This is a genomic window from Bowmanella yangjiangensis, from assembly GCF_017255015.1.
GTDB classification, from domain to species: domain Bacteria; phylum Pseudomonadota; class Gammaproteobacteria; order Enterobacterales; family Alteromonadaceae; genus Bowmanella; species Bowmanella yangjiangensis.
Genome location: NZ_JAFKCS010000005.1, coordinates 180530 through 233852, shown reverse-complemented (window position 1 = coordinate 233852; position 53323 = coordinate 180530). Strand labels below are relative to the sequence as shown.

Sequence of the window (53323 nt, the reverse complement as noted above, 5' to 3'; positions counted from 1 at the left end):
AGGGTCATATCCAAATTAAACGTCTGCATAAGACACAGAAGATAAGAGCAGTTGAAACATCCCTCCCCCTAAGCGGCACAAGCCGCTTTCGTCCCGCTTAAAAAATCCCGGTAGATTCTGCGTTAGCGAGCAAATAAACAGGGTCATATCCAAATTAAACGTCTGCATAAGACACAGAAGATAAGAGCAGTTGAAACATCCCTCCCCCTAAGCGGCACAAGCCGCTTTCGTCCCGCTTAAAAAATCCCGGTAGATTCTGCGTTAGCGAGTGCGTTTAAAAAGGACTGCGGTGCAATAAAAGACACGGAGGTCACAAACCTTGCCACAACACTTCAAGAAAAGGATACTGAAAACCATTCTGACAGGGATGCTCTCTTCAGTAGCTTTCGTTCGGCGAAGCTGACACACGATAAAGAGATACGACAAACACTAGCTATCTGCTTCTGGAGGATATGTGAAGCTCCACGAAAATGTTGAATGTTCCGTTAAAAACGGAATGAATTTTACGTTCTTTGATGAAGGAAAAATGATTATCTTCAAGGGTAGTTCATTCACAGGAAGAGAAATAGTTACCTTGGATGGTGAAGTGGTTTCAGACCAGAAAAGCTATAGAAGAAACTCCATCCATAACTTTGAACATGCAGGGAAGAATTATCAGATACAACTAGTGGCCAATAGCATTGTGAAAGGCGATATAGATTGCCACTTTAGTGTTAATGACAAAATAGTCACATCTTACAAACTTAATTACGAGAAAAAGAAGAAGAATTCTGTCGCGCTATTTCTGGTGATTTTTTTCGGTGGCGGTTTGATTGGTTTTAATTGGTCTGCTGGGCATTTGCCAACCTGGGCGCTGGTGCTTTTTATTTGCTTGGCCTCGCTCTGGGGTGGGTTAAGCAATAAAGGTCGTTGGGTCTGCCACGAGTCAAAAACACAAGCAGAAAATTTTGTGTCGGCTGATAAACAAGCCTAAAAATAAAAAATGCATCTAGGATGATGTTTATCTATACGCCGAATATATGAAAAATCAATGAGGAATAAGATAAAAAATCTTCAGTTATCTAACCTTATGTCTAAATTCTTTCACCCTAAAGAATGTGCGCTTAAGCATAATACCCAAGTAAAGAATTAGAATAGTAAAAAATAGCAAGTGACTATCATAATTATCACTCGTAATTATGTAGTAAAGTGGCAGCAGTATGGCAATTATCCCAGCAAACCAGCCGGATAAATTCAGCTTCAAAGTAAGCACTCCAATATACTCTGAACTCTTTTCTCAATAGCTGAGGTTATTTTTTCTTCTTCGTAAGATGGGATTGATGTACTTAAGGCTCTAAAAAAATAGAGTTTATCTTTATAAATGACAGGACCAAAAAGAGTAACATCAACGAAATTATTAGGTTTTACACTCTCTTCAGTGCGAAGCGTTAGAGTTGAAGAAAAGATCTTATATTCTGTCCTTTCTAAAATAGACTTTTTTTTAAAATCAAACACTTCAGATAGGTTCTCATCTATGTAGCTGTATATTACTGAGTCAAATATACTTGAAGTAGATGATTTTTTAATTTCCCATCCTCTCTTTTTTATTTCTTCGTTAGATATCTCATCCAAGTTCCAGATCGTTTCCCGGCTAGATATTGTGAACTGTCCTTGAACTGATGACTTGTTAAGTACTTTTTCATCACAGTCTGAAGCATTTGCAAATCTAACCAGTAAAATTATGCAAGCCAATACGAATAAAGTTACAAATCTATTTATTTTCATATGTGTACGAATCAATCACCAGAAAAAGCATAACCAACAGTAAGGTAATACAGAGGATCATTCTGGAGTAAACCTCTGCAAAGAAAATCCAAAAACCAGTAAGTATCAGACAAAAAAATACCGAGAATAAAAATCTGGATAAGATGTTTTTCATCAATTCAGCTCTAACTCTCGGATGACACTTCGTCTTTCGACTTCAGCAGTAATGTTTGTTAGCACTTTGTCATTCAGATAAACGGCTCCCCAGATAACAAGCGTTACTGTTCCGCCGCGGGTAAGCTTGCCGTTTTTTTTTCAGTTCCCGAATAAAATCAGACACACTGGTTACCGAGGCGCCCACGCCAATTAAAGAAGCAAATTTGGCAAACCTCTCATGAAACTTTTTGTCTGCGAACAATTCTTCAGTGGTCATTGACCACACTCCCCACTTTTTATTCACATAGGTGGGATGCAGCGCAACATTCATAACCCTCGTCAGAAGAGGGCCATTTAGCTTCCTGATGTGCTCCATAGCCTCAATCTTCTGATATCGGTCCAAATGCCGATACAGTATGGCATAGCAGAGCGCTTGAATTTCTGCATCTCCACCATTCTCCAGCAAAGAATATGGGATATCCACAACGGCAGCCAAATACTGTAATTGCTGTTTAGGCGTGGCGGGTAGCTTGTAGGGTAATTGAGCAGCGGTAACACTAGGCATAACAGTTCCTTCTGAATATATCCTTGAGCTAAAAAGACTAGATAGCAGACAGCACTTTGTCAAAGCACAATCTCGCCCCCTAAGCGGCCCAAGCCGCTTTCGTCCCGCTTAAAAATTCCCGGTCGGTTCAGGACGCTGCTAAAAGGTGGGCAACTTGCCGGGAGCAAATTGAGTGGAAGACGCGTCTGGAACGTCGTTTTCACGACCGCCTTTTAGTAGTGGCCTGAGCTGACGTTGTTGGGAATCCAGCGGGCGTGTTTCTTTTGGTTACTTTTCTTTGCACGAGCAAAGAAAAGTGACTGGCGCTCCATGGATGGAGTGTCATAAAAGACAGGGACGTTATGGAATTTGAGTTTATAGGTAGGAGCAAAGAACGTAAGTTCCGCGTTAAGCAACCACAAAAAAGCAGGCAGCGCCCAGGCGCTGCCCACCAACCATCTAGTTACCCTGCCAACTCAGCAAACAATCCCTCAAACTTGCTTAGCCCTTCCTCCAACACCGCATCCTCTATGGTCAGAGGCGGCAGGAAGCGGATTACATTGCCATAAAAGCCGCAGGCCAGCAGAATCAAACCGTGTTTACTGGCATTGGCAATAATGGCCTGGGTTAGTGCGGTATTGGGCTGACTGGCCAGGCCGTTTTGCACCAGCTCGATGGCGATCATGGCCCCGGCGTTACGTACCTCACCTATCAGGTGCGAATAGCGTTGTTGCAGGGCCATTAAGCGGCGCTGAAACTGCTCGCCAATCGCGGCGGCGCGTTCCACTAGTTTTTCCTCGGCAATAATATCCAGTACCGCCAGAGCAGCGGCGCAGCCAAGAGGTGAGCCACCGTAAGTGCCGCCCAAACCGCCAGGCGGTGCGGCGTCCATCACTTCGGCTTTCCCTACTACCGCAGCAATAGGTACGCCACCGGCAATGCCCTTGGCCATGGTAATCAGATCAGGTTCCACCCCGGCGTATTCGCTATAGAACATTCGCCCGGTACGGGCAAAGCCGGTTTGAATTTCGTCACAGATAAGCACAATGCCATGGCGGTCGCACAAGGCGCGGAGCGCCTGCAAAAAGGCCGGCGGTGCCAGGTAAAAACCGCCCTCGCCCTGCACCGGCTCAATAATAATGGCCGCGACATCCCCTGGGGCTATATCCACCTTAAACAGGGTTTCAATGGCACTTAGGGACTGCTCGATGCTGATGCCATGATAGGCATTCGGAAAAGGCACATGGTAGAGGTCGGCCGGGAAAGGGCCGAAGTGCTGTTTGTACGGGGCAACCTTGCCGGTCAGGCCCATGGCCAGGTTAGTCCGGCCATGAAAACCACCGTTAAAAGCAATCACGCCGCGACGGCCGGTATGGGCCCTGGCGATCTTAATGCAGTTTTCCACCGCTTCGGCACCTGTGGTAACAAACAGGGCTTTTTTGGCACTGTCCCCCGGTGCAGCAGCATTTAAGCGTTCGGCCAGTTCCACCGCCACCTCGTAGGGGTTGACCATCACACAGGTATGGCTGAAACGCGCCATTTGTTCGCTGACCGCCGCCACGACTTTAGGATGCGCATGGCCGGTATTGCACACCGCAATGCCGGTACCCAGGTCAATATAGCGGTTACCTTCCACATCCCAGACCTCAGCGTTGCGGGCGCGCTCTACATAAACCGGATACACATTGCCCTGACCGCGGGCAAACGCACTGAGCTTACGCTCCTGCAACTTAGCATTAGTCGACACGATTCAAACCTCCCAAGCAGCGATATTGTATGTTCATATAATCATCCAGCCCGTACATGGAGCCTTCACGGCCATAGCCGGATTGCTTTACGCCGCCGAAGGGCGCGGCCGGGTTGGAAATAATTCCCTCGTTAATGCCCACCATGCCAAATTGCAGGGCGTCGGCAACACGTTGTACCCGGCCAATATCCCGGGCATAAAAGTAGCTGGCCAGGCCGTATTCGGTCTGATTGGCCAGGGCCATGGCCTGCTGTTCGTCACTGAATTCGCAGATAGCTACTACCGGGCCGAAGATTTCCTGATTAAACAGTGGCATATCCGGGGTAACGCCACAAACCACTGTGGGCGGATAAAAGGCCCCGCCGCCATAGTCACCGCCCAGCAATACCTTGGCCCCCATGGCCACCGATTGAATCACCTTCTGGTGCACATCTTCCGCCGCCTTGGCACTGATCAGCGGGCCAATTTGCACGTTGTCGGTGCCGTGGCCAACCTTGAGGGCTTTCACCTCATTAAGCAGCTTGTCGGTAAAGGCCTGGGCGATACCGGCTTGCAATAAGAAGCGGTTGGCGCACACGCAGGTTTGCCCGGCGTTACGGAATTTGGAGGCCATGGCACCTTTGACTGCGGCATCCAGGTCGGCGTCATCAAAGACCAGAAACGGCGCGTTACCGCCCAGCTCCATCGACACCCGCTTAATGGTGGCGGCACAGGCCGCGGTAAGGATTTTGCCGATACGGGTAGAGCCGGTAAAACTGAACTTGGCAACCTTAGTACTGCCGGTTAACACCTTGCCGATTTCAGCGGCATCTTCACCGGCGATCACATTAAACACCCCGGCAGGAATACCGGCCTGCTCGGCCAGCTCGGCCATAGCCAGGGCTGAAAGCGGGGTTTGCGCGGCCGGACGTACCACAAAAGTACAGCCCGCCGACAGCGCCGCGGCCGCTTTACGGGCAATCATGGCATTGGGGAAATTCCAGGGAGTAATGGCAGCCACCACACCCACAGGTGATTTGACCACCTGAATCTGCTGACCACTGGCAGCCGCAGGAATAATGTCGCCATAGGCGCGTTTGGCTTCTTCGGCAAACCACTGCACATAACCGGCCCCATAGGCAATTTCGCCTTTGGCTTCGGCCAGGGGTTTACCTTGTTCCAGGGTCAGCAACAGACCCAGGGTATCCTGATGTGCCATCATGAGTTGATACCAGCGCTGCAAATACTGACTACGCTGATTAGCGGTCAAATTCCGCCAGCCATCAAAGGCCTGATAGGCCGCGTCAATAGCCGCTTCGGTTTCACCAACGCCCGCGTCGGCCACCCTGGCCAGCACCTCGTCATTGGCCTTATCGGTCACGACAAACTGGCGCGCACTTTGATGCCACTGGCCGTTTATATACGAGCCTTGTTTTAACAGGCCCTGAAAATCATGCGTCATGCTTCTCTCCCACACCACATCATTGTTTATGATCTAAGACCCTGGCCGGCAAAAATGCCACCGCGGCGCAGACAACCAGTGCTACTGTGGCAAGATTTACCAGCAGTGCATAGTTATTTTCGTTAATCACCAGGGCCGCCACCGCTGGCCCGGATGCCAACCCCATTTTGGAAGCAAAGCCGCCCAGGGCAGCAGTTTGCCCGGTGCGATCAAACGCGGCGTTCAGGCCCAACAGATACGAAATGGCAAAGGCCCAGGAGGCCCCCACCAAACAGTTGGTCACAGCGAAGATCCAGGGGCTTTGCGCATAATGCAGCACATAAGTCGCCACCGCCGTCAGTAAAATAGACACCACCAAAGGCGCAACCCGGCCAATACGGGTGGACAATAAGATCACTCCCACCGAGCCGAGAATGCCAATCCAGGCGGCAATCCCCAGCGTGGGTGAAATAAAGGCCATATCCAGCCCGGCCTGCTTACCCAGGCCGATAATGTAGGCATACAGCCCCATATTGGCGGCCTGAAACAAAAAAGTGGCCAGTAGCGCCAGGCCCAGCATGGGCCAGCGAATAGGCGCAGAAGCGTTGTGGACGCTGGGTTTGGCCAGGGGGTATTCGGCCAGAAAAGGCAGCATCAGCAAGGTCACTAAACTGAACGCCACCAGAGACAGATACAAAGCGGCAATACCAAACTGCGGTACTAAGCCCGGCAGGTACATCACGCCCAGGCCGCCCAGGCCAAACTGCACCAACAGCAGATAGCCAAAGGCCCGATCCGGCTGCGCAGTACGGGCCATCACCGCAAAACCTATGCCCACCAGCATGCCGCCCACCATGCCATGGACAAAACGCACCGCCATCAGGCTTTGCGGGCTGGCTAAAAACATGCTGGCCAGATCGATACAGATCAGCACACCCAGCAGGGCATAAGCGCTGCGTCGCCAGTTAATGCGTTTCACCACCAGCACTATCACAAAGGCCCCAATGGCAGCCCCATACACATTGGCGGAATTGACCAGCCCGGCATCGCGGTTGGAAAAGCCCAGGCCCTGAATAAGGCCGTCCACCAGGGCTGGCATAATGTTCACATAAAACAATCCGGCGGTGGCCAGAAACGCCAGAAACACCCTGGCCAGTTCACTGTTCTCGCCCACCCGATAATCGCGGGCAGGCAGGGATTCACTGCTATGCATGTATAGATTCCTTACAAAATAGGTTCGATACCCGCCGCTTGCAGGCGGCTGAGCATAGGTTGTAAATGGCGCTGATAATGCCGCCATTTGCCCAGTGACGAGGTGTACAAAGGTTGGCGCACCTGATTGGCACTGGCGGTGGTGGAGGCCTGACTGTTGTGCTCAAAGGCCAGGCATTCGTCCTGCCAGTCCAGCTCGCAATAGGCCAGCAGTTTTTGCAGTTCTGCACGGGGCGCTTGCACCAGCGCTTCATAATCCAGGGTGTAAATCACGCCCGGCATCACCTGATGCCAATGGGCCATCAACTGCCGGTAGCCAATAAAATACGCCGCCAGTTCGTCCTGCTGGTAGGAAAACGGATAGGCATTCTGAAACAGCTGCTTATACACCGCAAAGCAGGTATCCATGGGGTCACGCCGCACCTCAATAATCTTGGCATTGGGCAGGGCCAGATGAATTAATCCGGCATACAGATAATTAAAGGGTAGCTTATCAATTACCCGTGGTTCGGTGCCCCGCAGCGGCTTGAGGGAGTCCAGATAGGCCTGGCCGACCCTGGCAAAATCCAGCCTTGGTGATTGTGCAATCAGACTAAGTCGGTCCTGACATTGCAAGCCCTGGGCGCTGACTTCGGCCAGCATGGACAAGGCAAAATTGTTAATCTCGCCGCAGGAATGCACCTGGCAATGGGCCGACAACATCCGCTCCACTAGCGTGGTACCGGTGCGCGGCATGCCGATGATAAAAATAGGATCGGGCTGCATGCAGCCCTTTGGCTCGGCAAAGCGCTCGGCCGGGTAGGCCTTGGCAATAGCCTGCATCACCTGCAAATCGCCCTCAACCTGATAGTCCATATGCTGGCGACGCAGCTGTGCACCATCTTGCAGGGCCTGAAAGGATGCTTCGTAATCGCCCAAATCATCCAGTTCCTTGGCCAGTGCAAACTGCAAACTTACCTTAGCGGTGGGATGCTGGGCCTGCTGCAAGGCCTGGCGCAATTGCGGAATATGATTATCCGCCAGAGTCTGGGTAGTCAGCTGCGCCAGCAAATGCCAGGCTTCGTGATCCTGGGGATTCAGTGCCAGGGCCTTTTGCAGACTGCGCTGCGCCTGGTCTATGCGCCCGACAAAACGCTGCACTGTGGCCAGATTGTAGTGATGATCGGCCGCATCCGGGGCCAGTTGGACGGCCCGTTCAAACAGCCCCATGGCCTGGTCATAGTGTTTAAGCTGGTTGAATACCAAGCCCAGTTCGGAATGCCAGCGCGCCTGGTCGGGCAAAATGCTGGCCAGCCTCAGGGCTTCAGCCGTGGCCAGAGTAAGCTGGTTATTACCGAGTAGCTTTTTAATGCGGTTAAGTTGTTGATGTAAATCCATAGCCTACGACTGCTCTATACAATGGCCAGCGACACGGGCTTGTCGCCCGCATCGCCAATTAACCGCTTGTTCGCTCAGAACCGGTAACTGACATTCACACCCACAGTGCGAGGGCGGGAAATGTAGTTTTTCTGGTTGTTACCATAATAGTTCTCGAACACGCCGGTGTCGGTTCCCCAGTAACTGGCAGGATAGCTACCGGTTACCCCTTCCTCATTGGTCAGGTTTTTAATGTACAGCATGGCTGACCAATCGCCTTTGAGGAACTGCACTGAGGCATTCCACAGGGAGAAACTGTCAAACTCATCCTGTATGGGGCTGTTAGCCAGCACGGTATTCACCGAGTCTGACTGATAGTAACCGCTTAAACGGCTGACCATTTCCACATCCGCGCTCACCGCCATGCGATGCACGAAGTTGATGGAGGCCACATGTTCAGACACGCCAGGCAAACGGGTACCGGCCAGGGCGCTGACGCCGCCGGTTTGCGGCTGAATCAGATCGTCACTCAGTTCCGCGTCGGTATAGGAATAACCAAAGCGCATATTCAGTGCGTCGGTGAGGGCGAAGTTAGCCTCAAGCTCAATCCCCTGGGTTTCGGCCCGGTCACCGTTTTGGGCCATAAAGAAGCCCCACCAGGCGGTGGCCGTGTTCAACTGCGGGTCGTCCCACACCACTTTGTAAATGTCTGCCGAGTAGCTGAAGGTTTTGTGGTAACCCTTAATCCCCAGCTCATAGTTTTTCACCGTATCTTTGCCATACAAAGACGCGCTCTCAGGGTTCAGTTCCTGAAAGGGGCCACTGGTAGGTATGGCGTTGGAGCCGCCGCGACGGAAACCTTCTGAGTAGGTGGCGTACAGCATGGTGTCGTCACGCAGGTCATAAGACAGATTCAACTTGGTCTGAATGTCGTCCTCATCCTGACTGGGGAAAACCTCAAAGGGAATATCCTCAGGTTGCAGATAGGCAAAGAAGGTGGCGGTCTCGTTACTCAGGGTATTTTTAAACCAGCGTAAACCACCAGTAATGCGCAGGTCATCCGAGAAGTGATAGGTCAGTTCGCCGTACAGCGCTTTGTCTTTGAACTGCTCATTACGGATATAGCTGAAGTCCATATCGTTAACCGGCGTCACACCCGTCCACCAGGCACCGTTAGACGGGCAGCTGTCCCCCACTTCATTACAGGCAAAACCGTATTCGGTCAGACCGCGCAGATGGCTGAAGTTGGTGGTGGTGCGCTCCTGATCCATATAGAAAGCACCGATGACCCAATCCACCACCGCATCATTGTCGTTGGATACCAGTCGTAGTTCCTGGATAAATGCCTTGTCTTCAAACCCGGCTTCCACATGGGCGGCCGGACGCGGGTTGCCCGTGTACAGGGCATTAAACCAGTTGGTAAAACCTACCCCATTGCTGCGGTCCGTCACCCACATACTGGTGTTGTCACGCCAGCCACTGCCTTTATGGCGATAGTGGGACGTGCTGGAGGTGAGGGTGGCAAAGCCCAAATCCGCAGACACTTCCAAACTGGTCAGCGATACATCCCGTTCGGCTGGTTCCAGCAGTGTGGAGCCATTCTCATAGTCACCGTAGACGTTGCCCAGGTAGTCGGCACCAATAGTGACGGCGCGGCGTCCGCCGACTTCGTCATCCTGATAATTGTGGGTCAGCAGCAGTTCAATATCGTCGCTCAGATGCCAGATAAGCCCGGCGCGCAGATAGAAAATCTCGACCGTATCCACATCTTCTTTCGACTCATAGCAGGCACCGTTAAAGGCCAGCTCGCTGGCACTTAAGTTACTGCTAACCGACTGGCAACTGCCATCATCGGCTTTCACCAGCGGAATGCCCTTATCGTCTAACTGATAAAGGTTAACCTGGTCAATAACCCCGTCGTTATCCATCTGCCCGAAGGAAATACGAAAGGCTGCGTCGTCACCCAAAGGCTGGTTGAATACCGCATCAAAAGACAGGTTGTCGCCCTCTGAACCGTCAGTTTTACTCCAGTCCACTGCGACACTGCCTTCCTGTATAGCGGCATCGGGTTTGTTCATGATATAGCGCACCGTGCCGCCCAGCGCGCCGGAACCGTACAAAGTGCCCTGCGGGCCGCGCAGCACTTCCACCCGCTGAATGTCTTTAAGTAGGAAGTTGGCGTAAATAGGCGTGCTGTCCACGTAGGTGGATACTGTGGGTACGGTAGACTGCCCCACATCGGCACCGGATACACTGCCTTCAACGTTCACCCCGCGGATCACCATGCTGTTAGCGGTGCCGGAGTTGCGATGGCCACGATCAATCAGGGAAATACCGGCCACGGTACGCAGCAGTTCGGTGGATTCGACAATGTTCTGTCCTTCGATTTCCGCACCTTGTACCGCAGAAATATTGAAAGGCAGCTCTTCCTGCATCATTTGTCGTTGGGTTGCCGTCACCGCTATCCGTTCGATCACGCCTTTTTCTTGTTCCGCGTCTTGCGCCTGGGCATAACCAACCGACAGGCTGGCAATGGCACTCAGGGCCAGGGCGATTTTATTTTTGTTGAAGTTCAGTTGTGTCATTTGTCACCCGATTTATAGTTTTGGCTTGTTGCTTTTTTAAGCTAGGTGAAAAAAAAGGGCCTCGTTAGTACCAGTTATCACCTTATGTTGGTACCAATTCAGTCATCTTGTGGCGTGGTCGCGTCACCGTTCACCGGGCCGGGTACCTTAAGGGCACCAAGCTGGTTAAGGGCCTCTGATGGGGCCAGCGCGGCCTGATAAGCCGGGAAGACCACAGGATTATCGCGCAGGCTTTTGAGGGGTTGCCCCAGCCCCATTAAGCCGCGTTCCCTGGCTCGTCTGAGGGCGGTTAGATCCACTTCAAAGGTTATCACTTCGGCCTGGCCGGACGCCTGGTGCACAATGTTGCCGTCGAAGTCGCAAACAATCGAACAGCCGTTGCCTAGCGGCGGCCCCACATTGATGTCCACGAAGTAACACTGATTCATCACGGCATTGGCGCGCGCCATGACCATTTCCTGTTCACGGTCATTGGTGTTGGTCAAGGTGGGGTGAATAATCACTTCCGCCCCCATCGCCATCAGGCTGCGGGTGGTTTCCGGGAACCAGCCGTCGTAACAGATAGATACCCCAAAACGGCCGACCTGCGGCACATCAAACACCACAAAGCGGTCGCCGGGACAAACGCCCTTTTCATAGGGCAGAAAGGGGTAAATTTTACGGTAGCGGCTGACAATCTCACCCTGCGGATTGATCACCGGCGCGGTATTGTAAATATGCTCGCCATCGCGTTCGTAGTATGAGCCTGGTACCAGCCATACTCCCAGCTTGCGGGCCAGTGCAGAGAACCTCTGCTCGGTATCACCCCCGGCGGGCTCGGCCTTAGCTATATCAAAACCATGACTGGCCAACTCCCCGACCACCAGCATTTCCACCCAGGGGAAACGCTTTTTAACCCGGGTGATTTCAGCACAAATCAGGGCCACATTATTTTGTGCGGCGAGTTCCAGCTGTAACCCGGCAATGCCCATATAACTCATTGGCAATCCTTGTTTGGTGTTTGTTGTTCTCTGCTAGCCTAGGGGTAAGTGACCAAGACACCTAGATCCAGTTTATCCTCCTTGATGGATCCAAATGCCGATATCCGCTTATTTTGCATGCAGTACACCGTTGACGATCAACTCGCCATCCAGGTTGTACCATTGGATGCGATTGCCGATCAGCACCACTCTGAACTGCTGGCGCTGACCGTACACCCACTCCTGCCACTGGCGGCATAAAAGGTCACCCTCCACCCACCAGCGGCCGGTGTCACAGTCTTCATCCTGATAGCCGCAGCGCCCCACCATGTCTCCATTGGGATTAAAGTCGATGGTGTAGGGGTCGCCATACACAGTGGAGCTAATCAGCGTGGCATTGGCCAGGGCGCTGCTGAGTTTGTCCCCTGACACATAGGCCAACGGAATATCCGCCGCCGGGCTGGCTGAAGGCAGAGCCAGGCTGCGCAGTAACTTGGCAAGAATGCGGATACCTTCCTTGATTTTCTCCTTGGGCAGGCTGGTGATCCCCAGCCGGAAGGTATTTTTTGGCGCAATCCCGGTACCGTAATACTGGTGAATCGGCTCAATCAGAATGCCCTCACGGGCGGCGTGCCCGGCCAGTTCCTGCACATCGATATCATCATGCACCGTCACCCAATAGGCAGTGCCACCGGGGGCGGGAACAGTTTCTGCCAGGGCATGCAGGTTATAGTTAAGCGCATCGCGCAGGGCCATCCAACGGGATTTAAGGGTGTTATCCAGTTTGCGGATAAAGGCATCGTAATGCCCAAGGGACAGAAAATACGCCATGGCACGCTGGTTATTGCGCGGCGGATAGCCCGACAAAATCCGCCGCAAGGCCCGCGCCTCATTGATGATCTCCACCGGCCCCACCAGATAACTAAGACGTAACCCCGGCGACAGCACCTTGGACAGGCTGGACAAATAGATCACCCTGTCATCACGGTCAATGGCACGTAATGCCGGTAGCGGTGGGCCAAGAAAGTTATGCTCCAGCGAAGCATCATCCTCGATAATCAGGGCATTATGCGCAGCCGCTTCACGCAACAAAGCCTGGCGTCGCTCCAGCGGCATAGTGGCGTTGGTGGGTAATTGATGGCTGGGGGTCACATACACTAGTTCGCAACCCGCTAGCCCTGCATCCACCTGCATACCAGCGTCATCCACCGGCTGATAATGCACCTGGCCCTGCTGGTTTTGTACCAGTTGACGAAACACCGGGTTGCCGGGCTCTTCAATGGCCACGGTTTTACTGCTGTCTACCAGCAGATGACAAAGCAAATACAAGGCTTGTTGTTCGCTGGATACAATCAGAATCTGATTCTGACTGGCGGTAATGCCACGACTGGGTAACAGCTTAGTGCGAATTTCTTCCAGCAACTGCGGGTCGTCAGCATCGGTGGCAAAAGACGCCCATTCATTTACCTCCCGCACCCCCAGCGCCAGACGACTGGCCTCACGCCATTCATGTACCGGAAACAAACTGGTATCAAACAGATTATCCAGAAAGGGATAGGGGTAACGGTGCCAATCCAGCGGTACCCTAAATTCACTGTCGTTGCGGCCGGTTCGCACAAAAGCATGCTGCCAACGATTACGCTTGTTGCTGCTAAGCTCTTCGGCCGAAGCCAACTCAACCTTGCCATCAAAAATACGTTCGTTAACAAAAATGCCGCTGCGCTCGCGACTCACCAGATAGCCTTCGTCCATCAACTGCTGATAAGCCAGCAGCACGGTGTTACGGGAAATCTTCAATTGGTCTGCCAGTTTGCGCGAGGAAGGCAAGCGTTTACGGGCCGGCAATACCCCGGATAATATGGCTTCCACTAACTTCTGCCGTAGCTGGCATTGCAGGCTGAGCGCACTGTGTTTTTCTAAATAAATGATCGCCGCCGCCATATTTTCACCTTTTGTTAACACGCATTTTTTACGCTAAAGCAAATTCCTCTGTTACGCAATCTGGTCCCATCGACAGGGTAAATGTGGCACTAACCCTGCGATTAAAAAACCACCTAACGTTGGCACAACGCATCAAGATCCAAAGCACTTACCCGAACCATTGCGGACAACTAAAAGGTGATAACCATGAAAACCACGCACGTTCTGAGTGTCTTGCTGATGACATCCTGTATGTCATCCACGCAGGCCGAGGTGATTTTTTACGATGGATTTGAAAGCAACACTGCCAGCGGTTGGAACATCGCTGGCAATGTGGCGACATCAGGTACCCAGGCCATTGGCAATTACGCCCTGCGCCTGAAGCAAACGGCCAGTGCCTGGCATACGGTCAGCACTCAGGGCTACTCGGCTGTGACCGTACAATTGCGCATGGCGGCTACGGCGCTGGAAGCCAATGACAATGATCGCTGTATTGCTGAGCTGTCCAGTGACGGCGGGCAAAACTGGAGCAGTCTGATTGAGCTGACCGACGGAATGGACGATGCAAGCTTTCATACCGCCAGTCTCAGCAGCGCGGCGCTGGAGGATAACCCTAACTTACAAATACGTTTTCGTTCTCAGGCGGATGATCTGGGAGACTACTGCTGGGCCGATGAAGTGCAAGTTACTGGCACAGCGGGCGGGCTGACACCGGCCCCGGATATTGCTGTCAGCGGCAGTTTGAGCTTTGGATCGGTAGCCCTCAACAGTACCAGCAGCAGCACGCTGACGGTCAGCAACAACGGCAATGCAGATCTCTTAATCGGCACCATCAGCTATCCAACGTCGCCCTTTAACGTGCTGGCCGACAATTGCCAGCAAAGCACGCTGGTAGCCAACCAGCAGTGTCAGATCCAGGTGCAATTTGCGCCGACGCAGGCTGGCGCGGTAAGCGATCAGTTGCTTATCAACAGTAATGACGGTGACCAGCCCGTGGTTAGCCTGGCGGCCAGTGGCACTGGATCACAAAACCCAGGCGGCGTGGATGATTTTGACCCGCTCAGCGGCAACGGCAATGTCAGTCGCAGCGACCTGAGTTTTACCACCTTAAGCAGCGGGGCGGATCCGGGCAGTTTGGTGAACTTCTCCGCCTATGCGCTACCCGCCAATGCGGCGGCACCGACCAACACCTTTGAAGGTAGGTTGGTACTTACCAACGAGGCCACCCGCGGCGGATTTAACGAAGTAAAAGACAGTTTCCGCTACACCGGCAGCGGCGACACCACGCGCAAACATCTGCCTGAATTTGATTACCATTTTGTGCAAACCGGCAGTCATCTGGTGCCTGTGGAACGTGGCATGCTGGCCAATAGCCATCCTGAATGGGAATACATATTGGAACCGGGCCGGGTCTGGAATGAAAACGCTGATAATGGCTATACCCGCGCCGCACTGCCTTTCTCTTTGCAGCAAAAAAATGCCAACTGCATGCACAATGGCGTAATGACCTTTGCCTTTAAAGATGACGGCAGTATCACCCAGGTAGCCTATCAGATTGCCTCAGAAACCTGCTTGTACTTTAAGGCCGATATGTGGGGGTTACTGGGGGCGACCTACACACCAACACCGGTGGCTAACGCGCAAAATATTAAACTGGCCCATCAGGCCGAAGTGAACGCGCGTATTCCGGTTAAACCCATCAGCGACCTGGCGGTTGATTACCCCGGCACGCAGGTAGCGAATTTCAGCAGCAGTATCAGCAGCCAGCACATGACCTTATATGGTTTATATATCGACGGTACCCACTATCTGGGTGGCTGCCAGACCCGCCAGGGCGCCTATCCATATTGCGAGGTGCTGCGTGTTCCATCCTACTCCACCGCCAAAAGCAATTTTGCCGGTGTGGCGATGATGCGCCTGGAACAAAAGTACGGCAACGTGATGAACCAAAGCATCGCCGGTTTCATCGGCGCCTGTAACAGCAACGGCAACTGGCAGGATGTCAGCCTGGAAAATGCCGTGGATATGGCCACTGGCAACTATAACCTGAGTGGTTATATGAGTGACGAGGGTGCCACCCATACCAATGATTTGTTCCTGACCGAAGACCATGCCAGCAAAATTAATTACGCCTGTGGTGAATACAGTCGTAAGGCCACCCCAGGCAGCACTTGGGTATATCACACCTCAGACACCTACATTGCCGGTACTGTCATGCAGGCGATGGTGAAGCAGCAACAAGGCAGCAGTGCGGATATTTTTGCGGACATACTGCGTGACGAATTGTGGAAGCCACTGAATGTCGGTCAGTCGAGCCTGGCGACCCGCCGCACCTACGACAGTGTAGCGCAGCCCTTTGCTGGCTGGGGACTCAGTTACAATGCTGACGACACGGTGAAACTGGCGCGTTTTCTGTCCATTGACAACGGCATGCTGAACGGTCAGCAAATGCTGGACAGCAACGAACTGAACGCCGCTTTGCAACGCAACAGCAATGACCGTGGGCTGACCCCGACCAGCGGATTTAAATACAAAAACGGCTTCTGGGCCAAAGACATGTCTGCCGACACGGGTTGCAGCGATCTCTATGTGCCCTTTATGTCCGGCTATGGCGGGATCAGCATAGTGCTGCTGCCCAACGACAGCATTTACTATTACTTCAGTGATAACGATGAATTCGGTTGGGCCGACGCCGCCCTGGAATCCCATAATATCCGCAGCTTCTGTCCCTAGCAGGAGTTAATCACCGCGATAAATCAGCGCCGGGCGTACCTCGCCCGGCCTTATATATCCCACCAAGCTCAGTGAGCTGCGCGCCGGTGTTTATGGTGCATCTATTGTCCTTACCCATCGATACATGCTGTCAGCGGCGACCAACAAACTGTCATATTCGTCAGGTATCGTGCGGAGTAATCCTTTTTTTGGTTACGACTATGCCGTCGAAAATCCAAAACGTGCTGCAACGCTGCTCTACCCTATGGTTTGTTGTTTATGCGGCCAGTGCCGCGTTTATGACCTACTTTTGCATGTATGCGTTCAGGAAAACCTTCGCGGTAGGTAGCTTTACCGAACTGGATGGCTGGCAGTATGCGGTGGACTTTAAAACCGCGCTGATTTTGTCTCAGGTGCTGGGTTACGCCTTGTCCAAATTTATCGGTATCAAGGTAGTGTCGGAGATGACCCCCGGCAAACGGGCCTTTGCTATCCTGGCGCTGGTGATGGCTTCTGAACTGGCGCTCGTCCTGTTTGCTGTGCTACCAGGGCAATGGAAGCTACTGAGCTTATTTTTAAACGGCTTGCCCCTTGGCATGATTTGGGGCCTGGTATTCAGCTTTTTGGAAGGGCGGCGAGTGTCTGAGGTACTGGGCGCCGGTTTAAGCATCAGCTTTATTGTGTCTTCCGGGGTGGTGAAAACCGTGGGACAGTGGCTGATGTTGCAGTTCAATATCAGTGAATACTGGATGCCGGCATTAACAGGTATGCTGTTTACCCTGCCGCTGTTTATCTCGGTATTCCTGCTGGCCCAGATCCCTCCGCCCAACCAGCTGGATATTCAAGCCAGAAACCTGCGCCCGCCCATGACATCCGCTGACCGCTGGCGATTTTTCCATAAGTACATGCCAGGCCTGGTGCTGTTGATTTTGGCTTACGTGTTACTCACCGGCATTCGGGACTTTAGTGATAATTTTGCCGCGGAGATTTGGGCCAGCTTGGGCTTTGGTGATACCCCGGGGATCTTTTCCAAAGCCGCCCTGCTGACCTCCTTTATCATTCTGGGTCTGATAAGCCTGGTGATGCTGGTCAAAGACAACCTGACGGCACTGATGACCAACCATGGGCTTATAGTGCTGGGCATTATCACTATTGGCCTGTCGACCTTGCTCTACCAAGCGCGCTGGCTGGCCGGGGATGTGTGGATGACTATGCTGACCACAGGCATCTATCTGGCCTATGTGCCTTTCAATTGTCTGTTGTTCGACCGTTTGTTGTCGGCCGTGAATGACAAAGCCAATGCCGGCTTTTTAATTTACCTGGCCGATGCCATGGGTTATGCGGGTACAGTGGGTATTTTACTCTTCAAGCATTTCTTAAACCCCGAGCTGAGCTGGTTGCACTTCCTGCAACAAAGCGCCTACCTCATCAGTATTGTGGGTACCTTGCTGATGTTTGGCTCGGCGTATTTTTTCTACCGCCGCTTAGGGCCGCGCACCCTGCAGGTGCCTGCAACACAAAACGCCGGATAATCATCAGCAAAGCGCGAGGACAGGTCAGCCCGGCGACGAATCTGGCTGTCTAACAGCCCCTGAAGTGGCCTGCCATACCAAAGTAGGCCAGGCTCTATTGGCAGCCAGCGCGGCTAAGCCGGGATCCGGATTGATGCAAACCCCCTGGGTGGCAAAGCTCAGCATCGGTACATCGTTAATGGAGTCTGAGTAGGCAACATCCAGGTCGCTGAGGTTTCGGTACGCCAGCCATTTCTTAATTTTCTCCACCTTGCCTTCGCGGAAACTAAAAGGGGAAATGCTGCAATCTGTCAGCACCCCATCCTGTAAGGCCACATCGATACCTATTAGGTGTTCAACGCCCAGGAGCCTGGCTATGGGGCCAACAATCAAGGTGGGGCTGGCAGAGATCAGCAGCACCTGATCGCCTTGCTTGTGGTGCAGCTCTAGCTGCCTCAAGCCGTCGGTAAAAATGGCCGGTGCAATCCATTGCTCGACGAAAACCTCGAGCAGCGGGCGCAACTGTTCCGGTCTTTTCCCTCTGATGGGAGCCATCCAGGCCTGCATATACGCCTGCATGTCCATCACGCCGGTCTCATACCCCAGCATGATTTGCCTGCAGGTATGAAAGCTCTGGCCTGCTTCAGGAACAGATTCCCTCATCAGAAACTGCAGCCATGTCTGGGCGCTGTCAGTGCCAATCAATGTGCCATCAAGGTCAAATGCTACGGTCTTCGCCATCAACTCCCCAAGTAAACCGCATTAGATTGGCCATTATCGTTCGGCCTGCGGTCACCATGCTCCTCCATGGCCGCCCCAAAGATTGGACAATCCTATTAACTTCTCAGCTATTGAAACAAGCAAATATGACAAGTTGAAGTAATCACAGGTAATCATCAGGTAAATGTTAGTTAATCGTTCTATGCCAGCCTAAACCCCATGACCGGCACCACCAGTTAGTTGTTCAATAATGCAACACAACCGATTCCTTATGGAATCAATCTGATTCCAATAAAAATCAACACAACAAATGCTAATCTACTGTTAAAACGTAACCTGCTGAAATATTTAGAGTTACAAGATTTTAACAAAGCTGGCCCAATTGTTGCCTTAGTTAAACAACGGTAAAAATATCATCGACTGATTGAGAGTAATGCAAGTATCCCATTTTAAATCTGCAGGCAGGCTGATTACCGGCCAGGGTGCAACGGCGTCGCTCAAGGACGAGCTGTTGCGACTTAACATTCGCAAACCTTTTGTTGTCACAGACCCCGGTGTTTATCAATCGGGTGCCCTTGAGCATATTCTCTGCCAGCTTGAGAAAGACGTGGCGGTTTACAAAGACATTCCCCCGGAGCCGGAAATCGAAGTAATCGAAAACTGCCTGGCCGAATTCAACGCCAATGCCTTTGACGGCATTATTGCCGTGGGCGGTGGCAGCGCTATCGACAGCGCTAAAGTGCTGGCAGTAGCGGCCAGTCAACAAGGAGATATTGCTTCCCTGTTTGGCACCGACCAGGTGAAAGGCCGGCATATTCCGCTTATCGCCATTCCCACCACCGCAGGTACCGGCTCAGAGGTGACCAACATTGCGATTTTGTCGGACCCGGCAGAGCAGTTAAAAAAGGGCATCGTCAGTGATTATTTGCTGCCGGACGTGGCCATTGTCTCCCCGGAGATGACCCTAAGCTGTCCTAAATCGGTAACGGCCGCCAGTGGCATCGATGCGCTGGTGCATGCCATTGAGTCTTACTTGTCGGTACATGCCAATGCGGTGACTGATGCACTGGCGATTAAAGCCATGCAACTGATTTACCCTGCTCTGCCCAAAGCCTATGCCAGGGGCGATAACATCCAGGCCAGGGAACATATGGCCACCGGCAGTTTGCTGGCAGGTTTAGCATTTGGTAATGCCGGTGTAGGGGCGGTGCATGCCCTGGCCTATCCACTTGGCGGGCGCTACCACTTGTCACACGGGCTGAGCAACGCGGTGATGTTACCCCATGTGCTGCAATGGAATCTGATGGCCAGCCGGGAACGTTTTACCGATATCGCTGCCGCAATTGGCTTACCCAGCCACGGTCGCAGCCAGCAGGAAATCGGCCAAAGCGTGGTGGATGCCATTACCACCTTGTGCCGCGAAGTCGAAATACCGGCGCGCTTGCGTGAATTCTCGATTCAGGAAAATGACATTCCCTTGTTAGCCAGAGAAGCCAGCAAAGTGACACGCTTACTAAGCAATAACCCGCGCGCCCTGAGTGAGTCAGATATTGAGCGCATTTACCGCGCCGCCTACTAATAACAATGAGTAAAAGCATGAGCAGCAACCAGCCCCCAGTCAGCCAGGAAGCCCCGTATTTTGGCTTCGGCCCGTTTAAGATCCGCCTGCCTTTTGTCCACTACCGATTGGAGTTGCCGGATTATTTGCAGGGCCTGCTGATGTGTGCGGTGGACTTGGCCGCCATTCCGCTGATGACGGAAATTCTGGGCATGCCATTCGAGGCCGCGCTGGCCATAGTGATGCTAAACGGCTTGTTGTACTTGCTGCATCACCTGCTTGGTGACCCGGTTATTCCAGGTTGGATCACCCCGGCCATTCCGCTTCTGATGGCTTATGTGGAAGCCTTTGACCCCGGCACCGACAGAGTACACGCGCTGATTGCCTTTCAGATGATGCTGGGACTGTTGGTGATACTGCTGGGTAAAACCGGCATGGCTGCCAGGGTTGTGCATCTCATCCCCCATGCGATCAAATCCGGCATCATTATTGGTGCAGGGCTGGCTGCCGTGGCGGTGGTGTTTAAAGAAGGCGGTCGCTTTGATAGCTACCCTATCACCATCAGCATCGCGGTGGGCGTGGCCTTTTATCTGATTTTCTCCGGTCACTTCGCCCGTTTGCGCCAGCGCGGTCATATCTGGGCCACCGTAGGTAAACTCGGCGTCTTCCCTATCATTATCCTGGCGGTCATTGTGGCACCGCTGGTCAATGAAGCACCCTGGCCCAATGTGGAATGGGGTTTCACCCAGCCGGATTTTGCCCTGATGTGGAACCAGTACACGGTATTCGGGGTAGGTTTACCACCGCTTAGCATGTTCCTGACCGCACTGCCTACCGTGCTGGCCACCTATATCGTGGTGTTCGGCGATGTACTGCAAACCAAAGCTATTTTGCAAGAAGCGGATGAGGTTCGTCAGGACGAGAAAATTGACTACAACCCTAACCGTTCACATCTGATCTTCGGTGGTCGCAACCTGTTTATGAGCATATTCGGACCGGACGTAGTGATGTGTGGCCCACTATGGGCCGCCATGCATGTGGTGACAGTTGAGCGATATAAGCAGGGCAAGCAAGCCATGCAGAGTATCTTTGGCGGCTCCGGCTCTTTCCGCTGGGGCACCAATACCGGCCTGTTGTTGCTGCCCATCGTCAGTCTGGTGCAGCCCATACTGGGGGTGGCCCTGGCCCTGACACTGCTGATTCAAGGCTTTGTCAGTGTGCGAATCGGCATTATGGAATCCCGCAGTCAGCGAGACCTAGGCATAGCAGGGGTCATTGCCGCCGTACTGACCGTAAAAGGCGCGGCCTGGGCATTCGCCGTGGGACTGGCTCTGGTCGTCCTTATCTACGGCCGGGACGCGTTGCGCGGTGAAGTGGACCGCACTTTTGTAAAAGATCAACAGCATAAGGATAACCAACATGACGCGCTTTGATGTCGATGCACTGCAACCGGTACTCGACGCCCTGCAGGACGGTGTTTATATCACCAATGGTGAAGGTCTGACCCTGACCATCAATCAGGCCTATGAACGTATTACCGGATTGCAGCGCCACAAGATAGTCGGCAAGCACATGAGTGAACTGGTGCAGCAGGGCTATATTTCCAAGTCGGCCAGCCTGGAAGTGATCCGCGAGCGTCAGCCTGTGACCTTGGTGCAGACCATTATGGGCGATCGCAAGATCCTGGTCAGTGGTAACCCCATGTTTGACGACCAGGGACGTATTGAGCTGGTCGTCACCAACGTGCGCGATGTGACCGAACTGCTCAGAGCCAAACATGCCGAAGAACAACTGGAACAATTGCTCAGTCGCTTTGAGCAATATGCCAATGAGTTACCCGAAACCGGCCAGCAAAACGGCTTGCTGGTCGGCAAGAAAACCCAGGAATGTTACGCCCTGGCCAAGCGCATTGCCCCAACTCAGGTCAAGATATTGATTCAGGGCGAAACCGGCACAGGTAAAACCCAGTTGGCCCGCTATATCCACCAGCAAAGTGACAGAGCAGATAACCCCTTTATCGCCTTGAACTGTGCGGCGATGCCGGAAGGCCTGATTGAGGCCGAACTCTTTGGTTATGTGCCTGGTGCCTTTACCGGTGCCTCCACTAAAGGCAAAGCAGGCTTATTGGAAGTGGCTAACGGCGGTACCTTGTTTCTGGACGAAATCGGCGATTTGCCCTTGGCCTTGCAAGCTAAGTTGCTCAAGGTCATCGAGGACAATAAATACCTGCCCATCGGCGGCACTAAGCTGAAATCCACCAACATCAGAATGATCACGGCCACCCACCATGACCTGGCGGCGGCCACACAGCAAGGTCGTTTTAGGGAAGATTTGTTCTACCGCATCAGTGTGATGCCGCTAACCCTGCCGCCACTCAGACACAGACAGGAGGAAATCCTGCCCCTGTTTAACCATTACTTAGCGCAGTTCTGCGAGCAGTATCAGTGTTCGCGCCAGCTTAGCCCGGAAGCCACCGAACTGCTGATGCAGTATGAATGGCCGGGCAATATCCGTGAGCTGATCAACCTGGCTGAACGCCTGGCAATCAGCACCAGAGAGGAAGAAATTCAGGTGCAGGATCTGCCAGCGGAACTGCGTTTCTTAAATCTGTCCCCCAACGAACATGTGGGCGGCGGCCTCAAAGATCAGGTGGCCGCACTGGAACACCGTCTAATTGAGTCGGCCCTGGCGCAATACGGTACCACCCGGGCGGCGGCGGCGGCACTGGGGATCAATCAATCCACCTTGGTGAAAAAGCGCCAGGCTTTCCAATTGACGAACAAGGCATCATCGTGAAGTTAACCGAGCTAGAGATTTTTAAACAGCATTGTCTTATCAATGGCCAGTGGACAAGCGCCGACCACAGCATGTCGGTGACCAATCCGGCCAGCGGCGACGTTATCGCCCAGGTGCCTGATTTATCCGCAGCGCAGGTGAATGAAGCCATAGTCCATGCCCAGCAGGCCATGCTCAGCTGGCGGGCATTGTCACCGGCTCAGCGCGGCGCACTGCTCAAAGCCTGGTATGCCCTGATCATGGCCCATCAGGATGAACTGGCGCTGATCATGACCTCAGAGCAGGGTAAACCCCTGAGTGAGGCCAAAGGCGAGATTGCCTATGCCGCCAGCTATGTGGAATGGTTTGCCGAAGAAGCCATGCGCATTCAAGGCGAAGTGCTGCCTGCCGCCAATACGCAGCAACGTATTATTGTCACCAGAGAACCGGTAGGCGTCTGCGCTGCCATTACTCCCTGGAATTTCCCGGCCGCCATGATCACCCGAAAAGTGGCACCGGCCCTGGCCGCCGGTTGCAGCATGCTGGTTAAACCGGCCCAGCAGACCCCGCTGACCGCCTTGGCCCTGGGCGAACTGGCCTGCCGGGCCGGTATCCCTGCCGGGGTACTGCAGATTGTTACCGGTGATGCCCGCACTATAGGTGAAGCATTGACCGCCAATCCTATCGTCAGAAAACTGAGTTTTACCGGCTCCACCCGCATCGGTTCGTTGTTAATGGCGCAGTGTGCCAAAGACATAAAACGCCTGTCGCTGGAGCTCGGCGGCAATGCGCCCTTTATCGTCTTCGACGATGCCGATGTGGAACTGGCGGTAGCCGAACTGATAAAAGCCAAGTTCAGAAACGCCGGACAAACCTGCATATCCCCCAACCGGGTGTATGTGCAGGAAGATCTGATGCCGGCCTTCACCGCTCGGTTAGTCGAGCAAGTTTCACAACTGCGCCTGGGTGATGGCCTTGCACCTGACACTCAGATTGGCCCCCTTATCGATGCGGCCGCCGTTGCCAAAGTGGAAGCCCATGTGGCTGATGCGCTCAGCGCTGGTGCTACCTTGCTGTGCGGCGGTGAGCGCTTGTCGGCACTACATAACTGGTACAAGCCAACCGTGTTAGCAAAGGTGCCGCCTACCGCGCAATGTGCCTGTGAAGAAACATTTGGCCCGCTGCTGCCGCTTATCTCTTTTAGTACCGAACAACAGGTTATTGGCTACGCCAATGACACCCCATTTGGTCTCGCTGCCTACTTGTTTTCAGACAATCTGCACCGCGTACAACGTGTGGTAGAACAAATTGAAAGCGGCATGGTGGGGATCAATACCGGCGTAATTTCTGCTGCCAACGCTCCTTTTGGTGGGGTGAAAGCCAGCGGACTTGGACGCGAAGGTGCCCATGTCGGCATCGAAGAATATCTGGAAATGAAGTACCAGTGTTACGGCATTAAACGCCACTAACACCCTACCGGATGCTCCCTGCCTAAGCTCACAGAAGCGGGCAGAGAATTAATAACAACAGGAGAAAAACATGTTCAACATCCACACCCGTGCACTTGGCACTATCGCCTCGATTGTCGGTTTCACACTGCTTGGTGTCACCGCCACGCAGACCATTGCGCAGGAAAGCCCAATGGCAAGTATTCAAAAGGACATGCCTAATAACTGGGGTAAATGGGGTAAAGAAGACCAGATTGGTGCCCTCAACTACCTTGATGCAGCCCAAGTAAAACGTGGCTTGGCGGCGGCTAAACAAGGTACCAAGTTCACTCTGCAGTTGCCCATGATCCACGGTGTCGGCCCGGTTTTCCCTGGCCGTGTGCCCGTTATGCACTTTATGTCTCAGGATGAAGGTCTGTACTCAGCGGACAAATCTGCCCCGCTGGCCGGTGGCATGAAGTATTCAGACGATGCGGTCTTTATGTACCTGCAAGGCACCACGCACGTGGATGCCCTGGGACATGCCTGGTATGACGATAAGGTATATAACGGTAAATCTTCCGATACCACAGTACATGGGCACAGCTTTGTCAGCATTTCCGAACTGGGTGATGAAGGCATAGTCGGCCGCGGTATTCTGCTGGATATTGGCCGCCTTAAAGGTGACAAGAATCATCGTCTGGCCCCTAATGAATGCGTGACGCTGGCGGATCTGAAAGCCGCTGAAAAGCGCCAGAAAACCAAGGTAGAGAAGCGCGATATTCTGGTGATCCGTACCGGCTCCATGGGCCGTTTCTACGACAAAGAAGATGCCAAAAACTGGTCAGCCTTAACCGAGCCAGGCCTGTGCTACGGCAAGGACCTGATCAAGTGGATAGATGACATGGAAATTCCGGTTATCGCGTCTGACAACCTGGCGGTTGAGAAGTCATTCCAGAAGATTGACGGCCAAGACTATGTTATCCCGCTGCACGGTGCGTTGATCCGCGACCTGGGTGTGGTGCTGACCGAATTGTACTGGTTGGACGATATTGCCGAAGCCAGTGCCAAAGACGGCCAATACAGCTTCTTCTTCTCCGCCACGCCACTGAAGATGGAAGGCGGCACAGGCTCACCGGTTAACCCACTGGCGATCCGCTAACCACACACAGCTCCCGTTTTCTGCAAGCTACGCAGCGCCTTCACTTTCAGAAGGCGTGACGGGATCGCTGTGTCTGAAATAACCCTTTTATCGGCCCGGCAACCCATGCCGGGCTCAGGACACAAGTGGATAAAGACAATGAAAAGAACACAATTACGCTTAACGGCATTGGCTGCAGCAACAGCCGCCGCTCTTGCCACACCCGCCCAGGCAGTTGAAATTACTCAGGGTGACTGGTCGTTTAATTTCAACGGTTTTGTCAACACCCATGCCTTGTATGTGAGCTGTGATGACAGTGGTAATACGGTGGCTGGTAATGCCCTGCTTTGTCAGGGCGACGACGCCAGTTCGGTATCGAACGGCTACAGCCCGGCCAGCTTCAGTTTCAGCGCGGGCACCTCAAAAAACGGCTGGGATCTTAAGGCCACCCTGGCCATCGAACCCGGCAATACCGATAACACGGCGTTTAACGGCAGTGGCGATAACAAAGCCTATCGCGCATTTTTTACCGTCGGTAATGCCGAATACGGCACCTTAAAGGCCGGACGCGACTACGGGGTGTTCGGCATTGATATCGTGCTGGAAGATATGTCGCTGGGTGGCGTGGGTGCGCCAGCCAGTATTACCTCGCCACTGAACACCAGTTTGGGTGGTGCCGGTTACGGCTATATTTTTACCGACAGGTTGTCGCAAATCACCTATAGCTACCAGAGTGAGAGTGGCATTGATGCGGTAGTGGGCATTTACCAGCCGTTGGATTTAGTTTCATTCGGCGGTAACGGTTACGTGGGTGACACCGGCTCCAGCCGCCCGGGTATTCACGGCAAATTGCGCTACAACGCAGACAAAGGCTATATCTCCACCACCTTTATCAGCCAGGATGTCGATCTCCCGCAAAACGGCTACACGGCGTCGGCTATCGACGTTACGGCGGCGTTCGATTTGGGTAACACTCACCTGGTGCTGTCTGGTTTCACCGCCAAGGGCATGGGCTACTATGGCCTGTTAATTGACGCTGCGGATGCCACGGGTGAGGCGCGGGACAGTGACGGCTGGTTTGCCCAGGCTACCCACCTGTTCGGCAAAACCAAAGTGGGGATTAACTATGGTCGTTCCAGCGTCGACTTAACCGCCAACGACAGTCTGGTGCAGGTTAAAGATCAAACCAAAGCGACATTCGGCGTATATCACCCGGTTTTGGATCTGTTCACCCTGGCGGTGGAAATCTCGGATGTGCAGGCGCAAAATCACTTGGGTGATGAACTGGACAATACCGCCTTCAGCGTTGGCGTAATGACCAGTTTTTAATCATAACAGCATGACGGCGTAAGACTACGCCGTCATTTCTCTGCAGCCGCTAGCGTCTTGCCAAGTCACTTTCTGACTCCGACAAATTCCATTCAGCATGCTCCTGCATTGCTTCTCTGGCCAGTTCAGTCAGTAGTTTATCAGTCTGCGCTTTCGTCAGGTTCTGCGCCAATAAAAACCTCGCCCTTTCATAAAATACCTGCATATGTGCGAAGCCCGCGCTCGCAGAACGGTAGTTTGCCAACTCCACCCACAGAGCTATCACACCGCCGAGCATCACCAGAAACTGCACGGTCAGCATTACACCTGTGTCCCATTCACACCATAACCAGGGCAAGAAACCATTGGACAGCTGATTGAGTTCGCAGCGGTTAATGTTGTGTACATAGGCTTCCAACGGGTACTGCCACAACAGCCAGCCATGCACCAGCAACATCACGGCCCCCAGTATCACGGCGGCAATAAAGAGTTGGTAAGACGTGCGATTGAAAATCTGCATGGCCAGTTTCGGCTGTTTGTTAATCCAGTGAATTTTACTTTGGCGTGTGGTTTGCAATTTACTGTCCAGATAACTGGCTTGACCGCCTATCCACTGTTCTTTTACATGACCAAGATTGCCTTGATAGCTAATTTGGAAGGTCTCGCGTTTTTTCCACCAGACCATCTCACCCAGGGCGTTGGCCTGGCTAACCAGCGGAAAACTGCTGCGATAGCGCCTGGGAATCATGGGCGGTAAAGACGGCGGCACATCAGCAAGATTCAAGTAACCACGCAAGCGCAGGGATTCGGCAACCATGCGATTCAGCTGATAACGCCATTTCAGTCGGGCCATTTTGGCCCCAAGAATAATAATAAAGGAGAACAAAACCACGGCTAAAACAGCGCCTATGACAAGCAGTCCGCCAAGGGTATTTAGCAAGTTAGACACGGTTTCGTAGGCTAGCAGACCTAAAAAGGCAAACGCCATAAAGAACAAGAGCTGCGAGCGGTAACGGCTTTGCGCCTTAATCGCCACCTTGTCGGCCTTGGAGAAAATACCACAGCGCCCGTCCAGCCCCTGTTCCAGCAGTTTGTCATTAGCACAGTCGCCTTGCATTCTCTCGCCATTAAACTGTTTCAGCTGTCGCACCAGCGCAATAAATTCCTCCCTGAGGCTCAAGGTTAAAGGTGACGCTTGAGCTGGAGGATGACTATGGCTAAGGTAAACCGGCGCCTGTTCCTCTGCGTCCGGGTTCAGGTGCTGCAGGCCAGAAGTCAAATCCAAAGCGGGATTTTCTGCTGTACGTTCAACCAAAATGTGCTGCAGTACACCGCCCGGCAGGCCATCAAAATACCCGACCGGCTGCAAACCAGGATGCACCCTATCGGTGGAAACACCCGGCATGCCGCACTTGAGCTTAACCACATCGGCTGTACCGCCAACTTTATCGCTGTCTTTGCCATCCCATAGCGTCAGCAACACATTAGTGTAACGGCTTAAAAATGCTCCTTGGTTAAGGTACAACTGAGCGCGGCTCTCGCCATAGCTTAAATCGGTGTAGGCCCTTTGCAGCGACTCATCAGACATATTTGCCGCGGTAACAATATGATTTTCATCGTACTTGTTAATGTAATAGTCATATTTGGTTTGCCAGGCAGGCTCAACGTCGGCAAAATCCGCCCGAAAATGCTCCTTGGGCATAGGCAGAACCGGAATCACATCGCAATTACCCGTATACCAGTCCGGCTCGCCTTCCATCAAGGCTTCCAGAGCATCAATGGCAAGTAAATCCGGCCCGGCCGCCATACCGGTTAGCAGCCAGATGGGGGTTTGCTCCCCCACTTGTGCCCGCCAGTGTTTAAGCGCAGTCATAATGGCCTGAACTATCTGGCTGTCATCGGCCTTACCGCTGGCATCGCGCAGCACGGCATTGCGGTGGCCGGTAATGCCAATCAACAAGGGCATACAATGATTCATCACTTGTAGGGAACCTTATAAACGGCAGTGTCAGACCGAGTTCCATCCATCCATTTCAATTGGATAAATAAAGGTCCCACTGGCCACGAAAATTTCACAATAGGGGATGTCCGCGTTGCCTCACGCTTTTTCCAGCTCGGGTTGACAGTGAAGGCCGAGGGTTTTGCCAAACGGTCCAGCAACGACACACTGCCAGTATTTACCGGGGTGCCAAAAGATAACGAGCTTCTGGGGTTAGCTGAGGCACTGCGCTGCGCTTCTGCATACAAAGGTTGGCGCCGGGATTCCATCTGAGCAACCAAGGGAGAAAGGTCGTCGTGATTAATAGAGAACATCTCCTGCGCATCCAAGCCAATAAAGATATCGTCTATAGTGTCTATTTCCGCCTGCCCCGCTGCCATCCACTTGAAATGACACTCGTTCGGCTGGCATTCAATCAGTGACTGTGGTTTATTTTGCAGTGATTCAACACTAGCAGCCCGTTCTGTTTGCGCCAGATTCAACTGGTAGCTATAGCGACTAGCCTTGCCGCCTTCGTCCACATAAGTAACATCCAGTTGAGAAGCATCTTCCAGCATCGTTTTCGTTATCTTATCGGCGTAAAACAGCCCATCACTTTGCTGCATGGCATTGTCCACGCCTGGGTAGACACTCCAACTGATTTGGCTGATCTCAGCACTATTCAGTGGCACCAGAATAAAGTTCAGCATATTGAAATCACGGGATAGAAACAGCGGTGGAGCAGACTCGCTATTGCTCGACAAGCGCGTTACTGGAACCAGCCCCACGTGCAATTTCAGCAGATTAACTTTGCCTTGTTCGCCATCACTAAAATGCAAGCGATAGTAAATCTCCTCTGCTTTTCTGGGGAGCAAAACCAGCAACTCCTGCTGCTCGCTAACCCGCGCCAGCAACTCTCCCTCGGTCTTTAACGGGTTCAAATATAAGATGTCGGTTAAATGGTCTTTTTCCGTACCGAAGCTGATACGCTCAATAACGGGTTGCAGCGTTTCAAGTGACTCGCCCTGCCCCAGAGAACCAAACTGACACAGAGGAAACCCTGCGGTATAAGCCAGCCCTTTATCGCAAGACAACCGTCCATCTAACTGCCGCTTACGCTCGGCCAGTTTCTCTGCCCCCCTGGGCCCCATAATTTTCTTCATTTGAGGTAAGGAAAATGTCAGGGGATCACTACTCAGAGAGCCGTCCAGGTCTCGTACTGTCACTTTAACTTCGTTGGGTATGGCAAAACTGGTATCCACTTCTATTTGCGCCAGCACCAACATCTGGATAGCTTCGGTTCGCTGCCCAGTGTCAAACTCGTAAATAAATTCATACTGCTTAGTCGCCAGCGTTGAACTGGACATCAGTCCCATACCTGTTGCCCGCAGCCTCAGCATTACAGGGCCACTTTTGTAACTTTCCTCAACGGTTGCAACAAAGTCTTCAGCTTTTAGTTCCTGAATGTCGGCTATGGGGCTTGGTATAGGTGACAGATAAAACCATTCCCACACTGAGAACAGCACAAAAGCCAGCACTGCCAGCGCCGCAGTTATACCCAGCCAGTTCTTTTTAAAAGGGAAGCGCTTAGGTTTCAGTGAAACCTGCAGCTCTTTGTTCTCCAATTTGGCGACAATGGCATCAACCATCTCATCAACTCTGGCATCCACAGCGTCAAACCATTGAGAGCTACGCAGAAACCATTCAAGCTGCGCGCCGTCGGTGGCATCCAGTTTCATAGGGAAGATCGGGATTTGTTTTTCAAAGGCGATGTCCAGCTCATTACGCACGTGACGACTCTGGTTGGCGTCAGCGGTAAGTAACAACAGCACACAACGAGATTGGGCAATCACCCGCGGAATGGTCAGGCTGTAATCATTGCCGGAGTGAAATAGATCCCTGACTGCGATCCAGCAGCGGTAACCTTTGGCTTCCAATTCATTGACTAACTCCCTTGCTCTACCTTCGTCTTTGCTCGAATAACTGATGAACACGTCATACGTGGGATTCGTGCTTGTGTTTCCTGACATGGCCTGATTCTCTTATCAACAGAGTATGTGGTTCGTGAAACATTGAGCTCAATTATTAACCTATTTTTTCTTACTTGTCAGTTAAGGCTATGATATTTATAAAAGAAGTAACTGGATTGTCAGCTCTTATTGAGAGATAAGCATGTTCCGAGCGCTATGTGATGCTTGCCAAGACAGCTTCTTATCTGAAAATTTACAGGATTGTGAATGTGGTCGTTCACTGTGCTACCGATGCCTGGCTCAACACCTAAACGAGACAGGACACCAAAAACGCTCAGACCTTAACATTCGCAGCCACCATGATAAGGACATGCGCCACCTCTTTGACCGTGAAACCTCGCAACGTTTCTTTGCTGAACTGCAAGGTTCACCGCACGTCAGCCGCTTTGGCTGCATGATCTCAGAATTCAGCTACAGCGGCAGGGTAAAGCTTTGCCCTGACGGCCGTTTCTTCAGATTCACTATCCAATTTGATGAGTATCAGCGGTGCCTCGCCCAAAATAAGGGAGACAAGTCAGCGGCAATATCACAGCTGATACAAACCCAGTTGACTAAAATCAGCATGCTCAACGCGCTGCCAGCGCGATTTCACAATGCGCCACCGTTATTTTGCACCAGCACAGATAATTGGCAGCAGCCAACAGATACGCTAGCCGCACTCCTTTTTAGCCAGCTTGGTCTGGCTGGTGATGAACATGTCACCCTGCAACTGAGGTTAACCTTTTATGATGATGTGACGCTAATTGCCCTTGCCCCAAAGCCCCAGCCCAGCAGCAATAACTGGCGCTACTTTTTGGCCTGTCAGGGTGACTTCTATATATTGAACGGTTTGGCGGCCCCTATTATTGAGGTTAACCGCAAAGCGTCGCTACGCCTGCATTCATCGCAAGCACTTGATTATTTACGCTTCTTCAGTTTTTTCAGCCAAGGTGAACAAGGCAGTTTTTTCCTTATCACGGCTCCCGAACAATGCGCACTGCCGGAAGTACTTAGCAAGGAAGAAAACAGTGAACTTCGCTTTGATAGTGGTATCGAGCATTACTACATCGCCCCAAAGGTAAGTGCGCCAGACGATGCAGGCAACTACCAGGTTCGCGCACTGGTTTATTATGGAAATTCACTCTTTGCGGGGATTTTCACCATAGACCAGGACGGCACAATAAAAATGACTAACGAGCAGCTACTGGCATCCCACCTTCCCTACACTTTATCCATTTGTTTAACCCCGTGACTTTAGGATAGGGCGGTGAGCTTTACATTCACAGCGCGAATAGGTGGTAATACACTTGTCATCAGGCACAAGAATCAATGTTTTCACTCTATTGAAAGAAAAAAGAACCGATATGAAAAATAAATTTACAAACGACTGTACATCTAGATATTAACAACGTAATATACCCTGGCTTTAGAAATTTAAATCCTTATCTAATACTGCACTTTGCATTTCTTTTTCTTCTTTTATTAGTTTATTAAGTCGAACTTGTATTTTCATTTGCTCTACTGGTTAATGTTTTACTTGTTTTATCTATGGCTTGGTTGGTGAATTTTCATCAATATTTTTTAAATAATAAAAGGTTTCTAATATGTCTAATTCAATAAATGGCGTAGTTAAGTGGTTCAATGAAGATAAAGGTTTCGGTTTTTTAACACCTAGTGACGGTAGCAAAGACGTTTTTGTTCATTTCCGTTCAATTGTGGCAGAAGGTTACAAGTCGTTAACCGAAGGCCAGCATGTCAAGTTCACAGTTGAGCAGGGTCAAAAAGGCCCACAAGCGACCAACGTGATGCCTGTGTAATTACACAGCCACTTGTAAAGGCTAGTTTTTGCTAGCCTTTTTGTTACCGTAATACTCTCTCCTTGAATTAATCCTCAGAATTTTGTCTTACAGTTATCTCTCTCACTTCCAATAAGTTTTCAATCTATGATTCATAAATATAATGGCGACGGCATTAATGCTCAGCCCCCCATTTCTACTATATCTGTAAATAAGTTCAGCGTTGTTTTTAAAGATAACCAAAAACTTAAAAGCATTAAATTTCAAAACTCACTTGAAACCAAGAAATTTATCGACTGGTTAATTACAATATAGATTGTCATAGTCCCCAACATAGAGTTTGCGAATAGCTTCCAGTCAAATCGCCTTAGCCAAACTCCAAAATACATCTATTGTTCCAGCCGATTCACCTATTTTGATTGGAGGTGTTGTTTCAATTGAAGCGCTTCGCCGTCCACTTCCACCTCAGCCACAACCTGCACTTGAACTTCGCCCTGATACTCCGGCGACAGAGTAAAGCTATAACTTGTTTCCAATTGCTCGTATGGAGCAAAGCTGATGGGCTGCTCTATCCGGCTTTGGTCCACTGCCTGACTGGGGAATACCTCATAAATCAGCTTGCCCTGGCTCTGCCCGGAGTACGGACCGCTTAACTGGGCGCGAATATGCAATTGTTGATGGCTTTGCTGTTTTTGCGCGCTTAGGTAAACACCATCAAAGGGTTGCGCCGGGGCATTAATGGTCAGTGTGTTGGTCAGGTTCTGCCATTGCAGTTTCACTCCTGCACTTAACTGACGGGCATCGGCAGGGTTGTTAAGGCTAAGGTTATGCACGCCGGTGGGCAGAGATTGCTTTAGAGTTTGTGTCAGTGCGGGCTGCTGTGATTGCCCTTGCCAGGCGATTTCGGCGTTAAGGGTTACCGGGTAGGCGGACGGATTCACCACGCGCAAAAACGGCTGCCCCTGATGATAAGCAATACTGGCCTGAATACCGCCAAGGTCGGCAATCAGATTATTATCTTTACTCGCCAGTAACTGTGCTTGCAGTGCGTCCAGCTGTGTTGCCAGGGCCTGGTGACTGTCTGGGTCTGGTAACTGACGCAACATGGACTCCAGCCGCGGTTGGCAGTCTGTTACCAAGGCTTTCAGGTTCTGACAGCTAACAAAGGCCCGGCGCAGGTTCTGCATCTGGGCAAACTGCCAGGGATTGCTCAGATTTTGCGCTTGGTAGCTGGCAGTGGAGCGGCCGTCATTTAAATAGGGGGTCAGCTTATGACTGACATCTTTGGCCAGCAGGCTGATATCCCCCTGGCTTAGCTGCTGATACAACGCTGGGTTGAGAGGGTAGCTGAGCCGCTGCACCTGCGTTTGACTACGCAGCACGACTTGCAGATGGTCTGGCTCGGTTGTCAGGCTGATGCCTAATTGATTTGAGGCCTGCACGGCAGAAAATACCGCCGGGGTGAGGGCGAAAGCGGTGTAGTCGGCCAGCAGATTGTGGCCCTGAATTTTCAGGTAACGACCATCAACCAGTTGCAGGCTCAGATAGCTGTCCAGTTTGTTGTCGGCGTCGCCCTGATATTGCTGCCTGAACGCCTGGTTATGGCTGGCCACTTGCAAACCCAACGCCAGCCCCACCTGCCCACGCTGCAACTGTTCCGGTACAAAATCAATCAGCAGACCGCTGGCCTGATGGGGCGACGCGCTGGTCAGTTGAATCAGTGGGCTTGGCTGCGGGGCCGGAAAGTCCATCAGCTGTTGGCTGCTAGCGCCGCTGGGCAAGCGAATATCCAGTCTGGGTAACTGCTCAGCCTCACCGCTACGAATAAAATAGCTGCTGCCATCCTGCTCCCAGGGGCCATAGGCAATATAAAAGCTGGGTGTTAGCTCACGCACAAACCTGGCAAACCCGGCTTCCAGCGCTGGCCAGTCGGGAAAGCTTTCCTTTAACAAACGGTTGGCGGTGGGCAGGGTGGCATCGGAGTGCGGGTTGACGGCTATCAGGCGGTCACGGAACAGGGCAAAATACTGGGCACGTAGCGGATCCGACAGCAAGAAATGAATAATAAAGAAATTCAGACCGCGTTTCAGGGCCGGGTCATCGTTGATTTGCTCAATACTGGGCATGCCGCCGGCATAATATTGTTCCAGACCCAATTGCAGATAATTCATTGGCGCCCGGTCGAACACCATCACCGTCAGCTCACGGCGCTTTGGATCGTAAACATGGGAAGCGATGGCATCGGCCAGACCTTCAGTGATCCAGTTGGGTGCCCAGTTAGAATGCCCCGACAAGGCCATATGAAAAGCATGCATGGTTTCGTGAATAACAATATAGCGTTGATGCTGCTGGCGATGACTGGGAAAGCTGTATCCGGCGCGGTTGTAATACATGGTTTCGCCGCCTGCAGTGGCATGTACACCGCGGCCAAATCCGTCGTCCAGCATGGCTTCGCGCACGCGCTCGCGACTTGAGCCGTACACCACGGCAATGCGCTGGCGCTCAATATTGGGCGGCTCGGCACCAAACAACTCCACGTACTGCGGATAAGACAATTCTAACAATTCCAGATACAACCGGACCTTGGCTTCCGGTAAGTCGCTTTGAATGGCGAAGTGTTTGCTGACCCACCAGTTGTAGCCCGGACTGTTGGCGATTTTCCCGGCGCTATAGGTATAAGGGATTTGCTTACCGACAAAGGCGACATCCATAGCCATCAATCTGGAGGTGCGACCTGCCACCTGAATATCCACCTGTTGCTGGCTGGGTTCGGGGATCTGTGCCAACTGGCTATGGGCAGGAGCTTCCGTCTGTGGCAAGGATGCGCCACAGCCTGGCAGGCACAGCAATAACAAAAGTGGAGTGGTGAGTTTCTGCATGGTTTTTAATCGGTTGACTAAGTTGTATATTGCATACAATATAAAATAATTGTTAACAGAGGCCAAGCATTGATATGACACATCAACCTAAAGGCTTTCCCCTGGCATTTTATGTGGCCAATGGCATGGAGATCTTCGAGCGCCTGGCCTGGTATGGTTTCTTTGCACTGTCGTCGGTGTATATGACCACACCCGCCGAGCAGGGCGGTGCGGGCTTTTCCGAGGCGCAGCGTGGTGCGCTGCAGGGCATTATTCCATTTTTTCTGTATCTGCTACCCGTGGTCACCGGCGCGCTGGGGGATCGCTACGGCTATCGGCGCATGTTTCTGCTGTCGTTTGCCATTATGGCACCTGGTTATTACCTGATGGGGCAGGCCGAAGGCTTTGGCAGTTTCTTTTTGGCCATGCTGGCGGTGGCCTGTGGCGCGGCCTGTTTTAAACCTATAGTGGTGGGCACTATTGCCCGCACTACGGTAGCAGCCAATCGCGGACTGGGGTTTGGTATCTTTTATACCATGGTGAACATTGGCGGTTTTCTCGGCCCGCTGGTGGCCGGCTATATGCGCGCTATCAGCTGGGATGCGGTGTTTCTGATGTCCAGCCTGTGGATCTGCCTGAACTTTCTGCCCGCACTGTTTTTATACCGGGAGCCGCAGCAAGTGCGCTCAACTAACAAGTTAAGCCAGGTGCTAAGCGAGGCCCAGCAGGTGCTGGGTAATGGCCGCTTTGCCATGTTGCTGTTTCCCGCCATTATGCTGCTGATGGCTGCCGGAGTAGGCTGGTTGGGCTATCAGCCCGCTTTTATTGCTATTGCTGTCTGGCTAGTGATTAACTTGTTGTGGAATCGGCTGTGTGCACCCAATGCCCGCCACTGGCTGGCGCAGCCCATTCGCGTCAGTAACCTGCCTTTCGCCTTGTACCTGCTGATTCTGACCGGGTTCTGGACCGTCTACAATCAGCTGTTTTATACCTTGCCGCTGTTTATTCGCGACTATGTGGATACCGGCGATCTGCTCAGCTTACTGGCCTGGTTGGGGGAAGACACCCTGGCGTTTCTGGCCCATGTGGATGTCGGCGCCCTTGCCGACAAGCTGCAAACCCTGGATGCAGCGCTGCCGCTGGAAGCCCTGCGCCTGCAACTGGTACACCTTAAGGTCAATGTGCCCCATGAGGTTCTGGCCGGGGCGTTAAGCCAGTTAGGTCAGAGCGCTTCCCCGGCCGAACTGGCTGCGCATATCGCCCAGGACTGGGCCGGGCGCTATCGCCAGATCAATCCTGAGTATCTGATTAATCTGGATTTTGCCGCCATCGTATTGCTGCAAATTCTGGTCAGCTATGTGTGTCGCCGACTGCACACCTTTAAGGTGTTGGTGGCGGGGATAGTGATCATGGGCGGCGGTATCTGGCTGGCCGCCCTGAATGGGCAATTTGTGCTGGGCGGCAGTCTGATGGTGGTAGTGATCTTATCTATTGCAATGGGCGAAATGCTGACCTCACCTAAAAGCCAGGAATATGTGGCCAGTATCGCGCCTAAGCAGCAAAGCGCGATGTATATGGGCTATTACTTTGTGTCGATGGCGCTGGGTTTTCTGTTTGCCGGGCTGTTATCCGGCTGGGGCTATGAAAATCTGGCTAAACAGCAGAGCCGCCCTGAGTGGATGTGGGGCCTGTTTGCCCTGATTGCGCTGGTGAGTGCAGTGGCATTATGGACATTTAACCGTTGGCAGACCCGCGCCCGACAAGACAGAGCAGACCTGAGCGTAGACACCTTATCTGAAGCAGGAAATACATGAAGTTTATTGATGCCGGGCAGGTGGCCGATGCCTTGCCCTTTTCGTTACTTATTGAAGCGCTGGCGACGAGCTTTGCCAATCCCGGCATTGTGCCGCTGCGCCAGCATTATGATATTGCCAATCCACATGGGGGGCGGGAAACCACCTTGCTGATGATGCCGGCCTGGCAGGCCGGAAAACAGATTGGTGTCAAACTGGTTACTGTGGCCCCGGATAATGCCGAACCTGGTTTGCCGTCTATTCAGGGCATTTACTTACTGATGGATGCTGTTACCGGCTCGGTATTGGCGACCATGGATGCCCCGGCCTTAACCGCCAAACGCACGGCTGCGGCCTCAGCACTGGCCAGCCGCTTTGTGTCCCGCCCCGACAGCACGCATTTATTAATGGTGGGCACCGGCACCCTGGCCCCGCAACTGATTCAGGCACATATGGCTGTCCGACCGATAAAGCGGGTGACCATCTGGGGGCGCGACAGACATAAAGCCGAGGCCGTGGCAGATAAGCTCCGGAGCTTGCCGGTGCAACTGGATGTGGCCACTGAATTGCAGGCCGCGGTATCTCAGGCGGATATTATCTCCTGCGCCACCTTAAGCCGCACGCCGCTGATTCAGGGTGCCTGGTTGCAACCGGGGCAACATCTGGATCTGGTGGGGGCCTACCGGCCGGATATGCGCGAAGCCGATGATGATTGTATTCGCCGCAGCCGCATTGTGGTGGACAACTACCAGGGCGCCTGTAAGGAAACCGGCGACCTGGTGATCCCGATACAAAGCGGCCTGCTGAGCCCTTCAGCCTTGGCAGCGGATCTGTTTGAACTTTGTGGCGGTGCAAAGGTGTTTCAGCGCCAGGCACAGGATATCACCCTGTTTAAATCTGTTGGCCATGCACTGGAGGACCTGGTGGCCGCGCAATTGGTCTATCAGAGGTTAGGAGCGCAAGATGTTATGTAGTCAGCAACAGGCCCTGTATCGTTTACGTCGGGAGCAGCTATTAGCTCAGCTGGAGCCGGATGCGGTGGTGATCCTGGTAGGTAACCGTCAGCAGGTTCGCAATAAAAACATTCATTATGCGTTTCGCCAGGATCACGACTTTTACTATCTGACCGGCTACGCCGAGCCGGATGCGGTGGCGATTTTACGCCCCGAATGCGATGCACCTTTTGTGTTATTTAATCAGCCCAAAGATGCCCATCAGGAAGTGTGGTTTGCCCAGCGTACCGGGCAGGTTGGGGCGGTTGAAGGTTACGGGGCCAGTCTTGCTTATGATATTGCCGAGCTGGAACAGCGCCTGCCTGAGTTGATGGGCCAGCGCGCGCATCTGTATCTGGCCGATGAGCTGGGACGTTTTTCCCATCGGCTGGTGGATTGGCTGGCGCAGCAGCGTCGCAGCGTTAAATTTGACCAGCCTAAGATCTTCCGCCATTTGCACTCGGTGCTGCCCTATATTCACGCCAGCCGGGTCATCAAAGACAGCCATGAACTGGCGTTGTTACGCCAGGCCGTGCACGCCTCGGTAGCCGGACATAAACGCCTGATGCAAGTTGCCAAGCCTGGTGTAACCGAATTGCAACTGCATGGCGAATTTCTGGCTGAAATTGCCCGCCACGGCTGCAATGATGTGGGCTACGGCAATATTATCGCCACCGGTAATAACGCCTGCTGCCTGCACTATGAAGCCTATCGTTCGACCTTACAGGACGGCGAGCTGTTATTGCTGGATGCCGGCGGGGATTATCAGTATTACACCGCCGATATTACCCGCACCATCCCGGTGAACGGCAAATTCAGCGGCCCACAGCGCGATTTGTACCAATTGGTGCTGGCGTCGCTGGATGCAGCCATTGCTATCGTCAGGCCCGGTCTTGGCTGGCAGCACATTTACCCCACCGCCATGCGGGTGTTGGCTGAGGGCATGCTGGACCTGGGTATCTTATCCGGCAGTCTGGATGAGGTACTGGAACAGCAACTGTACGCGCCTTTTACCCTGCATAAAACCGGTCACTGGTTGGGGCTGGATGTGCATGATGTGGGCCCCTACCATGACGATGCTGGCAACTGGCGGACCTTGCAGAGCAATATGCTGTTTACCATTGAACCGGGCTTGTATTTCCCCAAAGATTGCCGCGCGGTAGCGCCGCAGTGGCGTGGTATGGGGGTGCGGGTGGAAGATGATATTCTGGTCACGCCGCAAGGCTGTGAGAATTTGTCGGCCGGTGCGCCGCGCACCGTTGAGCAAATTGAAAGTCTGATGCAGGGGAAGGATTAACCTTCGCCACTACATAAACTTGGTCAATTAACCACGGCAACGCCTCCGTCAAGATCGGGCAAACATCGGTCTTAACGCCCGTTGCCTGATCTGCTCGCTAATATTGCATTAGCCTGCTTAGTGGCTAAAAGATAGAACTGTGCTGCGTCGCATCAGGTAATCACTGGTAATTCTCAGGCAACATATAAAGGCCTTTCGAACAATGCAGCGCAGGCTGCGCTGTCGTAATTGTCAGATCTGCACAGCCTCCAGAGATTAGCGGTTCGGGCAGCTAAGCAGATTCTGACCTCATAACTAACCCTCACTCCTCTTTCCTCACATAGCTTACATACTAAGCACGCAGCACTGCTCTTCCCAATGGCCGGTCCCCTTGAGGCCGAGTTGTAAACGAATGATAAAAATTAAGTTAAATATATTGTATGCAATATATCGTATGCTATTTTAAATAAGCCAGCAGAGTAGTGGGCACAAATAACTAAAAAGCAATCAGCAACAAACGAGGAAGCAAAGATGAAAGCTCCACTTCTGTGCTGGATGGCGTTAGCCCTGGGGGCAACGAGTCAGGCGCAAGCCGGGCAGGACCATCCACAAGACCCGGGCCAAAACCCGCTTAGCAGACAATCTGTTCTGACGATAGAACATGGCGTGGATACTGGTGAACAGCATCCGCCCCGACCACCACGTACCTTATCGCCGCTGGAATTTCAGCAGCGCCTGATGCAATCCGAACATCTGCCGGTGCTGAAAAGCAAAAAAGCCGCCAGTCAGGCGCTGGACAAACAATCCGCCAACCTTAATGCGGTTGCCAGCAGTTGCAGCAGTGCCAGTGAATTACAGGGCCTGACCGGCAGTGCGCTGGTGGATGCGGTAAAACAGGGGCAACTGACCAGTTGCCTGTATGGCTTGTACAATGTGTCCTGGGTTGGCAGCGGCATGTTCAGTGACGCTAATTTACTGAGTATTGTCGGTGCTATTAACGAGGTGCTAGCGGGCTACGATGGCAGTACGGCGACCGGCGCTACCGAACTGGAAAAGCTGGTGACCTTCCTGCGTGCTATGCACTGGGCCGAGACGTCTGCCGGCAGTAACCGCCAGTTCCAGGCAGCCTATAAACAACAACTTCAGCAGGCCTTCGACAGCTACTTTGGCGGCGCGCACTTTGTGCAGTTTAACGGCAGTGCATCCAGGGACTTTATGACCCGCTACGAGATGCTGATCCTGGTGAACAGTTCCGGCACCAACCGCTTACCCTATATGGCCAGATTCAGCCAGGCGTTGCTGGGGTATGCCAATACGGTGGATCGCACTGACAACTGGGGAATTGGCTATGAGGAAAGTGGTGTCACACAACTGCTGACCCATTACTACAACGCCATGCAACAACAGCAGCAGGATTATGCCCAGGTGCTGGCGGCGCATCCGGAAATTATCACCAACCTGCAGAGCTTTGTGATGCAGCAGGGCCTGTGGCTGGTCGGTCATACCCGCGAATATCAATGGTCTGACGCGGTGTCTGAATTGGGGCGCTTCCTGCAAATGGGCGGGCAGATAGCCGACACCGTGCGCCCCAGTATGCAGAGCATCCTGGCCACTTACAGTTATGACGGTGTGGGGGCTAATGGCTGGATTAATGCCCAGGGTATGGTCAGCTTCTACGACAGTGCTAATTGTGACCTGTATGGCAATGCCTGTGATTTTGATTTAGAAGCCGTGGTGCTGTCTGGTAATCATGTGTGTGGCAGTACCCTGAAAGTACGCTTCCAGGAGCCTATCAGCAGCGAAAATCTCGGGCAGATCTGCGTCTCCCTGGCTGGTCAGGAACAACTTTTCCACCAAACCTTTGGCACCAATCCTGCCACCCCGGTGGCCGACGATTTAAACCAAGATCTGGAGGTCGTGATCTTCCAGTCGTCGTCTAATTATCAGAACTATGCCGGTACCTTCTTTGGCATTAACACCGACAACGGCGGTATGTATCTGGAAGGTGATCCGGCTGTTAGTGGCAATCAGGCCCGTTTTATTGCCTTCCAGGCTACCTGGCTGCAACCCGACTTTGTGGTGTGGAATCTGGAGCACGAATATATTCACTATCTGGATGGGCGCTTTAACAAATGGGGCGGTTTTGGTGACCAGCCCGCCAATTCGGTGTGGTGGGGTGAAGGCGTGGCCGAATATCTGTCACAGCCTAATACCAATGCTAACGCACTGGCCGTAGCGGCGCAGGGCACTTATGACCTGAGTGAGCTGTTTCAGACCACTTACGCTAACGGTGATACCGCCCGAGTGTATTACTGGGGGTATTTGGCTGTGCGCTACATGATGGAAAATCAGCGGGTCGAGATTGACCAGCAACTTCTGCCAAGTATGCGCGCCGCTAAGTATGCAGCAGGCAATGAAGGCTGTTTATTTGACTGGCAGTGGAAAGCCAAGCCCGAGGCGCAGGCCAACGGTTGGTATTGGCTGTACGACGACAGTGAAAATGGCTACACAGGTTCCGGCTACTGGGTGTGGACTTGTGGGCAGAGCGAAGCGGATAACGGTGGCGAGCTGCCGGAATTCACCCCTTATGAGGATATTATCAGTGACTGGGGCAACCGTTTTGATCAGCCATTTGACCAGTGGCTGGTATGCCTGGTAGCCGGTGCTGGTGAATGTGCAGGCAATACCAACCCTGCCGACCTGGACGGCAACAGCAGTATCGACAGCCGTGACGTGCAGTTGTTTATGCAGCGTTTACGCAGCCCCACCAGCCTTGGCGCTGAATTTGATTTTAACGGCGACGGCCGGGTGGATCAGCGAGATATCCGCGCCCTATCCGGCCAGTGTGATTTACCACGCTGCGCCATTGCATCCTGAGGAAGTAAAAGATGAAAGCACTATTGATAACTATATTGCTGGCCTTTAGCTCGGCTGGTCAGGCGGCTTTGCTGACATGGCAAAGCGATCAGAACCCAGTGCAGGTCGGGGACAGCTTGAATGTGCAGCTGCGGGTCAGTGACTTTAACGAGTTACTCGGTGGCTTTTCCGGCCAGGTCAGTTATGCACTGGCCGGGCTGGAACTGACCGGCTGGCAGTTTGGCGACGGTTTTGACGACGGCCTTGGCTCGTTGCAAATGGACTCCCACAATGCACTGGCCGGTACCCTGACGCTGGATGACTATGCGGATCTGTTTGCCGACGCCTTAGTGATAGGGGCCAAACAAGGCACAGATTTTGTGCTGGCCACGTTGAGCTTTCGCGCCATCAGCGCGGGTTTGCACAGCATTGGCCTGGACAACCTGAGCCTGGTGAGTTTTGATAATCAGGACCTGCTGATGCCGCCGCTTTCTGGCCTGACCATTCAGGTACAAGACGCCGCCCAGGTACCGGTGCCAGCCACAATGCTGCTGCTGGCGAGTGGCTTATTACTGTTAAGAAGACGCCTGTAATCATGTCTGGCATGGCCTGCGGGCCATGCCTGTTATATAAGAAATAGCGGGCTAGCGGTTCGCCAACATATCCCCTTCTGTCTAATATTTCGACCCGCCGCTGAAACTCCCCTTTATGCCTGGCCACATATCCACAACCGCCTGGTGATGGCTGCTGCAGACGCTGTTTACTCAGACCTTCAAGCTTTCGACGGTATCCGCCACTTGCACGCAAGCCGCAAACAGCGAAAACCAGGTAGCGCAACCAACTATTTAATGCACAAACCAGCCTCAACCACTAATTCTGATTGGCAACTCCCCATCCTGAGTTATCAAAAAAGGCGCTGTATAATCATGCTGTTACGCCAGGCAAACAGATAGTGTTGATGAGAATGAAGCAAGCAAATGAGAGTGGTAACATCAGGATACATGGACGATTCGCCTGGTGGAGGGAAATGCGCACAAACGCGAAGCGCAAATTAAGTGCGTTTCAGGGCGAATACATCTCTGAGGATGGTAAAAAGGGCCATGCCAGGAGATTGAACATGGCCCTTGCGGGAAATAAACCAGGCTGCCCCGGTGTTTCAGTCAGGGAAAGTTAGAAATCGTATCGCACCGACAAGCGTACCGAACGCGGTGCCTGCCAGTTGGACGGCGTACGCCACAGGGCATTGTCATTGGCGGTCAAAGGCTGGCCGTCGGCCAGATCCTGAATTGACGAGGTTTCACCAATTTCACGTACATCTGTCACCCTGTCCCAGTTGAACGGGTTAAATACCGTTAAACTGAACTGTGTCTGACCACCAAACAGCTCCACAAAGTAGTTCAGCCCCAGATTCAAGGTCTGAATATTCTCGGTGCGGCCTGCAGTGCCACGGGGAACCGCTTGCTCATCCTTACGGAAGTATTCTGCATCCCAGCCCGGTAAATCCTCGTGGTAGCCAAAGTGGTTGATAGGCCGACCCGAGTAGAAGTTGTAATTGAAAGACGCGGTTAAATCTTCACTCAGTTCGTACACCCCCCACAGCTTAAAGTTGTGCGGTCGGTCATTGGGCAAACGACCGTAACCGTCCTCTACAATTTGCGGTTCGTCAAAGGCGCGGGTCCAGCCAGGGTCGCGCTGACCGTTATCCGAACGCACCAACCCTTCGGTATTACCCTCAGAGCGACTCCAGGTGTAGGACCCGGCAATATGGAATTGCTCGGTCACTTCGCCGTCAAAGGTAAAAGTCAGGGCGTGGTATTTACGTTTTGCCTCGGGGTAACCCAGATAGGCGGCAGGAATGGTTTCCTGAGTCAGCGTACCGTCGCCATTGAAATCTTCCCAAATGGTCAGGTCCTGACCGGGATTGAGCAAACGGGCCGAACCACCGTTCCATACCTGCCCTGCCACGTCGGCAAAACCGCTGCAGTCCTTGTTATTATCGGCACACCATTGCAACACACCCCAGCCGCCTTCACCGGCGAAACCATCCACTTGTGAGTCTTCAATGGAACGCACCAAATCCCGATAGGTGTAGGTGACGCCAAGCAACCAGTTGTCATCCAGCACCACTTCATAGCCCAGGTTATAGCCATCCAGATACATAGGTTTAAGGTCAGCATCGGCAAAAATCTGACCGGGCCGGACATTACCGTCACCCACGATCTGCACGCCCTGAATCGGGCCGGTGTTCAATTGGCCGTTATCTAGGTTGGCGGTGCGGAAGGTACGAATATCAAACTCTGGTGCGACGAAGCGCTCACTTACCCGCAATGCCACAGGCTGATAGTAACGGCCATAGTTAAAGAAGACTTTCTGGTTGCCGTCAATATCATAGTTAAGCTCTAACCGGGGCGCCCATTGGTTGTCCATATCTATCCATTTATCACCATTATTGGTGGTATTGGAAAAGGCTTCGTTGCGCACACCAAAGGTTGCAACCAACTGGTCGGTCACCTGCCACTTATCCTGAACATAGTAAGCAGAGAATTTACCGTCTATATCGGCTTTCTTGGTAAATTCACGGGTATACAGATAGTCACCGGCAGGCATGGTAAATTCGCCATCCACACAGGCATTCCCCAGCGAACACCAACGGGTGCGGTCGGTGGATGCGCGCCACAATTCCATGGTCGAATAGTGCTTGGACAGACCAAATTCATCCAGGTCGTCAGGGCCGTGGCCGTGGTTGTCGATTTTGGCGTTGATATCATCCTGCTCATAGCCAAACGACAGGGTATGGTCATCGGTTATCACCCAGTCAAAGTCGACCCTGAAGGTATCCCGGGTGTCTTCCTCCAGCCTGGCATAGCTACCAAAAGTATCAGTGGCTAGTGCACAACTGCCGGTGCGACAGTCATACAAACTATTCTGATCCGAGGTGCCCAAACGGCCATCGTTGGTGGTTTTCATTCTGCCGTAGTTAGCGATTACTGACAGGTCGTCGGTTAAGTAACCTGTGTAATTAACAATGGTCAGCTTGTTATCGATTTCAAAGGTGCGGTCCAAGCCATCAATATCCACCACCAGGTCGCCCCGGCCGGTTTGCGCCGACCATTGGTACTGATAGTCTGTGGTATCACGCTGGGCATCCAGGTGCATCAGGGTCAGGCTGTGGTTTTCAGTGACCTGCCAGTCCAGGTTAACGAACAGCGAATCTTTATCCACGTCACGTGAAGTGAAGGTGGTGTCTCCTTCACCGGCATCGGCCCATTCATATTTGTTTCTGGCCGGAGCATAAAGCACATAGAAAAACGCCTTATCCTGAATAATCGGGCCACTGGCATACAGGCTGTATTCCATCAGGTCGCTGCTGTCTTCTGAGTGGCGGGCATGGTTATACCAACCCTCACCATTGCGGTCGGTATAGTTAAAATCTGGCTTGGTGCCGCCCATACCACCGGGTTCCCAGTCCAGTTTCACACCGAAGCGGAATTCGTTATCACCGGTTTTAGACACCATATTGGTGACGCCGCCCACCGTGCGACCATAGCGCGCGGGAATACCACCATTGATCACCTGAATCTGGTCGACTATTTCCCAGGGAAACTCAGAGATAATTGCGTTATAACGAATATCGGTGATATTAAAGCCATTCAGGTAGTAGCCATTTTCTGCCACCGAGCCACCAGCCGAGCTGACCAGACGGCCGTCAGAACCACCAATCCCGGAGAAAATATCGCTATCGCCAACGGCATTGCCGGGTGCCAGGGTCGCCACATCCGTCAAATTCTCACCTATGGCCATAGTAGACAAATCTACCGCACTGAAACTGACCCCTTGTTGCGAGCCCTGAAAGTCAATCTTGGCCACCGCACTGCCTGAGATCTGAATGACTTCCATACTGCTGTCGGCCAGGTTGACTTCACCCAGATCGGCAGCACTGCCCAGGGTAATTTCCACTTTACTCACCGACGCGCTTTGGTAGCCGTCTTTACTAATAGTGACGGTATAGCTGCCAACGGGTAGGCCCTTAATACTGAATTCGCCATCTGCATTGGTGGTGGTTTTACGCACGATCCCTTTACTGTCGTGCACCAGGGTAATTTGTGCATTGGCCAGGTCTGTGCCCTTGGCCATCACTGCACCGCGCATTTCACCATAGGTGTCGCTGGCGGCCTGCGCGAGTGGGGTACAAAGACAGCTCGCCACCGCGGCGGCCAGCATGCTGCGTTGCCATCTTGTTTGCTTGTTCATCTGGGTTTCCCTTGTTGTTGTTTGTTAGCCGATTTAACCGGCCCAGCTGATGATAAAACGAACACAACAAAGAATTCAATATATTGTATACAATATATTGAATTCTTTGTTTACATTGCACACATTAAGAATCCAGGGATTTACCGTTAAACAGGCACAAAGCAGACTCATGATGCAACCAACCTAACGTTGGAAAATCACCAGTATCCAGATCAAGGATTTAACACTTGGAATAGCCAGACTTAGCAGACAGGAACGAGAGATGACTTATGGAGTGAAGACCAATGAATGGTCAAAATTTTAGTGTATTGAACCATACATAAAAGCCAGTTAACGCAACTGGCCGTTGCGACCCATACAGCCTAGTGCGCTTAGCTCTTCGCTTCCATTTTCAGCAGTAGCGCTTTGATATCATCTTTAGCACTAATGATGTGCTTTTTTAGGAAGTTACAGGCCTTCTTACTGTCTCCAGCTTGGCATAACGCAAGTAATTCTTTATGTTCATCCGGCGCAGTTTTAAGCCCGCCAGCCAACATAATGTGCATACGTACGTAACGCTCGGAGTTCTTGTTCAGCATGCTTACCAATTCTTCCGTCTGTGGTCGCTGAGCCCGGCAATACAACTTGGCATGGAAACGGGTATTCAGATTACCCGTAGCCAAATGACTGTTGCCATTGTCCATGGCCTTTTGCAGCTCATCGAGCAATGACTGAGCCTCTTTAAAATCCTGCTCAGTCAACTTACTGATGGAATACTTCAGCAGCTCTGCTTCCAACAAGGCTCGTAGCTCGAATATCTCATCCACCTGGGCAGCAGATAGTTCGGTTGCTGTAGCACCCTTATGTGCCACAAAAGTAACTAAACCCTCGGCTTCTAGCTGTAACAAGGCCTCTCTGACCGGGATACGACTGACATTGAGCTCTTCCGCCAATGCAGCTTGACGCAAGGACTCCCCAGCCTTAATTTCGCAATTTAGGATCTTCTCTCTTACAGCTTCCACCACCAATTGCGTTCGGGTTTTGTGTTCTATCACTATGATGGCTCCTGATTGCATACCGCATACATTATACCGATCATAGATTCAAGCGCCAGAGGCGACGCTATCACATATTGATTAACTGCCATTCCCTGGCAGCATATTTCGGCGGCGAGCTACGAGCTACGTAGTTCTCAGAATCGCTCCGCGTCCATTAGATACAACCAAGTGAATCTGACTACAGTCAGACTTTATTGCATCTACCTTTGTCCAACTAACGTCACTCCTGTCAGGATGCGTTCTGCACACAAAGCGGGCGTAAAAAGCGCTGCATTGCCTGCAGCCCCACCGAAGTGGAGCGCACATCGGTTGAGGCCGGATAAGGGCCCCCATGGTTCATGGCCGCACACACCTCAACACCGGTTGGCATCTGATTATAAATAAGCCGCCCGACTTTATAGCTTAACGCCTCCACTACTTCATCAGCCTGGGCAATATCCCCGGCACTGCCATGCACACTGGCGGTGAGTTGCCCCTCCAGCGACGCAATCAGCGCTAACAGTTGTGCCTGATCCTGGTAACTGACCATCAGGGCGCAAGGGCCAAACACCTCCTGCTGCAATTGCGGATTGGCCAGAAAATCTGCCGCGCTAACGGCAAAAACCATGGCCTGAGCATGATATGACTGCTGCAAGGACCCCAAGCCAAGCTGCTGCAAGCGGCTATTCATGGCCAACGACTGGGTCTGACTTTGGTAAGTACGCAGAATACCTGGCGTCAGCAAGGTATCTGACGGCTGCTCTGCCAGAAACGCCTTAACCCTTGCGGCAAATGCTGCATTGTCCTGCGGCACCAGCCACAGACCCGGACTGGTACAGAACTGACCATTGCCCATGAGTAACGACTGGCAAAGCTGCTCAGCCAGAGCCTTGCCCCGCTCGGCTATCTGCTCAGGTAACAGCACCTGCGGATTAACACTGCCAAGCTCGGCATATAAAGGAATGGGCTGCTCACGTTCAGAAATAGTACGCTGTAAATGCCTGGCCACCGCCAAAGAGCCGGTGAATCCCACAGCCTGAATATGTGGGTCGGCCACCAACTGATGAGCCAAGTCCACCTGATTGGTTTGTAGTAAGGAAAATACCCCAGGTGGCATACCGCAGGTTTCAATGGCCCTGGCAATGGCCAGGGCCATTAATTCGCTGGTGCCGGGGTGAGCCGGATGACCTTTTACCACCACAGGGCAACCGGCCGCCAGTGCTGCCGCCGTATCGCCGCCCAACGTAGAAAAGGCATAAGGAAAGTTTGACGCGCCAAATACCGCCACCGGCCCCAGGGGCAGTTGAGTCAAGGTAAACGCTGGTTTGGGCAAAGGTTGGCAATTCGGCTCAGCCTGTTCTTGCAACACCACTGAGCTGTCTTGTAAATGGCTGGCAAATGCGCGCAACTGTCCCATCGTGCGGCCACGCTCCCCCGTCAGTCTGGCCATAGGCAGATTGGTTTCTTCGTGGGTCAGGGTAAGCAGCGCGTCACCCAGTCCTGCAATTTCATCTGCAATGGCACATAAAAAGGCCGCGCGCTGGGCCGCTGACGTGCGCCGGTAGGCTAAAAACGCTTGCTGGGCGGCGCTGCAGGCCAATTTTGTTTGCTCAGCACTGGCATTAAAAAACACCTGTTGCATCGGTTCATTACGCGCAGGGTTAAAGGCATAAAATACCGTCTGGCTTTCTTCCCCCAGCCATTTGCCTGCAATCAGACTTTTACCTGTTAAGTTCATGTCGTTCTCCTCTGATTTGTTTCCTTCCTGAAACGGCCCGGATCCCTCTGATGGCACCCTAAATAACTTGAAATCCCAGCGCATAAGGGTCGCTGTCATCCACATAGATGCAGTTTTGCCCGGTGGCCCTGGCCCAGCCGCGAATGCTGGGTAGAATTGCCGGGTAATTGCCAACCTGACTCAGCCCCTCTACCCGCCCGACAAACTGACTGCCGATATAGCTTTCGTGCACAAAGTCTTCGCCCACCCGCAGCTTACCTTTGGCATACAGCTGCGCCATTCTGGCGCTGGTGCCGGTGCCGCAAGGGGACCGATCAATGGCCTTGTCGCCATAAAACACTGCATTGGCAGCATGAGAGCCAGGGGTTTTCGGCTGCCCGGTCCAGAGCAAATGGGACGCCCCGCATACCGTGACATCCTGCGGATGAATACAGTCCAGTTGCTGATTAATCGCCTGTCTGACCAACGGGCTGAAGTGCAGGACTTGCGCCGCCGACCAGTGCTGAATGCCGGGAAAATTCGCCTGTGGTTCAACAATAATGTAAAAGTTGCCGCCGTAGGCGATATCCACTGTCAGCTCGCCCAGGCCAGGTACATTCACCTGAATATCCTGGTAGGCCAGATAAGCCGGGACATTATAAATCCGCACCCACTCCACCTTATCGCCCTGCTGCTGATACTCCACCCGAATCTGCCCAGCGGGTACATCCAGCAGCAGTTGCCCGGCCACTTTAGGTGTCAGCAACCCCTGCTCCAGGGCAAAGGTAACAGTGCCGATAGTGCCGTGTCCGCACATAGGCAAACAGCCAGAGGTCTCAATAAACAGGATGGCGGCATCAGCATCTTCGCTCACCGGCGGATACAGAAACGAGCCGGACATCATGTCGTGGCCTTTGGGCTCAAACATCAGAGCCTGGCGGATCCAATCATAATGGGCCAGAAAGTCCTGGCGCTTGTCACTCATGGTCTGCCCTTTTAGATTGGGATGACCGCTGGTCACCAGTCTGACCGGATTACCGCAGGTGTGGCCGTCGATGCAGAAAAACGTCCCTTTACGCATATATCAGTCCAGGTTGAATTTGCTAAGGTCGATACGGTTTTGCATGGCGGTATCGAACATGGCCTGAATGCGCTGTTTTTCATCCTGTGGCAGTGGCAGTCTGGGCGCACGCACATGCTCAACACCGCGACCAGCCAGTTGCTCGGCAAATTTAATGCATTGCACCAGGGTGGGTATGGTATCCAGACGCAGCAGCGGCAGGAACCAGCGCCAGATCTCCAGCGCTTCGGCATAGCGACCGGCCTTGGCCAGTTTATAAATAGCCACAGATTCACGGGGGAACACATTGGTCAGACCGGAAATCCAGCCCACCGCGCCCAGCATCAGGCTTTCCAGAGCGATATCGTCTACGCCGCTGAAGACGGTAAAACGATTTTCAAAAGCATTAAACAGCTCGGTGATACGACGTGTATCAGCGGTGGACTCCTTAACCGCCACAATATTCTGCTCTTCGGCCAATATCCCCATGCCTTCAATACCAATATCCACTCCGTAAGTGACCGGGTTGTTGTAGATCATAATCGGCAGCACGGTATTACGGGCAACCTGCTGATAGTGATGAATGGCTTCACGTTCGGTGGAGCGATACACCATGCCAGGCAGAACCATCACGCCATCGACCCCGATTTTCTCGGCATCCTGGCAAAACTCCATGGCAAAACGGGTGGTGGTTTCGGCCACACCGCTAATCAGCGGCACACGGCCATTAATTACTTCTTTGGCGGCGCGCAATACCGTGCGTTTTTCATCGGCGCGCAGTGAGCAGTTTTCGCCGACCGTACCGCAGGCAATGATGCCGTTTACCCCGTCTTTAATCAGCTCATCCAACATACGTTGGGTACTGTCGATATTAATGGAGTCGTCGCTATTAAATTGTGTGGTGACGGCGGGATACACGCCCTGCCAGTTGATAGACATAGTGAATTACCTCTGCTGGTGAAAATTTCTTGCATCATATGTATTTTGTATACAATATTCAATATATCGATTTTCAGCAAGGATCTTTATGCAAGTCCGCCCCGAAAACCTGCGCGGCTACCCACAGTTGCATTGCCTGGACCTACATACCGCAGGTGAACCCTTGCGTATTGTGTTGTCCGGCTACCCATCTATCCCTGGCAATAGCATGCTGGCCAAACGTCGTTATCTGATGGCCAACCTGGATCATCTGCGCCAGCTATTGATGTATGAGCCCAGGGGCCATGCGGATATGTACGGGGCGCTGATAACCGAGCCGGTCAGCGGGGATGGCGATATGGGCGTGTTGTTTATGCACAATGAAGGCTATTCCAGCATGTGCGGCCATGGCATTCTGGCCCTGGTGACGGCACTAGCCGAAACCGGTGCAATCTCGCTGACCCATCCGGCCACAGTGCGCATCGATGCACCGGCCGGGCGTATTCAGGCTTATGCAGAAATGCAACAGGATAAGCTGCATGTCAGCTTTGATTGCGTGCCCTCGTTTGTCGAAGCTACCCACCAGTATATTGAGCTGCCCGGCGTTGGCCGGGTGGACTACGATATTGCCTTTGGCGGTGCCTACTATGCTTACGTTGATGCCGATAAACTAGGGCTGGACTGCAGCGTGGCCAATGCCAGGCAGTTGATAGACTTAGGCCGCCGCCTGAAGCAGGCTATTATGCCCAGGCATCAGCTAATACACCCTGAAGAAGCCGACTTAGGTTTTTTGTATGGAGTGATTTTCACCTCTGATAAGGTTGAACATTCAACCAGCCACTCGCGGCACGTTTGCATCTTTGCCGACGGTGAGTTGGATCGCTCCCCCACCGGTACCGGCGTCAGTGGCCGGGCCGCGCTGCTGAGGTACAAAGCCGCCTGGAGCGGCAGCGCACCGATTCAGATTGAAAGCATTATTGGTAGCACCATGTCGGTGAGTATCAGCCATGAGCAGATCTTCGGGCCGTTCCAGGCCGTGATCCCCAGGGTGTCTGGCCGGGCTTATATCACCGGCGAGCACCGCTTTATGCTGCATGCGCAAGATCCCTTTCCACAAGGCTTTTTTATCAGGTAATCCCATGCAACAGCCGCAAACAATCGCCGTTATCGGCGCTGGTGTTATCGGTATTTGCTGCGCCTTGTCGCTGCAAAAACAAGGTTTCGCCGTGACCTTAATTGACCGCAAAGGTATTGCCAAAGAATGCTCTTACGGCAATGCCGGGCATTTTGCCACCGAACAGGTCTTCCCGCTGGCGGATAAACGGTTGCTGATGCAACTGCCGTCTATGTTACTCAATCCCACCGGTCCGTTGCGAATTCGCTGGTCTTATCTGCTGCGCGCCATGCCCTGGTTTATGCGCTTTGCCTGGAATATGCGCAGCCAGCGCTTTCGTCGCCATACTCAGGCGCTTAAAGCCCTTAACCAGCTGGCCCTGCCTGCTTATGATGCCTTATTGGCCGATGCCGGTTTAGTCCACCTGCTTAAAAAGAACGGCAGTCTGCTGACCTTTGAAGACACCAAGCCCGAGCAGATTAAGCGGGAATTTGAGGCATTTAAGGCCGAAGGGGTGAAACTGCAATGGCTGGACCGCCAGCAAGCTCTGGCCCTGGAGCCGGCATTGTCGGAACGGGTGCAATCAGCATTTTTCTTTGAAGAAGTGGGGCACAGCCTCGACCCGGAACACTTATGTCTGAGCCTGGCTAAACACTTTATCGCCCTTGGCGGCAGGTTATTGGAACAGGATGTACTGGCACTTGAACATCATCAGCATGGCGTTAAAGTGCGCAGCCAAGCTGGTAGCCAGGAGTTTAACAAAGCACTGCTCTGCGCTGGCGCCTGGTCGAAAAAATTACTGGCCCCCCTTCGCTATAAAGTGCCGCTGGATACCGAACGCGGATATCACCTGATGCTGCCAGTCGACAACCCCATCAGTCGGCCAGTGGCCTCT

36 protein-coding genes (1 of these 36 only partly in view) are annotated in these 53323 nt (G+C 52.7%); 18 read left to right on the top strand and 18 right to left on the bottom strand.

Features of this window, described 5'->3' with window-relative positions:
• The first annotated feature begins 454 nt into the window (after nucleotides 1-454).
• Nucleotides 455-973: a hypothetical protein gene (locus J0A65_RS07900; RefSeq protein ID WP_206593611.1), complete on the top strand. Its 519-nt coding sequence runs from the start codon at nucleotides 455-457 to the stop codon at nucleotides 971-973.
• Nucleotides 974-1239: 266 nt separating this feature from the next.
• Here J0A65_RS07900 and J0A65_RS07895 read toward each other — a convergent pair whose 3' ends face one another.
• The 9 genes from J0A65_RS07895 to pdxR form a co-directional block, all read right to left on the bottom strand.
• Entirely contained in the window at nucleotides 1240-1764 is a 525-nt protein-coding gene (locus J0A65_RS07895; protein ID WP_206593610.1) for a hypothetical protein, read from the bottom strand.
• Between the two features lie 223 nt (nucleotides 1765-1987).
• Complete coding sequence (locus tag J0A65_RS07890) at nucleotides 1988-2464, bottom strand: hypothetical protein (RefSeq protein WP_206593609.1); 477 nt, start codon at nucleotides 2462-2464, stop codon at nucleotides 1988-1990.
• A 442-nt stretch (nucleotides 2465-2906) separates the two neighbouring features.
• On the bottom strand, nucleotides 2907-4190 hold the full coding sequence (gene gabT / locus J0A65_RS07885) for a 4-aminobutyrate--2-oxoglutarate transaminase (RefSeq protein ID WP_416135301.1): 1284 nt from the start codon (nucleotides 4188-4190) through the stop codon (nucleotides 2907-2909).
• On the bottom strand, nucleotides 4180-5631 hold the full coding sequence (locus J0A65_RS07880; protein ID WP_206593608.1) for an NAD-dependent succinate-semialdehyde dehydrogenase: 1452 nt from the start codon (nucleotides 5629-5631) through the stop codon (nucleotides 4180-4182). Before J0A65_RS07880 ends, gabT begins: the two co-directional genes overlap by 11 nt.
• A gap of 19 nt (nucleotides 5632-5650) precedes the next feature.
• A complete protein-coding gene (locus J0A65_RS07875) occupies nucleotides 5651-6823 on the bottom strand; it encodes an MFS transporter (protein ID WP_206593607.1) in 1173 nt (390 codons plus the stop codon).
• A gap of 11 nt (nucleotides 6824-6834) precedes the next feature.
• The gene (locus tag J0A65_RS07870; protein WP_206593606.1) at nucleotides 6835-8199 is read right to left on the bottom strand and encodes a tetratricopeptide repeat-containing sulfotransferase family protein; all 1365 of its coding nucleotides are present in this window, start codon (nucleotides 8197-8199) and stop codon (nucleotides 6835-6837) included.
• A 74-nt stretch (nucleotides 8200-8273) separates the two neighbouring features.
• The gene (locus tag J0A65_RS07865) at nucleotides 8274-10763 is read right to left on the bottom strand and encodes a TonB-dependent receptor (protein WP_206593605.1); all 2490 of its coding nucleotides are present in this window, start codon (nucleotides 10761-10763) and stop codon (nucleotides 8274-8276) included.
• Between the two features lie 98 nt (nucleotides 10764-10861).
• The gene (locus J0A65_RS07860) at nucleotides 10862-11743 is read right to left on the bottom strand and encodes a carbon-nitrogen hydrolase family protein (protein WP_206593604.1); all 882 of its coding nucleotides are present in this window, start codon (nucleotides 11741-11743) and stop codon (nucleotides 10862-10864) included.
• A gap of 108 nt (nucleotides 11744-11851) precedes the next feature.
• Complete coding sequence (gene pdxR, locus J0A65_RS07855) at nucleotides 11852-13663, bottom strand: MocR-like pyridoxine biosynthesis transcription factor PdxR (protein WP_206593603.1); 1812 nt, start codon at nucleotides 13661-13663, stop codon at nucleotides 11852-11854.
• A gap of 186 nt (nucleotides 13664-13849) precedes the next feature.
• On the opposite strand from pdxR, the gene J0A65_RS07850 reads away from it, so the two are divergent.
• The gene (locus J0A65_RS07850; RefSeq protein ID WP_206593602.1) at nucleotides 13850-16375 is read left to right on the top strand and encodes a choice-of-anchor D domain-containing protein; all 2526 of its coding nucleotides are present in this window, start codon (nucleotides 13850-13852) and stop codon (nucleotides 16373-16375) included.
• Nucleotides 16376-16575: 200 nt separating this feature from the next.
• The gene (locus tag J0A65_RS07845) at nucleotides 16576-17886 is read left to right on the top strand and encodes a DUF5690 family protein (protein WP_206593601.1); all 1311 of its coding nucleotides are present in this window, start codon (nucleotides 16576-16578) and stop codon (nucleotides 17884-17886) included.
• Nucleotides 17887-17910: 24 nt separating this feature from the next.
• On the opposite strand, the gene J0A65_RS07840 is transcribed toward J0A65_RS07845, so the two are convergent.
• Nucleotides 17911-18606 carry an HAD family hydrolase gene (locus tag J0A65_RS07840; protein WP_206593600.1) on the bottom strand — a complete coding sequence of 232 codons (696 nt, stop codon included), beginning with the start codon at nucleotides 18604-18606 and terminating at the stop codon, nucleotides 17911-17913.
• Nucleotides 18607-19018: 412 nt separating this feature from the next.
• Here J0A65_RS07840 and J0A65_RS07835 point away from each other — a divergent pair, with 412 nt between their 5' ends.
• The 6 genes from J0A65_RS07835 (at nucleotide 19019) to J0A65_RS07810 (ending at nucleotide 26815) form a co-directional block, all read left to right on the top strand.
• Nucleotides 19019-20164: an iron-containing alcohol dehydrogenase gene (locus J0A65_RS07835; protein WP_206593599.1), complete on the top strand. Its 1146-nt coding sequence runs from the start codon at nucleotides 19019-19021 to the stop codon at nucleotides 20162-20164.
• A gap of 17 nt (nucleotides 20165-20181) precedes the next feature.
• Nucleotides 20182-21576, top strand: a complete 1395-nt coding sequence (locus J0A65_RS07830; RefSeq protein WP_206593598.1) for a hypothetical protein — start codon at nucleotides 20182-20184, stop codon at nucleotides 21574-21576.
• Nucleotides 21563-22939 carry a sigma-54 interaction domain-containing protein gene (locus J0A65_RS07825; RefSeq protein WP_206593597.1) on the top strand — a complete coding sequence of 459 codons (1377 nt, stop codon included), beginning with the start codon at nucleotides 21563-21565 and terminating at the stop codon, nucleotides 22937-22939. Before J0A65_RS07830 ends, J0A65_RS07825 begins: the two co-directional genes overlap by 14 nt.
• Nucleotides 22936-24387: an NAD-dependent succinate-semialdehyde dehydrogenase gene (locus tag J0A65_RS07820; RefSeq protein WP_206593596.1), complete on the top strand. Its 1452-nt coding sequence runs from the start codon at nucleotides 22936-22938 to the stop codon at nucleotides 24385-24387. The genes J0A65_RS07825 and J0A65_RS07820 overlap by 4 nt, the downstream gene beginning before the upstream one ends.
• 70 nt (nucleotides 24388-24457) lie before the next feature.
• Complete coding sequence (locus J0A65_RS07815; RefSeq protein WP_206593595.1) at nucleotides 24458-25507, top strand: cyclase family protein; 1050 nt, start codon at nucleotides 24458-24460, stop codon at nucleotides 25505-25507.
• Nucleotides 25508-25645: 138 nt separating this feature from the next.
• Complete coding sequence (locus J0A65_RS07810; RefSeq protein WP_206593594.1) at nucleotides 25646-26815, top strand: porin; 1170 nt, start codon at nucleotides 25646-25648, stop codon at nucleotides 26813-26815.
• A gap of 49 nt (nucleotides 26816-26864) precedes the next feature.
• On the opposite strand, the gene J0A65_RS07805 is transcribed toward J0A65_RS07810, so the two are convergent.
• Together J0A65_RS07805 and J0A65_RS07800 are read right to left on the bottom strand one after the other, a co-directional pair.
• Nucleotides 26865-28760, bottom strand: coding sequence for a hypothetical protein (locus J0A65_RS07805; protein ID WP_206593593.1), 1896 nt, complete (start codon nucleotides 28758-28760; stop codon nucleotides 26865-26867).
• An 11-nt stretch (nucleotides 28761-28771) separates the two neighbouring features.
• Complete coding sequence (locus tag J0A65_RS07800; protein ID WP_206593592.1) at nucleotides 28772-30802, bottom strand: toll/interleukin-1 receptor domain-containing protein; 2031 nt, start codon at nucleotides 30800-30802, stop codon at nucleotides 28772-28774.
• Between the two features lie 310 nt (nucleotides 30803-31112).
• On the opposite strand from J0A65_RS07800, the gene J0A65_RS07795 reads away from it, so the two are divergent.
• Nucleotides 31113-32033 (top strand): hypothetical protein, encoded by a 921-nt coding sequence (locus tag J0A65_RS07795; RefSeq protein WP_206593591.1) that lies wholly within the window; start codon nucleotides 31113-31115, stop codon nucleotides 32031-32033.
• A gap of 352 nt (nucleotides 32034-32385) precedes the next feature.
• Nucleotides 32386-32598, top strand: coding sequence for a transcription antiterminator/RNA stability regulator CspE (gene cspE, locus J0A65_RS07790; RefSeq protein ID WP_206593590.1), 213 nt, complete (start codon nucleotides 32386-32388; stop codon nucleotides 32596-32598).
• A 389-nt stretch (nucleotides 32599-32987) separates the two neighbouring features.
• Here the strand turns inward: cspE and J0A65_RS07785 are convergent, their stop codons facing one another.
• Nucleotides 32988-35456 (bottom strand): hypothetical protein, encoded by a 2469-nt coding sequence (locus J0A65_RS07785; protein WP_206593589.1) that lies wholly within the window; start codon nucleotides 35454-35456, stop codon nucleotides 32988-32990.
• A 74-nt stretch (nucleotides 35457-35530) separates the two neighbouring features.
• On the opposite strand from J0A65_RS07785, the gene J0A65_RS07780 reads away from it, so the two are divergent.
• From J0A65_RS07780 to J0A65_RS07760, 5 genes are all read left to right on the top strand, one after another.
• Complete coding sequence (locus tag J0A65_RS07780) at nucleotides 35531-37249, top strand: MFS transporter (protein ID WP_206593588.1); 1719 nt, start codon at nucleotides 35531-35533, stop codon at nucleotides 37247-37249.
• Nucleotides 37246-38202: a bifunctional Delta(1)-pyrroline-2-carboxylate/Delta(1)-piperideine-2-carboxylate reductase gene (lhpI, locus tag J0A65_RS07775; protein ID WP_206593587.1), complete on the top strand. Its 957-nt coding sequence runs from the start codon at nucleotides 37246-37248 to the stop codon at nucleotides 38200-38202. The genes J0A65_RS07780 and lhpI overlap by 4 nt, the downstream gene beginning before the upstream one ends.
• A complete protein-coding gene (locus J0A65_RS07770) occupies nucleotides 38192-39517 on the top strand; it encodes an aminopeptidase P N-terminal domain-containing protein (RefSeq protein ID WP_206593586.1) in 1326 nt (441 codons plus the stop codon). Before lhpI ends, J0A65_RS07770 begins: the two co-directional genes overlap by 11 nt.
• 510 nt (nucleotides 39518-40027) lie before the next feature.
• Complete coding sequence (locus J0A65_RS07765) at nucleotides 40028-42373, top strand: collagenase (protein WP_206593585.1); 2346 nt, start codon at nucleotides 40028-40030, stop codon at nucleotides 42371-42373.
• Between the two features lie 11 nt (nucleotides 42374-42384).
• Nucleotides 42385-42945: a PEP-CTERM sorting domain-containing protein gene (locus J0A65_RS07760; RefSeq protein WP_206593584.1), complete on the top strand. Its 561-nt coding sequence runs from the start codon at nucleotides 42385-42387 to the stop codon at nucleotides 42943-42945.
• A gap of 577 nt (nucleotides 42946-43522) precedes the next feature.
• On the opposite strand, the gene J0A65_RS07755 is transcribed toward J0A65_RS07760, so the two are convergent.
• The 5 genes from J0A65_RS07755 to J0A65_RS07735 form a co-directional block, all read right to left on the bottom strand.
• Nucleotides 43523-46603 (bottom strand): TonB-dependent receptor, encoded by a 3081-nt coding sequence (locus J0A65_RS07755; protein WP_206593583.1) that lies wholly within the window; start codon nucleotides 46601-46603, stop codon nucleotides 43523-43525.
• 371 nt (nucleotides 46604-46974) lie between these two features.
• The gene (locus J0A65_RS07750) at nucleotides 46975-47640 is read right to left on the bottom strand and encodes a GntR family transcriptional regulator (protein ID WP_206593631.1); all 666 of its coding nucleotides are present in this window, start codon (nucleotides 47638-47640) and stop codon (nucleotides 46975-46977) included.
• 229 nt (nucleotides 47641-47869) lie between these two features.
• Nucleotides 47870-49357, bottom strand: a complete 1488-nt coding sequence (locus J0A65_RS07745; protein ID WP_206593582.1) for an aldehyde dehydrogenase (NADP(+)) — start codon at nucleotides 49355-49357, stop codon at nucleotides 47870-47872.
• 58 nt (nucleotides 49358-49415) lie between these two features.
• A complete protein-coding gene (locus tag J0A65_RS07740) occupies nucleotides 49416-50417 on the bottom strand; it encodes a 4-hydroxyproline epimerase (protein WP_206593581.1) in 1002 nt (333 codons plus the stop codon).
• A 3-nt stretch (nucleotides 50418-50420) separates the two neighbouring features.
• Entirely contained in the window at nucleotides 50421-51335 is a 915-nt protein-coding gene (locus J0A65_RS07735) for a dihydrodipicolinate synthase family protein (protein WP_206593580.1), read from the bottom strand.
• Nucleotides 51336-51423: 88 nt separating this feature from the next.
• Here J0A65_RS07735 and J0A65_RS07730 point away from each other — a divergent pair, with 88 nt between their 5' ends.
• Together J0A65_RS07730 and J0A65_RS07725 are read left to right on the top strand one after the other, a co-directional pair.
• Entirely contained in the window at nucleotides 51424-52449 is a 1026-nt protein-coding gene (locus tag J0A65_RS07730; protein ID WP_206593578.1) for a proline racemase family protein, read from the top strand.
• A 4-nt stretch (nucleotides 52450-52453) separates the two neighbouring features.
• Nucleotides 52454-53323 carry the 5' portion of an NAD(P)/FAD-dependent oxidoreductase gene (locus tag J0A65_RS07725; protein WP_206593573.1) on the top strand. Its footprint extends 372 nt past the window's final position, so 870 of the gene's 1242 nt are visible here — the first part of the coding sequence; the start codon lies at nucleotides 52454-52456; the stop codon falls past the right edge of the window.

Bases quoted from the DNA above. Each gene is read 5' to 3' on its own strand.
- J0A65_RS07780 (WP_206593588.1), top strand. From the start codon at position 35,531: ATGACACATCAACCTAAAGGCTTTCCCCTGGCATTTTATGTGGCCAAT.
- J0A65_RS07840 (WP_206593600.1), bottom strand. From the start codon at position 18,606: ATGGCGAAGACCGTAGCATTTGACCTTGATGGCACATTGATTGGCACT.
- J0A65_RS07755 (WP_206593583.1), bottom strand. From the start codon at position 46,603: ATGAACAAGCAAACAAGATGGCAACGCAGCATGCTGGCCGCCGCGGTG.
- J0A65_RS07740 (WP_206593581.1), bottom strand. From the start codon at position 50,417: ATGCGTAAAGGGACGTTTTTCTGCATCGACGGCCACACCTGCGGTAAT.
- J0A65_RS07870 (WP_206593606.1), bottom strand. From the start codon at position 8,199: ATGGATTTACATCAACAACTTAACCGCATTAAAAAGCTACTCGGTAAT.
- J0A65_RS07765 (WP_206593585.1), top strand. From the start codon at position 40,028: ATGAAAGCTCCACTTCTGTGCTGGATGGCGTTAGCCCTGGGGGCAACG.
- J0A65_RS07860 (WP_206593604.1), bottom strand. From the start codon at position 11,743: ATGAGTTATATGGGCATTGCCGGGTTACAGCTGGAACTCGCCGCACAA.
- J0A65_RS07730 (WP_206593578.1), top strand. From the start codon at position 51,424: ATGCAAGTCCGCCCCGAAAACCTGCGCGGCTACCCACAGTTGCATTGC.
- lhpI (WP_206593587.1), top strand. From the start codon at position 37,246: ATGAAGTTTATTGATGCCGGGCAGGTGGCCGATGCCTTGCCCTTTTCG.
- J0A65_RS07800 (WP_206593592.1), bottom strand. From the start codon at position 30,802: ATGTCAGGAAACACAAGCACGAATCCCACGTATGACGTGTTCATCAGT.
- J0A65_RS07810 (WP_206593594.1), top strand. From the start codon at position 25,646: ATGAAAAGAACACAATTACGCTTAACGGCATTGGCTGCAGCAACAGCC.
- J0A65_RS07770 (WP_206593586.1), top strand. From the start codon at position 38,192: ATGTTATGTAGTCAGCAACAGGCCCTGTATCGTTTACGTCGGGAGCAG.
- J0A65_RS07875 (WP_206593607.1), bottom strand. From the start codon at position 6,823: ATGCATAGCAGTGAATCCCTGCCTGCCCGCGATTATCGGGTGGGCGAG.
- cspE (WP_206593590.1), top strand. From the start codon at position 32,386: ATGTCTAATTCAATAAATGGCGTAGTTAAGTGGTTCAATGAAGATAAA.
- J0A65_RS07890 (WP_206593609.1), bottom strand. From the start codon at position 2,464: ATGCCTAGTGTTACCGCTGCTCAATTACCCTACAAGCTACCCGCCACG.
- J0A65_RS07815 (WP_206593595.1), top strand. From the start codon at position 24,458: ATGTTCAACATCCACACCCGTGCACTTGGCACTATCGCCTCGATTGTC.
- pdxR (WP_206593603.1), bottom strand. From the start codon at position 13,663: ATGGCGGCGGCGATCATTTATTTAGAAAAACACAGTGCGCTCAGCCTG.
- J0A65_RS07760 (WP_206593584.1), top strand. From the start codon at position 42,385: ATGAAAGCACTATTGATAACTATATTGCTGGCCTTTAGCTCGGCTGGT.
- J0A65_RS07825 (WP_206593597.1), top strand. From the start codon at position 21,563: ATGACGCGCTTTGATGTCGATGCACTGCAACCGGTACTCGACGCCCTG.
- J0A65_RS07835 (WP_206593599.1), top strand. From the start codon at position 19,019: ATGCAAGTATCCCATTTTAAATCTGCAGGCAGGCTGATTACCGGCCAG.
- J0A65_RS07805 (WP_206593593.1), bottom strand. From the start codon at position 28,760: ATGCCCTTGTTGATTGGCATTACCGGCCACCGCAATGCCGTGCTGCGC.
- J0A65_RS07795 (WP_206593591.1), top strand. From the start codon at position 31,113: ATGCGCCACCTCTTTGACCGTGAAACCTCGCAACGTTTCTTTGCTGAA.
- J0A65_RS07735 (WP_206593580.1), bottom strand. From the start codon at position 51,335: ATGTCTATCAACTGGCAGGGCGTGTATCCCGCCGTCACCACACAATTT.
- J0A65_RS07785 (WP_206593589.1), bottom strand. From the start codon at position 35,456: ATGCAGAAACTCACCACTCCACTTTTGTTATTGCTGTGCCTGCCAGGC.
- J0A65_RS07880 (WP_206593608.1), bottom strand. From the start codon at position 5,631: ATGACGCATGATTTTCAGGGCCTGTTAAAACAAGGCTCGTATATAAAC.
- J0A65_RS07850 (WP_206593602.1), top strand. From the start codon at position 13,850: ATGAAAACCACGCACGTTCTGAGTGTCTTGCTGATGACATCCTGTATG.
- J0A65_RS07865 (WP_206593605.1), bottom strand. From the start codon at position 10,763: ATGACACAACTGAACTTCAACAAAAATAAAATCGCCCTGGCCCTGAGT.
- J0A65_RS07745 (WP_206593582.1), bottom strand. From the start codon at position 49,357: ATGAACTTAACAGGTAAAAGTCTGATTGCAGGCAAATGGCTGGGGGAA.
- J0A65_RS07895 (WP_206593610.1), bottom strand. From the start codon at position 1,764: ATGAAAATAAATAGATTTGTAACTTTATTCGTATTGGCTTGCATAATT.
- J0A65_RS07830 (WP_206593598.1), top strand. From the start codon at position 20,182: ATGAGCAGCAACCAGCCCCCAGTCAGCCAGGAAGCCCCGTATTTTGGC.
- J0A65_RS07845 (WP_206593601.1), top strand. From the start codon at position 16,576: ATGCCGTCGAAAATCCAAAACGTGCTGCAACGCTGCTCTACCCTATGG.